General features: G+C 56.5%; 43 protein-coding genes and 2 pseudogenes (1 of these 45 cut by a window edge). 12 read left to right on the forward strand and 33 right to left on the reverse strand.

The features are described from left to right. The 12 genes from ACZ92H_RS12595 to ACZ92H_RS12650 all read right to left on the reverse strand — a co-directional run. Positions 1 to 2,045 carry the 5' portion of an efflux RND transporter permease subunit gene (locus tag ACZ92H_RS12595; protein WP_465049600.1) on the reverse strand. The gene continues 391 nt to the left of window position 1, outside the view, so only the first 2,045 of its 2,436 coding nucleotides appear in the window; its start codon is at positions 2,043 to 2,045; its stop codon lies off the left edge, out of view. A 5-nt stretch (positions 2,046 to 2,050) separates the two neighbouring features. Beyond that, on the reverse strand, positions 2,051 to 3,217 hold the full coding sequence (locus ACZ92H_RS12600) for a YCF48-related protein (protein ID WP_465049601.1): 1,167 nt from the start codon (positions 3,215 to 3,217) through the stop codon (positions 2,051 to 2,053). Then, a complete protein-coding gene (locus ACZ92H_RS12605) occupies positions 3,214 to 4,572 on the reverse strand; it encodes a DUF1329 domain-containing protein (RefSeq protein ID WP_465049602.1) in 1,359 nt (452 codons plus the stop codon). The genes ACZ92H_RS12600 and ACZ92H_RS12605 overlap by 4 nt, the downstream gene beginning before the upstream one ends. 25 nt (positions 4,573 to 4,597) lie before the next feature. After that, complete coding sequence (locus ACZ92H_RS12610) at positions 4,598 to 6,202, reverse strand: DUF1302 domain-containing protein (RefSeq protein WP_465049603.1); 1,605 nt, start codon at positions 6,200 to 6,202, stop codon at positions 4,598 to 4,600. Between the two features lie 154 nt (positions 6,203 to 6,356). Continuing rightward, positions 6,357 to 7,250 carry a substrate-binding domain-containing protein gene (locus tag ACZ92H_RS12615; protein WP_465049604.1) on the reverse strand — a complete coding sequence of 298 codons (894 nt, stop codon included), beginning with the start codon at positions 7,248 to 7,250 and terminating at the stop codon, positions 6,357 to 6,359. 20 nt (positions 7,251 to 7,270) lie between these two features. Then, a complete protein-coding gene (locus ACZ92H_RS12620) occupies positions 7,271 to 8,827 on the reverse strand; it encodes an acetolactate synthase large subunit (RefSeq protein ID WP_465049605.1) in 1,557 nt (518 codons plus the stop codon). 1 nt (position 8,828) lies between these two features. Next, positions 8,829 to 9,686, reverse strand: coding sequence for an HpcH/HpaI aldolase family protein (locus ACZ92H_RS12625; RefSeq protein ID WP_465049606.1), 858 nt, complete (start codon positions 9,684 to 9,686; stop codon positions 8,829 to 8,831). Between the two features lie 28 nt (positions 9,687 to 9,714). After that, positions 9,715 to 10,701, reverse strand: coding sequence for a DODA-type extradiol aromatic ring-opening family dioxygenase (locus ACZ92H_RS12630; RefSeq protein WP_465049608.1), 987 nt, complete (start codon positions 10,699 to 10,701; stop codon positions 9,715 to 9,717). A gap of 46 nt (positions 10,702 to 10,747) precedes the next feature. Further along, complete coding sequence (locus ACZ92H_RS12635; protein ID WP_465049609.1) at positions 10,748 to 12,073, reverse strand: MFS transporter; 1,326 nt, start codon at positions 12,071 to 12,073, stop codon at positions 10,748 to 10,750. An 80-nt stretch (positions 12,074 to 12,153) separates the two neighbouring features. Then, the gene (locus ACZ92H_RS12640) at positions 12,154 to 12,999 is read right to left on the reverse strand and encodes an amidohydrolase family protein (RefSeq protein ID WP_465049610.1); all 846 of its coding nucleotides are present in this window, start codon (positions 12,997 to 12,999) and stop codon (positions 12,154 to 12,156) included. Between the two features lie 9 nt (positions 13,000 to 13,008). Then, positions 13,009 to 14,034: an amidohydrolase family protein gene (locus ACZ92H_RS12645; RefSeq protein ID WP_465049611.1), complete on the reverse strand. Its 1,026-nt coding sequence runs from the start codon at positions 14,032 to 14,034 to the stop codon at positions 13,009 to 13,011. A 35-nt stretch (positions 14,035 to 14,069) separates the two neighbouring features. Beyond that, entirely contained in the window at positions 14,070 to 15,044 is a 975-nt protein-coding gene (locus tag ACZ92H_RS12650) for an ABC transporter substrate-binding protein (RefSeq protein ID WP_465049612.1), read from the reverse strand. A 302-nt stretch (positions 15,045 to 15,346) separates the two neighbouring features. Here ACZ92H_RS12650 and ACZ92H_RS12655 point away from each other — a divergent pair, with 302 nt between their 5' ends. After that, on the forward strand, positions 15,347 to 16,291 hold the full coding sequence (locus tag ACZ92H_RS12655) for a helix-turn-helix domain-containing protein (RefSeq protein WP_465049613.1): 945 nt from the start codon (positions 15,347 to 15,349) through the stop codon (positions 16,289 to 16,291). A 234-nt stretch (positions 16,292 to 16,525) separates the two neighbouring features. Here the strand turns inward: ACZ92H_RS12655 and mraW are convergent. Then, positions 16,526 to 16,915: pseudogene (gene mraW / locus ACZ92H_RS12660) on the reverse strand (16S rRNA (cytosine(1402)-N(4))-methyltransferase); the annotation flags it as partial. On the opposite strand from mraW, the gene ACZ92H_RS12665 reads away from it, so the two are divergent. Continuing rightward, entirely contained in the window at positions 16,823 to 17,221 is a 399-nt protein-coding gene (locus ACZ92H_RS12665) for a hypothetical protein (protein ID WP_465049827.1), read from the forward strand. The pseudogene mraW and the gene ACZ92H_RS12665 overlap by 93 nt on opposite strands. Positions 17,222 to 17,583: 362 nt before the next feature. Here ACZ92H_RS12665 and ACZ92H_RS12670 read toward each other — a convergent pair whose 3' ends face one another. Continuing rightward, positions 17,584 to 18,294 (reverse strand): ankyrin repeat domain-containing protein, encoded by a 711-nt coding sequence (locus tag ACZ92H_RS12670; protein WP_465052357.1) that lies wholly within the window; start codon positions 18,292 to 18,294, stop codon positions 17,584 to 17,586. Positions 18,295 to 18,656: 362 nt separating this feature from the next. Between ACZ92H_RS12670 and ACZ92H_RS12675 the strand changes: the two genes are divergently transcribed. After that, on the forward strand, positions 18,657 to 19,925 hold the full coding sequence (locus ACZ92H_RS12675) for a hypothetical protein (protein WP_465049615.1): 1,269 nt from the start codon (positions 18,657 to 18,659) through the stop codon (positions 19,923 to 19,925). A 4-nt stretch (positions 19,926 to 19,929) separates the two neighbouring features. Here the strand turns inward: ACZ92H_RS12675 and ACZ92H_RS12680 are convergent, their stop codons facing one another. Together ACZ92H_RS12680 and ACZ92H_RS12685 are read right to left on the reverse strand one after the other, a co-directional pair. Continuing rightward, positions 19,930 to 20,355 (reverse strand): hypothetical protein, encoded by a 426-nt coding sequence (locus ACZ92H_RS12680; RefSeq protein ID WP_465049616.1) that lies wholly within the window; start codon positions 20,353 to 20,355, stop codon positions 19,930 to 19,932. 244 nt (positions 20,356 to 20,599) lie between these two features. Further along, positions 20,600 to 21,412 (reverse strand): hypothetical protein, encoded by an 813-nt coding sequence (locus ACZ92H_RS12685; RefSeq protein WP_465049617.1) that lies wholly within the window; start codon positions 21,410 to 21,412, stop codon positions 20,600 to 20,602. A gap of 261 nt (positions 21,413 to 21,673) precedes the next feature. Here ACZ92H_RS12685 and ACZ92H_RS12690 point away from each other — a divergent pair, with 261 nt between their 5' ends. Continuing rightward, complete coding sequence (locus tag ACZ92H_RS12690; RefSeq protein ID WP_465049618.1) at positions 21,674 to 22,066, forward strand: hypothetical protein; 393 nt, start codon at positions 21,674 to 21,676, stop codon at positions 22,064 to 22,066. 79 nt (positions 22,067 to 22,145) lie between these two features. After that, positions 22,146 to 23,729: a hypothetical protein gene (locus tag ACZ92H_RS12695; protein WP_465049620.1), complete on the forward strand. Its 1,584-nt coding sequence runs from the start codon at positions 22,146 to 22,148 to the stop codon at positions 23,727 to 23,729. A 429-nt stretch (positions 23,730 to 24,158) separates the two neighbouring features. On the opposite strand, the gene ACZ92H_RS12700 is transcribed toward ACZ92H_RS12695, so the two are convergent. Continuing rightward, entirely contained in the window at positions 24,159 to 25,628 is a 1,470-nt protein-coding gene (locus tag ACZ92H_RS12700) for a competence protein CoiA family protein (RefSeq protein WP_465049621.1), read from the reverse strand. 441 nt (positions 25,629 to 26,069) lie between these two features. After that, positions 26,070 to 26,675 carry a hypothetical protein gene (locus ACZ92H_RS12705; RefSeq protein ID WP_133990946.1) on the reverse strand — a complete coding sequence of 202 codons (606 nt, stop codon included), beginning with the start codon at positions 26,673 to 26,675 and terminating at the stop codon, positions 26,070 to 26,072. Between the two features lie 354 nt (positions 26,676 to 27,029). Between ACZ92H_RS12705 and ACZ92H_RS12710 the strand changes: the two genes are divergently transcribed. Continuing rightward, positions 27,030 to 28,424: a cyclodeaminase/cyclohydrolase family protein gene (locus ACZ92H_RS12710; protein ID WP_465049622.1), complete on the forward strand. Its 1,395-nt coding sequence runs from the start codon at positions 27,030 to 27,032 to the stop codon at positions 28,422 to 28,424. Between the two features lie 377 nt (positions 28,425 to 28,801). On the opposite strand, the gene ACZ92H_RS12715 is transcribed toward ACZ92H_RS12710, so the two are convergent. Together ACZ92H_RS12715 and ACZ92H_RS12720 are read right to left on the reverse strand one after the other, a co-directional pair. Continuing rightward, positions 28,802 to 29,710, reverse strand: coding sequence for a hypothetical protein (locus ACZ92H_RS12715; RefSeq protein WP_465049624.1), 909 nt, complete (start codon positions 29,708 to 29,710; stop codon positions 28,802 to 28,804). 627 nt (positions 29,711 to 30,337) lie between these two features. Next, entirely contained in the window at positions 30,338 to 30,982 is a 645-nt protein-coding gene (locus ACZ92H_RS12720) for a DUF2971 domain-containing protein (protein WP_465049625.1), read from the reverse strand. Between the two features lie 981 nt (positions 30,983 to 31,963). On the opposite strand from ACZ92H_RS12720, the gene ACZ92H_RS12725 reads away from it, so the two are divergent. Continuing rightward, positions 31,964 to 34,891 carry a toll/interleukin-1 receptor domain-containing protein gene (locus ACZ92H_RS12725; protein ID WP_465049627.1) on the forward strand — a complete coding sequence of 976 codons (2,928 nt, stop codon included), beginning with the start codon at positions 31,964 to 31,966 and terminating at the stop codon, positions 34,889 to 34,891. A gap of 31 nt (positions 34,892 to 34,922) precedes the next feature. Here ACZ92H_RS12725 and ACZ92H_RS12730 read toward each other — a convergent pair. The 8 genes and pseudogenes from ACZ92H_RS12730 to ACZ92H_RS12765 all read right to left on the reverse strand — a co-directional run. Further along, positions 34,923 to 35,699: pseudogene (locus ACZ92H_RS12730) on the reverse strand (IS3 family transposase); the annotation flags it as partial. 114 nt (positions 35,700 to 35,813) lie between these two features. After that, on the reverse strand, positions 35,814 to 35,975 hold the full coding sequence (locus tag ACZ92H_RS12735) for a hypothetical protein (RefSeq protein ID WP_465049628.1): 162 nt from the start codon (positions 35,973 to 35,975) through the stop codon (positions 35,814 to 35,816). Between the two features lie 218 nt (positions 35,976 to 36,193). Beyond that, on the reverse strand, positions 36,194 to 37,150 hold the full coding sequence (locus ACZ92H_RS12740; protein ID WP_465049629.1) for an HNH endonuclease family protein: 957 nt from the start codon (positions 37,148 to 37,150) through the stop codon (positions 36,194 to 36,196). Then, positions 37,137 to 38,828, reverse strand: coding sequence for an AAA family ATPase (locus ACZ92H_RS12745; protein WP_465049631.1), 1,692 nt, complete (start codon positions 38,826 to 38,828; stop codon positions 37,137 to 37,139). Before ACZ92H_RS12745 ends, ACZ92H_RS12740 begins: the two co-directional genes overlap by 14 nt. A 904-nt stretch (positions 38,829 to 39,732) precedes the next feature. After that, entirely contained in the window at positions 39,733 to 44,403 is a 4,671-nt protein-coding gene (locus tag ACZ92H_RS12750) for an NACHT domain-containing protein (RefSeq protein WP_465049632.1), read from the reverse strand. Positions 44,404 to 45,264: 861 nt separating this feature from the next. Next, positions 45,265 to 46,287 carry a DUF7146 domain-containing protein gene (locus tag ACZ92H_RS12755; protein ID WP_465049633.1) on the reverse strand — a complete coding sequence of 341 codons (1,023 nt, stop codon included), beginning with the start codon at positions 46,285 to 46,287 and terminating at the stop codon, positions 45,265 to 45,267. Then, positions 46,274 to 46,639 (reverse strand): hypothetical protein, encoded by a 366-nt coding sequence (locus ACZ92H_RS12760; protein WP_465049634.1) that lies wholly within the window; start codon positions 46,637 to 46,639, stop codon positions 46,274 to 46,276. The genes ACZ92H_RS12755 and ACZ92H_RS12760 overlap by 14 nt, the downstream gene beginning before the upstream one ends. Then, the gene (locus ACZ92H_RS12765) at positions 46,632 to 47,252 is read right to left on the reverse strand and encodes a hypothetical protein (protein ID WP_465049635.1); all 621 of its coding nucleotides are present in this window, start codon (positions 47,250 to 47,252) and stop codon (positions 46,632 to 46,634) included. The genes ACZ92H_RS12760 and ACZ92H_RS12765 overlap by 8 nt, the downstream gene beginning before the upstream one ends. A gap of 585 nt (positions 47,253 to 47,837) precedes the next feature. Here ACZ92H_RS12765 and ACZ92H_RS12770 point away from each other — a divergent pair. The 3 genes from ACZ92H_RS12770 to ACZ92H_RS12780 all read left to right on the forward strand — a co-directional run bounded on the left by ACZ92H_RS12770 (position 47,838) and on the right by ACZ92H_RS12780 (position 49,815). Next, entirely contained in the window at positions 47,838 to 48,626 is a 789-nt protein-coding gene (locus ACZ92H_RS12770) for a hypothetical protein (RefSeq protein WP_465049636.1), read from the forward strand. A gap of 85 nt (positions 48,627 to 48,711) precedes the next feature. After that, entirely contained in the window at positions 48,712 to 49,341 is a 630-nt protein-coding gene (locus ACZ92H_RS12775) for a hypothetical protein (protein WP_465049637.1), read from the forward strand. Positions 49,342 to 49,413: 72 nt separating this feature from the next. After that, the gene (locus tag ACZ92H_RS12780; RefSeq protein ID WP_465049639.1) at positions 49,414 to 49,815 is read left to right on the forward strand and encodes a helix-turn-helix transcriptional regulator; all 402 of its coding nucleotides are present in this window, start codon (positions 49,414 to 49,416) and stop codon (positions 49,813 to 49,815) included. Positions 49,816 to 49,819: 4 nt separating this feature from the next. Here ACZ92H_RS12780 and ACZ92H_RS12785 read toward each other — a convergent pair whose 3' ends face one another. The 3 genes from ACZ92H_RS12785 to guaB form a co-directional block, all read right to left on the reverse strand. Continuing rightward, complete coding sequence (locus ACZ92H_RS12785) at positions 49,820 to 51,016, reverse strand: tyrosine-type recombinase/integrase (protein WP_465049640.1); 1,197 nt, start codon at positions 51,014 to 51,016, stop codon at positions 49,820 to 49,822. Between the two features lie 425 nt (positions 51,017 to 51,441). Continuing rightward, positions 51,442 to 53,052 carry a glutamine-hydrolyzing GMP synthase gene (guaA, locus tag ACZ92H_RS12790; RefSeq protein WP_092804375.1) on the reverse strand — a complete coding sequence of 537 codons (1,611 nt, stop codon included), beginning with the start codon at positions 53,050 to 53,052 and terminating at the stop codon, positions 51,442 to 51,444. Between the two features lie 175 nt (positions 53,053 to 53,227). Further along, positions 53,228 to 54,688 (reverse strand): IMP dehydrogenase, encoded by a 1,461-nt coding sequence (gene guaB, locus ACZ92H_RS12795; protein ID WP_465049641.1) that lies wholly within the window; start codon positions 54,686 to 54,688, stop codon positions 53,228 to 53,230. A 288-nt stretch (positions 54,689 to 54,976) separates the two neighbouring features. On the opposite strand from guaB, the gene ACZ92H_RS12800 reads away from it, so the two are divergent. Beyond that, positions 54,977 to 55,276 (forward strand): hypothetical protein, encoded by a 300-nt coding sequence (locus ACZ92H_RS12800; RefSeq protein WP_465049642.1) that lies wholly within the window; start codon positions 54,977 to 54,979, stop codon positions 55,274 to 55,276. A gap of 2 nt (positions 55,277 to 55,278) precedes the next feature. Here the strand turns inward: ACZ92H_RS12800 and ACZ92H_RS12805 are convergent, their stop codons facing one another. Continuing rightward, a complete protein-coding gene (locus ACZ92H_RS12805) occupies positions 55,279 to 55,914 on the reverse strand; it encodes a hypothetical protein (protein WP_465049643.1) in 636 nt (211 codons plus the stop codon). Between the two features lie 113 nt (positions 55,915 to 56,027). After that, positions 56,028 to 56,711: an SOS response-associated peptidase gene (locus tag ACZ92H_RS12810; protein ID WP_465049644.1), complete on the reverse strand. Its 684-nt coding sequence runs from the start codon at positions 56,709 to 56,711 to the stop codon at positions 56,028 to 56,030. Positions 56,712 to 57,162: 451 nt separating this feature from the next. On the opposite strand from ACZ92H_RS12810, the gene ACZ92H_RS12815 reads away from it, so the two are divergent. After that, positions 57,163 to 57,426, forward strand: coding sequence for a hypothetical protein (locus ACZ92H_RS12815; RefSeq protein WP_465049645.1), 264 nt, complete (start codon positions 57,163 to 57,165; stop codon positions 57,424 to 57,426). Positions 57,427 to 57,671 lie beyond the last annotated feature (245 nt).

Consider the following 57,671-nt stretch of genomic DNA (forward strand, 5'->3'; position numbering starts at 1 on the left):
ACTTTCAGGCCGATGCCCAGCCACACCATCAAGGCCTCGGCCAGCACCGAGGTGAGCGCCAGGGGGATGATGGCGCAGGCCACGGCGCGCCAGGAACGGAAGGTGAAATACGCCAGCGCCACCACGGCCGCATACACCAGCAGCAGCATTTCATGGTTGGCCTTTTCTACCACGGCATTGGTCGCCGCCTCGAAGCCCGCATTGCCGGCCGCCAGCAGGAATTGCGCATCGGCGCTGTCGTTATCCCTGGCGAAGGCCGCCACCTCAGCGCTGACGCGGCGCAGGGTGGCCGCCTTGTGGTCGCTCAGGTACACCTGCAGTTGCAGCAGCGAAAAGCCGGCATCGACCAGGCTGCGCGGCGCGCGCGAACTGGCCGTGTTCAGCGCCGCCTGGTTCGGCTGCAGCTCGTACCAGCGCGGATTGCCTTCGTTCATGCCCACGGCCGTCTGGCGCGCCAGCGAAGCCAGCGATTGCGTCGTTTCCACGCCCTCGACCTGGCGCAAGCGCCATTCCAGTTCGTCCACCTTCGCCAGCACGGCATGCCGCATGGCGCCCTGCACGGGCGTGCGCACCATCACCACCAGCACATCGCTGCTGGTGCTGTAATGGCGCGTCAGGTAGACGTTGTCGAGGTTGTAGCGCGACTGCGGCCGCAGCTCGGGCGCGCCCGCGTCCAGGTCGCCCACCTGCAGTGCGCGGCTGGCATGCAAGCCATAGCCGCCCAGCAAGACCGCCGCCCCGATGGTGGCGATGGCCCAGCGCCGGCCCGTGAACTTGCACAGGAAAGTCCACAGGGTGCGGCCGCCAGCGTCCTGGCTGTCGGCCAGGGCGGCGCGGCGCGCGGCGCGGGGACTGACGCCCGTGTAGCTGAGCAGCACCGGCAGCAAAATCAGGTTGGTCAGCACCAGGATGGCCACGCCCAGGCTGGCCGTGATGGCCAGGCGGCGGATGGAATGGATGTCGAGCATCATCAGCACGGCGAAGCCCACGGCGTCGCAGGCCAGCGCCGTGAAGCCGGCCATGAACAGGCGGCGGAAGGTAAAGCGCGCCGCCACCAGGCGCGGCATGCCGCGGCCGATGTCCTGCATGATGCCGTTCATCTTTTGCGCGCCGTGGCTCATGCCGATGGCAAACACGAGAAACGGCACCAGCACCGCGTACGGGTCCAGGGTAAAACCCAGCAGCGGCAGCATGCCCAGCTGCCAGACGACGGCCACCAGCGAACAGGCCACGACCAGCAAGGTGCTGCGCAGGCAGCGCGTGTACCAGAACACGACCACCGTGACGATCAGCGCGGCCAGGGCGAAGAACAGCGCCACCTGACGCAGGCCGTCCAGCAGGTCGCCCGCCACCTTGGCAAAGCCCGTGATGTGCAGCGCCACGTGCTGGCCCGCGTACTTCGCGCGCAGGCTTTCCAGCTGCCGCGACAGGGCCGCGTAATCGAGTTCATGGCCCGCCTCGTCGCGCTCGGCCAGCGGCACGATCAGCGCGCTGGACTGGAAATCGCGCGCCACCAGCTGCCCCACTTCGCCCGAGCGCTCGATATTCAGGCGCACGCGCTGCAAGGCGGCGGGCGAGCCGTCGTAGTCGTCGGGGATCACGGTGCCGCCTTCGTAGCCCCGTTCCGTGACGGCCGTCCAGCGCGTGGACGGCGTCCACAGCGACTTGAGCTGGCCGCGCACGACGCCATCGAGCAGGAAGACGTCGTCATTCACGTGGCGCAAGGTTTCCAGGTAGCCCGCGTCGAGGATGTTGCCGCTGCCCTGCTGCTCGACGACGATGCGCAGGCTGTTGGCCTGCGACACGAGTTTTTGCCGCTCGGCCTGGTAATTCTGCAGGTACGGGTGGTTCATCGGCAGCATGCCGTCGAAACTGGCATTGGGCACGATGCGGGCAGCCTGCCAGCCGAGCAGCACGGTGATCAGCAGGCACAGCGCCAGCAGCCAGCGGCGGTGGCCGAAGACGAAGCGCTCCAGGCGGCTGCCGGACTGCGGGTCGAAGGGAAGTTTGCGTTCGGCTTGCGTTGCTTCGGTATCGGGATGCATGGCGTTCATGGTTGTGCGGTTTTCGTGAGACTGGCGCGGGCGCCCTGTGGCGCCAGCGCGCGGGCCAGCTCGGCCGGGGACAGACGCAGCAGGCCGCGCGTGCCGGTGATCAGCAGGCCGCCATCGGGCGCCAGGGCCGCGCCCGTGAAGGGAAAGCGGGTCGTCATGGGCAGCGCGGCGAAGGTCTGGCCCTGGTCGCGGCTGGCCACCACCTGCCCGGCGGCGCCCAGCAGCAGCACGGTTTCATCGGGCAATTGCAGGCCCGCCAGCAGCGAGGCGTCGACGGGCGTGGCCACTTCCTGCCACGGCGCGCCGGGCTGGGCGCTGCGCAGCACCTTGCCGCGCAGGCCGAACAGCACCAGGGCGCCGCCTTGCAGGGGGAGTGCGCCGAACAGGCTGCCTTTCGCGGGCGAGGCCTGCGCGGCAAACGCCGCCGCGTCCGGCATGCCCTGCCCCGCCGCGCGCAGCAGCAAGCCCTGCTCGCCGAACAGGAACTGCTCGTGCTGGCGTTCGGCGATGCCGTAGTACGTGCCGCCTTCCGGGTTCGGCAGGTGGCGCATCTGCGCCAGCCAGCTGGCCCCGCCGTCGCTGCTGGAAAAGGCCAGGCCGTAGGCGCCCACCACCAGCACGCTGCCGTCGGCGCGCAGGCCGATGTCGAGGAAGGGCTTGTCGGCGCCTTCGTCGACGAAGCGCTGCGCATCCTGCAGCAGCAGATTCAAGGGGTGTTCGGCTTGCGCCGGGTCGGGCTTGACGGCGTCCCACGCCTGCCGCGCCGCCTGTCCGGCCAGGGCGGCGGCGCGCAGGCCGTCGAACACGCGCGTCCAGCTGGCGCCGCCATCCGTCGTGCGCAGCACGGCGCCCATATTGCCCACCGCCCAGCCTTCCTTGCCATTCGCGAAGCGCACGGCCGTCAGGCTGACGCTGACGGGCACTTTCGATTGCGTCCAGTGGCGCCCCGCATCGTCCGTGTAGATGACCAGGCCCCGCTCGCCGACCGCCACCAGCCGCTCGCCGGCTCGCGCGATGGCCAGCAGATGGGCCGCCGTCGGCCGGGCCACCGCCAGGGCGGGCCGCTGCAGCGCCGCCGGCAAGGCGCTGGCGGTCTGGGCCAGCGGGGCGGCAGCGGCCAGCAGCGCCAGCATGCCGGCGCACAGGCAGGACTTGCTGCTCAACGCACGCCTCCGCTGGCCAGCGCGCCCGAGGTGAAGCGGCTCAGCTGCTTGCTGTCGAAGTCCTGATAGGACACGCCGCCCGTTTCATTGATGGCCGCCGCATACACCCAGCCGCCCGACAGCAGGTCGTGCCAGGTATAGCTGAGGGTGCTGGCGGACGGCTCGTCGCCGGCCAGCAGGGTGTAAGCCTGGCCCGTCTTCCACAGCTTGCCCTGCGCATCCCAGGTGTCGGCCAGCACGGCTTGCCACGTGTCCTCGTCCAGGTACAGGCGGCGCTTGGCGGCCACGTTGCGCTTGCCGGACGCCAGGGTGGCTTCCAGCACCCACACGCGGTGCAGTTCCCAGCGCACGGCGTCCGGATTCAGCGTGCCCTTGCCGATGACGGCGTTGACGGGCTTGCGGAACAGGCCGTTGTTGTTGTACGGGATATAGATTTCCTTCTTGCCCAGCAGCTGCACCTGGTAGCGGTCCTGCGCGCCGATGAACAGGTTGACGTCGTCGAAATTGGCCAGGCCGGCCGCCGAGGCGTCCGGCGTGTCATACACCAGCGAAGGCGACTTGCGCACGCGGCGCTGGCCCGGCACATACTGCCAGCCATCCTTCGGCTTGCTGTAATTGTCGACATAGTCGATGGTCATCATGGCCTGGCCCGAATTGGCGGGCGGTTCCGTGATGTCCAGGCGCGCGCGCGCCCACTCGCCGCTGAACGCTTCCGGCTTGCCCTTCGGGTCGTAATACGGATAGGCCAGGCTGGTGCGCTGGCGGTTGGTCAGCACGCGGTCGCCATTGGCCGTCATCACGTATTTGTCGGCCGTAAAGCTGGTCAGCTGGCCACGGTAGCTGAGCATGTGGTTCCACAAGGCTTCGTGGCCATTCTTCGGCACGGGGAACGGGATGCCGCCGTACGCGCCCTCCACTGTCAGGCCGCCATTGGCCAGCTTGGCGCGCGCGGCGTTCTGCGCCACGGCGTCGTAGACGGCCGGCGCGAACACGGCGCTGCGGTGGCTGGGATAGACATCGATGCGCATGGCCGGCCACTTGGCCAGCAGCGCCCGCGTGCCGTCCGTGAGCTTGTCCGCATGCTGGGCGGCATTCGCGGCCGTGATCGACAGCAGCGGCTTTTCCGCCGCGTAGGGGTCGGCGCGCTTGTTGTCGGCCCCCACCGTCATGGCGACGGGCTTGCCGTCCCAGGCGGGAATGCTGCCATCCTTGCTGGCGCCCCGTTCGGCGCCGTAGGGCGTGAGCGCGCCCGATTTCAGGCTGGCGCCCGCTTGCGCGGCGGCGTCGCCGGCGCTGGCCAGGGCCAGGGCCAGGGCCAGCACGAGGCTGGCGGTATGCATGATGGATGCTTTCATGATTGTTTGTCTCCTTGGTATTTTTTTAGAAGCTGGTTTGCAGGCTGAAGCGGAAGTAATCGCGGTCCAGCAGCGCCTGCGACGTGGCCTTGCCCCGGTAATTGATGAACGACAGGTTGCCCGTCCACTTGGTCAGGTACACGCCCGTCACGCCGACGATGAGTTCGCCGCCGTGGTCGGGGCTGCCGGAAAACGGAAACGCCGTGTCGATCACGGAGCGGCCCTTGAACGACCAGCCCAGGTTCAGCGGCACGCTCAGGTCCAGGCCCGGCGCCACCTGGTACCAGGTGGGCGTAAACACCACGCGCCCGCCATAGCTGGTCTTGTTGAGCGTGGTGTCCACCTTGGCCGCGTTGCGCTCGATGCTGTTGAGGTGGTTGGCCGACAGTTCACCCACCAGGCTGGAGCCGTCCCACAGGCTGGAAGCGCCGCCTATCATGGTGCCCGACAGGTTCAGGTGCGCCGTGCGGCCCGTGGGGTAAGGCGTGTTGTCGTCGAGCCAGCTGCTGCCCGCGCCCGCCGGCAAGGTCACCGTGCCCGAGCGGGCCACCAGCGGCTGGCCGTAGCGCATCGACGCTTCCAGGCCCAGGTTGGCGCTGCCGACCAGGCGCGAAAGGCTGGCGCCAAAGGCGCGCACATTGTTGGGCACGGCCAGGAAGTAGCGCTGGCTGGCCGCCTGCGTGACGATCTGCATCGAGGTATCGTTGTAGCGGATCGCATACAGGCCGATGTCGGCGTCGAGCAGTTCGCTGCGCGTATTCAAGGCGAGGCCGAAGTTGTTCGGCAGGTCGCCCTTCACCTGGCCCGCATACTTGAGTTTCAAGGGGCCCGCATACATCGATTCGGCGCCGTCGCCCAGCATGTCGGTCGCGCTCAGGTAGCTGCCGGCCGGATGCAGACGCGTGGGCCGGTACTTGAACTGCACATACGCTTCCACGCTGGTGTCGTTGCTCAGTTGCAAGGTGCTCGACAGTTGCGGCACGGGGATGGTGGTTTCCTTCGCCTGCGCGCCGGGAATCGACAGCTTGTACAGGTCGATCGGCGCCATGCCCTTGGCGATGCCGTTCATGCCGAAGAACAGGGTGGTGCCCCAGATCAGCGAGTGCTGGCCCAGGCGGTAGGACAAGGTGGCGTCGCCCAGCTGGTTCCTGCCGAAGACGAACCAGTCGAGCATTTCCGCATTGCGCCCGCCGATGCGCCGCGTGTCGGGGGAAAATGCGTTGTAGGGAGCGGACACGTTGTTGCTGGTCGCCTTCGAGGTGTTCGAGGTGCCGCTGTTGTAGACCGTGTCATACCAGGCGGCGGCGCTCAGGCGCAGGCCGAAGCCGTCCTTCTGCACGTCGAATTCGGACAGCAGGTCGGCGCGGTTCGAGATCAGGCCCTTGCTGAAATTGCGGTCGCCATCGTCGTTGTTCACCTTGGCGGCGCCGCTGATCAGGGCGGCCGAGGGCGAATCGATGCGGTAGCCGGCGCTGTACTTGATGGTGTTGTCCCAGCGGATTTGCCACTCGCCGCCGGGGTTGAGGTCGGCCGCGCCGGCCGGCGCGCCGATGGCCACCAGCATGGCGGCGAGTATCGTGAGCGCCTGCCGCGGCGCTGCGGAGGTGCTGCTTCCTGCGTGCTGTTTCATCGTGTCTCCTTGATCGTTCTTATAGTTTTGGGTACTGCACCGGCGCCCGCCGCCTCTGTGGGCGGGTGGGCCGGTCCTGCATGGATAGAATATGGGACGCGCCGGCCGGCGTCTCTGCACAAAAGACAGATTCACTGGCACTTTTGGACAGGCATCACCCCAGCGCGCGCGTCACGTCGTCGAACAGCGCATCGACTGCCAGGCGGTGCGGGATGATCTTCTGGTCGAGCGACCAGTCGATGGCCAGCTGCAGGCCCTTGCGGTTCGCTTCCAGTCCCAGCGGCGGGAAGACGGCCGGCACGCCTTCGGCCAGGGCCCGGCTCTCGGCCAGCATGCGGTACAGTTCGCGCACGATGTCGGGCCGCTGGCGCGACAGTTCCTCATGCACGACGAACATGTGGTTGATCGGCACCACATTTTCGCGCGCGAACCAGTCTTTTGCGGCCGCCTGGGCATCGGGCACCAGGGTGCGCACGCGGGGGTCCTTCGGCATGTCCTCGCCCAGCAGCGCGGCCGCCAGCTCGCCTTGCATCATCATGTCGGGAATCGATGCGCCCTTCGGCAGGCGCTCGCAATTGGCCGGGTCGCTGTATTCGGCCAGGTGGCCGTCGCCCAGGATCATCCACGTCACCTTGTCCAGGTCGACGCCGTATTCGTGGCGCAGGATGCCGCGTATCCACAGCGCCGTCGTCTGCGTGTAGGTGCGCACGCCGACCCGCTTGCCTTCGATATCCTTCGGCTCCAGGTGGCCGAAATCGCTGTTGAAGCCGGCGCAATGGTGCTGGAAGCGGCCCGAAATGGGCGCCGGCAGCATCACGTAGGGCTTGCCGTAAGCCTTGGCCTGCAGGAAGGTGACGATGGCCAGTTCGCCCGCGTCGAAGGCGTTTTCGCGCACCATCGCCTTGAAGCCGTTGTGCGCGGGCGTGGGGCCGCAGAAATCGAGCTGGAACAGCGCGGAAGTGACGCGGCCGTCGCGCAGCGCGCGCGTGACGGGATACTCGGACAGGTTGATGCGCAGCGTCGGCACGCCGCTATAGTCGTGGCTCATGGTGTTTCCTTTCAAGATGGTTACAAACGCACTTCGATCAGCGAGGGGCCCGGCTCGCGCGCCAGGTCCAGCATGGCCCGGTGGAAGCCTTCGGCCGTGTCGACGGCCACGCTGGGCACGCCCATGCTTTTCGCCATGGCTTGCCAGTCGATGCGCGGACGGTCGATGTCGATCATGGCCAGCGCCTGCGGTCCCGGCGCGCCGGCGCCCATGTTGGCGTATTCGGCCTTCAGGATGGCGTAGCTGTTGTTGGCGAAGATGATGGTGGTGATGTCCAGGCCTTCGCGCGCCTGCGTCCACAGCGACTGGATGGTGTACATGGCGCTGCCGTCGCCCACCATGCAGAACACGCGGCGTTCGGGACAGGCCAGCGCGGCGCCCGTCGCCACCGGCGTGCCGTAGCCGATGGAACCGCCCATGTTGTTGATCAAATCATGCGGCGCGGCCCCCACGGTCAGGCCCATGGTTTCGCGCCCCGTCGTCAGCGACTCATCGACGAGGATGCAGTTTTCCGGCAAGGCGGCCGCCAGCGCCTGGGCGATGCTGGCCGGCGTCAGCGCGCCGCTGGGAGCCGCCGCCTCGGCGCGCGGCTGGATGGCGGCCGGCGTGTGCGTGGCGCCCAGCGCGTGGACCAGCATTTCCAGCCCCGCCTCGCAGCTTTCGCCGCTCTCGACCAGCGCATGCACGCTGGTGCCGGGCGCCTTGAGCAGGCTGGGCTTGTCGGGATAGCTGAAGAAGGCGATCGGCTCCGTCGTGTCCACCGTGATGATGTGCTTGAAGCCCTTCAGGTAGTCGACGGCCAGGCCGACCGCATATGGAATGCGCTCCAGCGTGACCCGCCCCGCCCCGCGCTCGATGCGCGAGGTGAAGAACTGCGTGGCCAGGCGGCAGCCCGTGGCCGCCTTCAGCTTGCCCGCCAGCGCCAGCGCGCGTCCGCGCGTGGCGCGGCCCGCCAGGATCACCAGGGCCGGTTCGCCCGAGCGCAGCACCCTGGCCACGTGCTCGATGCGCGCCGCGTCCGGCAGCCTGGCCAGGCTGTCGGCGCGCGGCAGCGCCTGCGCCGGCACGCCCGGCGCGCCCGCCTGCTGCCACGAGGCGTCGCCGGGCAGGATCAGGGTGGCGATCTGGCCCGGCTGCGCGCTTGCCTTCGCCACGGCGCTGGCCACGTCCCAGGCCACGCTGCCTGCCGATTCCACGCGGCGCACCCAGTGGCTGAGGGGGCGTGCCAGGCCCTCGATGTCGGACATCAGCGGCGGATCGTATTGCAGGTGGGCCGCCGAATGCTCGCCGACGATGTTGAGCATGCCCGACGAGGCCCGCTTGGCGTTGTGGATGTTGGCCAGTCCGTTCGCCAGGCCCGGCCCCAGGTGCAGCAGGGTCGACGCGGGCGTGTCCTTCATGCGGTAGTAGCCGTCGGCGGCGCCCGTGCAGACGCCCTCGAACAGGCACAGCACGCTGCGCATGCGGGGGTTTTCCAGCGCCTTCAAAAAATGCATCTCGGAAGTGCCCGGATTGGCGAAACAGATATCGACCCCCTGTTCGGTGAGGGTCTGCACCAGGCTTTCAGCGCCGTTCATGTCAGTACCCCGCCATCTCGCGCGCCTTGCCGATCACGCCGTAGCTGCGCTGCGGCGCCGACATGAGGAAGCCGTAGCCTTCCTTCAGCAGGCGCTCGTAATTGCTGCCCGTGACGTGGGGATTGCCCACCTTGACCTGGTGCTTGTGGCAGGTGGCGACGATCTGCGCCATGGCCGCCAGCACTTCCGGATGCTCGTACTGGCGCGCCAGGCCCAGTTCCTGCGACAGGTCGCCCTCGCCGATCAGCACGAAACCCACGCCCGGCACGTTGGCGAGGATGTCGTCCAGGTTCCCGATGGCTTGCGTGCTTTCGATCATCAGCCCGGCAAGCAGTTCGCCGTGCGGCGCCAGCGGCCAGACGTCGGCCTTGGCATAGTATTCCTGCTGGCTCAAGCCCCAGTAGCGGGCCGCATTGGCCGGGCCGTCGCCGCGCACGCCGCGCGGTTCATACAGCGGCGCGTTCTTCGGCCGCGCATAGCGGCACGAGGCGACGGCGTTCCAGGCTTGTTCGACGGTGGCCACGTGCGGCGTGATGACGCCATACACGCCGCGGTCCAGTACCTGCTTGGCAAACGACTGGTTCATCTCGACGCCGTTGGCGGGTATGCGCGCCAGCGGCGTGACGCCCGGCGCCACGGAGCCGGCCGCCGCGATCTGCTTGCGGTTGAGCATGTACTGCAGCGCATCGCCCAGCGCGGCCACGTCGTAGGGGTTGTGCTCCATTTCAAAGACGATGCCGTCATACGGCGCTTCGCTCATGTCGATGGCCGACTGGCGGTCGATCTTGGCAAAGGCGGTGAAAGCGGGCTTGCCCTGTTCCCAGGCGCGGATGATGCCGTTCAGGCGGTTATTGCTCATGTTGTTCCTCGTGGTCTGAAGTGGATGATTACTGCTTGCTGTCCCAGTACATGAAGCCCATGCCCTCGCCCGTGCCGGCCGGCGTGCGCCAGCACGGCACGTAGTCGACCAGGGTCATGGCGGCGCCCGTGTCCTGCATGGCTTTCATGACGCTGACATACAGCTTGATTTCGGAAGTGCCCGACTGGTAGTAGCCGTCGGGGATGGCGGCCAGGCCGTCGTAGTCGTAGTCGCCCAGCATCCGCATCACCTTGTGGTCGAACTCCTCGTCGTTGACGAAGTGCGACAGGCCGCCCGAGGCGAAGATGCCGACCCGCACATCCGCCGGCCAGGCGTTGATGGCGTCGCGCAGCACGCGGCCAAATTCGATGCAGCGCGCCATTGACGGCTGCGTGGGCGGATAGAAGCAGTTCATGATGATGGGCACGTGCGGCGGCACCTCGTCCTGCATGATCTGGTGGTAGACGAAGCTGTAGGCGTGCGGCGCCACCGGATACTCGGGCAGGGGCTTCATCCACACGTTGTCCGGCCAGGCGAACAGGTCGGTCAGGTCGAAGCCCTCTTGCTGGAAGGCGTCGACCAGGTGGGCGGCCAGTTCCGGATGGCAGGGATGCGTCACGTGGCGGTCCGGCGCATACACGGCGCGCTGCGGCGGGCCGTTGTGCACCTCGGCACCCGTGTAGATGGCGATCGAGGGCGAGAACTGCGTAAAGATTTCCTTCTGGTCCTTGCCCAGGATGATGGCCACATCGATCTTCGCCTCGCGGTAGGCCGCCGCCATGGTGTCGAGCGCCGTGCGGCAGCGCGCCGCCCGCTCCGTGCGCTCTTCCAGCGTCAGGAAGGGCTCGAACGCCGCCTCGCGGTGTGTCTCCAGTTCCGGATAGGTCCAGGTGCGGTTGCGGAACCACAGTTCCGGGTTATTGCGGTCGCGCTCGCCATTCGTCAGCCAGTCTTCCGGCTTCTGGCCCAGCATGCCGCTATGCGGTACCGCCATGCCGAATACAATTTTTGCCATCGTGTTCCTCGTATAGGTGTTGGGATGTGTGAAGGGGGCAGCCGCGTCAGACCTTGCCCAGCGCATCGTGCAGCGGCGCAGGCGCTTCCTGCGGGTCCTGCGCTTCCAGCGGCGCCGATTCGCCCACCCTGGGTGCCCATTTGCGCTGCAGCAAGATGACGGAACTGCCGGCGCCGATCAGCAGGAAGACGAAGATCGCCAGCATCGGCGCCGTGTAGCTGCCGCTGACATGCAGCAGCCAGCCCGACAGGCTGGCCGAGATGCCGCCGGCCAGGCTGGTGGCCACCTGCTGCAAGCCCGTGTTCAGGCCGATGGCCGGCTTGGGGATCAGGGTCAGCTTGCACAGGGTGGTGTTGTTGGCCGTGACCAGGCCCAGCAGCGACAGCGACAGCACGTTCCAGAACAGCGCCATCTGCAAGGTCGGCGCATACGCGCCCAGCAGCACCGTGGTGCCGCCGATGAAGCCGGCCACGACAAAGCTCTTGCGTACCCGCACCGCATCCCTGCCCCGCGCGATCAGGCGGTCCGCCGCCCAGCCGGCGATGGTGGCGACGATGGCGATGCCGGCAAAGCTGAAGAAGGTGTACAGGCCGGACTTTTCCAGCGACAGGCCGCGCTGCTCGACCAGGTAGGCCGGCATCCAGGTCATGCAATAGAAGGTGAAATAGCCGTAGCAAAAGTTGTTGATCATGCCGCCCCACACCACGGGACTGGCCAGCAGGCTGCCGAAGGTGACGGAAGCGGCCGTGTGCCGGCGCGCAACCAGTTCCGCCTTCGAGGGAAAATCGTTCTTCACCATCAGCAGCCACGGCCCCAGCCACAGCAAGCCCACCAGGCCCGTGGCGATGAACATCAGTTGCCAGGAATGGTGGACGATGATCCAGGCGGCGATGGGCGCGCCGATGGCCGGGCCGAACTTGCCGCCCATGGCGAAGATGCCGACGGCCAGGCCTTTCTGGCTTTCGCGGAAATTGTTGCCCATCCAGCGGTAGCTGGCCGGGATCACCACGGCTTCGGCCGCGCCCACCAGCAGGCGCATGAGGATCAGCGCGCCCAGAGTCGTCACCATGCCGGTGGCGGCCGAGGCCAGGCACCATAAAGTAAAACACACGGTGTATGGCCATTTCACGCCGTAGCGGTCGACCACCCAGCCCATGCCCAGCTGGCACAGGCCATAGGACCAGAAGAACGAGGAATTGAGCCAGCCCCGCTCGACGCTGGTGAGGGCGAATTCCGCGACAAAACTCTTGTCGGCCAGCGCCGACGACAGGCTGGTGCGGTCCACGAAGGAAATCAGCAGCCCCAGCGCCAGCAGCAGCAAGATGCCCCAGGGGTTGACGGCGCCTGCGCCTTTTGCCTTACTTGTCTCCATCTTTTTCTTTCGTTGATTGGTGCTGTTTCCGGGCCGCTCTGCGGCGGCTTGTCCGGTGTTGCATAGGCGTGGCCCTGGCTTCAGGCCAGGCCGGGATACAGCTGCTGCGCCGTCTTGCCGAAGATCCAGGCCCGGTCAGCGTCGCCGAGGCAGGCCAGGCCCGCCTGCGCCGTGGCCAGGATGGCGGCCAGGCTGCCCGGCGAGGTCGGGTAGTTCGAGCCCCAGGCCATGCGCGACGCGCCAAAGGCGTCCACCACGCGGGGGAAGAAGGTCTCGGCGCTGGCCTTGTCCTTGCTCACGTCGTTGAAGATGCGCGGCGTCAGCTTCAGGTAAATGCTGGGCAAGGCGGCCAGCTCGAACAGGCTGTGCGCACTGGCGTATGGCGCACCGTCGGCCACGTCCGGGCGGCCCAGGTGGTCGAGGACGATGGGTACCGTGGGAAAGCGCTTGGCCAGGGCCGTCACCTGCGGCAGGCCGACGGGCCCCGTCTGGATGCACATGGCCAGGCCCAGTTCGGCGCACAGTTCCCACGCGGGAAACGAGCGCGGGTCGTCCAGTTCGCTGGGGTCGAATTCCTTGGTGCTGCCGCCCGTAAACAAACGCAGGCCGGCCAGGCCGCGCGCCTGCCACTCGCGGATGCGCTGCGGCGCGTCTTCCTGCAGCACGTCGACGGAGCCGACTGCCGCCAGCCGGCCCGGGTACTGGCTGCAGCCTTCCACCACATAGCTGTTGTCAAAGCCATACGTGGTGGACGAATGCACGACGGCCGCCTTGGCCACGCCGGCCGCGTCCATCTGGGCGATCAGCGCCTCGACGGTGCTGGGGCGCTCCTGCGACCAGTCCGAGCGCTTGCCGAACAGGGGCGCCGGCGGATAGCGGCCTTCGTCGCCGGAAATGATGTGCGGATGAATGTCGATGATGGTCATGCTGGCTCCTTATTTGCCTTGCGCCTTCAGGCGCGCGTCGAGACGGGGGAAGACGCGGCGCGCATTGCCCTCGAAAATCTTGTAGCGGTCTTCCTCGCTCAGCGAGGCAATGGCGTCCACGTAGCGCTTGGTGTCGTCGAAGTACTGGCCCGTGGCCGGATCCTTGCCGCGCACGGCACCGATCATTTCCGAGCCGAACAGGACGTTGTCCGCCGGAATCACCTTGGTCAGCAGTTCCACGCCCGGCTGGTGGTACACGCAGGTGTCGAAGAAGATGTTGTCCAGCAAGCCTTCCAGCGGACGGTGCTGCATTTCCAGCGACATGCCCCGGTAGCGGCCCCAGTGGTAAGGCACGGCGCCGCCGCCATGCGGGATGATCAGGCGCAGCTGGGGGAAATCCTTGAACAGGTCCGACTGCAGGATCTGCATGAAGACCGAGGTATCTGCATTCAGGTAGTGCGCGCCCGTGCCGTGGAAGCATGGGTTGCACGAGGCGGCCACGTGGATCATGGCCGGCACGTCAAGGTCGCACAGCGCCTCGTACAGCGGATACCATTCGCGGTCCGTGACGGGCGTGCCCGTCCAGTAGCCGCCCGTCGGGTCGGGATTGAGGTTGCAGCCGACGAAGCCCAGTTCCTCGACGCAGCGGCGCAGCTCGGCAATGCTGTTCTTCGGCGGCGCCAGCGGCGACTGCGGCAGCTGGCACACGGGGGCGAAATTGTCCGGATACATTTCCGTCACGCGGTGCACCAGGTCGTTGGAGATTTCCGCCCATTCCAGGCTGGTGCGCTCGTTGCCCAGGTGATGGCTCATCAGGCCCGCGATGGGCGAAAACAGGGTCAGGTCCCCGCCCCGCTCCTGCTGCAATCGCAGCTGGCCATTGCCCACCGCCTCGCGGATTTCGTCGTCGGACACAAAGGCTTCGGCGCGCGAGGGGCCGTTGACGGGGTCGTTGGCAAACTCGACCTGTTTCGCGCGCCAGTTGCGGAACGAGGCGGGGACGGTGGTGAAATGGCCGTGGCAATCAATAATCATGTTCTTCTCTCGGTTCGGTTCAGCGGATCAGCGGTTCAAGGGGCGAGCGGGTCGACAAACAGTTCGGCGATCGACATGCGGCGCGGCGTCAGGCCCTGCTCGAAGGCCGTCGCTTCCAGGGTGACGATGGTTTTCATGTTTTCCTGCAAGCCGTACGGCAGCGGGTCGTGGCCGACGATCTGGCGCAGCGCCTGGTATTTTTTGTCGCTGGCCGTGGTGGCCTCGCCCGCGTCGAGGCGCGCCAGCCATTCCTTTTTCGCCCGGTCGAAGGCGTCATACAGCGACTTGGCGATCCATGGATGCTCGGCCAGGATGGCGTCCTTGACGACGATGGTGCCGTGCATCGGATACACGCCCGTGCGCCGGTAATAGTCCGCCTCGATCCCGGCCGCGTTCGGCAACAGGTCCGGGTAGTCGGCCTCGACTTCCTTCCAGCCGCCCGTCGGCGCGCCCGTGCGGCCGATGCCCGCCGCTCCCTCCAGGCCGGCCACCAGCTCGCCCCTGGCCATCATGTCGGCCAGCGAGGTGCCCGGCGCCGCATGGATGACATTGCCCGGCAGTTTCAGCTGGGTCACGTGTTCCTCGTCATCGACCACCCACGTCACTTTCGACGCGTCCAGGCCGAATTCGTCGATCAGCACTTGCCGGTTCCACACGCCTGTGGTGACGGAGTAGGCGCGCACGCCCACCTGCTTGCCTTCCAGGTCCTTCGGGTGGCCGATGCCGGCGTCCGGACGCACCAGCAGGCCGCCGTGGTGGAAGCGGCGCACGACGAAGATCGGCAGCGCGACGAAGGGCGCGCCATAGGCGCGGGCGATGATGTAGGTGGTGGGCGCCAGTTCGCAGACGTCGAATTCGACGTCGCGCACCATGCGACGAAAGGCGCCGATCTGCGGCTGCACGGTGATGAATTCCGCGTCCACGCCCTCGATGGGGATGGAACCGTTGCGGATGGCCGAGGTATGCGGATGCTCGGCGATGGCGATCTTGAGGGGGACTTTCTTGGCCAACTTGATTCTCCTGTGAGTGTCTTGCGCCTGCCGGCTGGAGTACCTCAGCCGGCAGGCGTCCTGTCTTGAGGAGTCAAGAATAGGAGATGGCCGCTGCCCCGTCCCTAGACAAAAATGAGATTCGCTGGGACTTTTTCTGGCACTTTTGTGCATACACGACAGATACAGTTCGGCGCTTGCCCTCGCCTGCCCCGAGGGCTATGATTGACGCCGATCAGCGCGAGAAATCGGCCCGCGCAGCCCGGTGCCAGCATGGCCGGCTGCGACACAACGATCCCGCTGCGCCTTGTCCAGGAGACCAGATGACACACAATGCAATAGCAAAGAATCAACATCATGCGGGTGGCAGAGTCACCTTGACCACCGTGCCGAAAGTGCGGCTGTACGTGGAGCGCCAGGAAAAGCGCGAGGGCTGGTTCGTGCATATCGGCCACGTCACGGAACGGGGCCGCTGGCGCACGGAGCCGCATGCGCATCCCAAGTACGGCCAGGTGATCTTCGTGCGCAACGGCCGTGGCGTGATGAACCTGGAAGGCAGCAGCGTGCCCTTCGAAGGTCCGTGCGCGCTGCTGCTGCCCACCGAGTGCGTGCACGGCCTCGACTACGAGATCGACGTCGACCGCTGGGTAGTCACCATCGAGGTGGCCTACCTGACGCAGGTCAACAGCAAGCTGCACGAATTCATCCAGCTGTGGGCCATGCCGCGCGTGATTCCCCTGTCGTATGCGGACGAGGCGGCGGCGGAATTCTTCACCCTCATTTCACGGCTGGAACAGGAAGTGGCCCTGCGCGCCACCGGCCACGTGATCGGCACGGAAGCGCTGCTGACGTCGCTGCTGCTGATGCTGGTGCGCGGCACCCACCTCAAGCAGGTCGACAATGAAGGCACGACGCGCAGCGAGATCCGCCTGGCCGACCGTTTTCGCGAACTCATCGACGCGCATTACCACGAAGGCTTGCCGCTGCAGGACTACGCCTCGATGATGGCCGTCTCGCTGGTGCAGCTGCGCGCCGCCTGCGCCTCGGCCACGGGGCAAAGCCCCACCAAGATGATCCATGCGCGCCTGATCACGGAAGCGAGGCGCCACCTGATCTTCGGCGACCAGTCGATGGAGCAGATCGCCTTCCTGCTGGGCTTTTCGGACGCCGCCTACTTCACGCGCTTCTTCCGCAAGGAAGTGGGCCAGACGCCCAGCGTGTTCCGCATCACGGCGCGCCAGCAGCCGCACCGCGCCAAGGCCGGCTGACGCGGCCGGCATTCGGAAGCCGTGCCGTGCAACGCCGCCGGCGCCGCCGCAGTCCCGGCGCCCTCCCCCCACCGGCGCGGCACATGCAGTGCTAGTGCAGTTTGACCGATGGCGTATTCTTTTTGATCAGGAAACGTGCAACCGTCAGCACCCCCGTGCGGACGCCCCCCCAAGCACGGCGCGATGATGCATCAGGTGCAAACTGACATACAGCAGGCGGACCACGTAGCCATCGGCCGCGGAAATGCCGCGCGTGGTATCCACATGCGCATGTTCAGCAGTCCCTCGTTGCGGAAGCTGAAACCGCGCGCCGCGTCGTCGACTTGCCGCGACGAGATGCCCAGATCGAGCAAGATGCCATCGGCCTGCCGCACGCCCTGCTCGGCCAGGCTGGCCGTCATGGTGGCGAAGGTGGCTGGACGATGCTGAAATGGAGGGCGGCGATCTGTTCGGCCGTGGCGATGGCTGCAAGTCCTTGTCGAAGCCGATCAGGCGCGCGTCCGGCGCCAGGCGCGACAGGATCAAGCGGCCATGTCCGCCGCGGCCAAACGTGCCGTCGACGTAAATGCCATGCGCGCGGTCGCCCGACAGGTCGAGCGCATCGACCGCTTCAGCAAGCGGCACCGTGCCATGCTGAAATTACGGCACCGTAAGCAGTGTCATTACGGAGCCTTAGAAAAAAATGGGAAGTACATCGGGAGTGCCGGCATCGATCGCCTGCTGTTCTTGTTCGGCCAGTTTCGAACAGCTACAGTTTTGGTTTCCTCACGTCCCATCATCGCAGTCCCCGTCTTTTCCTTGCTCAGACAGCGGAAAATCGTGAAAGTCGCGTGCTCAACTGGGGTTTTTCAACACAATAGGCCGATAGAAGACCATCAGAATGGCGCAGTGTACGAGGCCGTTGCAGGAAAGCAAGTTGGAGGAATGTAAGACGTCTTAAGCCAGCGTGATGCAAAAACGGCCGCAGGAAGCGGCCGTATTGTTGAGGCAAGGTGGCGGAAGAAAAATCCCATTGCCCCAAGTTTGCCCCAAGTTCGTATTTTGGCAGGATGAAAAAACCTAAGTCATTGAATACAAACGAAAATTTTGGTGGGAAGTGCAAGTTTCGAACTTGCGACCCCTGCAGTGTGAATGGGGTGCGCAGATTGGTCGCCTTCATAGGGGAAACATGCGCTAAGCGCGGCCGAATAATATCATTTTGGTGGAATGTTTGTCGAATTGAATTTTGGGCGTCCTTCTCCCATCGGCACGCAGGCGTTGCCTGCATCGCCATTCAGCATGCGCACAGAGAGTCATGCTGACAAATCTGAAATGAGTTGCTCACGCAAGGGGTGGGGATTTTCTTTCTGCTGGCTTTGAAGCAGGAGCCAAGCCGAGGCGCCATCCGCGGCCTCAATCTCCAGGTCCGCGCCAGCATCGAACAGCAAATAAAACGTTCTATCGATGTCTTCGTTCCATGTCGCGTTGCCGCACAGAGTAGTCATTGGCGTGTCGCCCGTCGCAGATTGAATGTTGACGTTGGCACCGTTCTCAATGAGGTGATGGACAGCCCTGGGATGCGCTCCCCTCCCCCATTTCAAATTACACATGGCATGGAGCGCAGAAATGCGGCTTTCCTGGGTTTGGGCGTTCACGTCGAAGCCGCCCCACATCAGCGCGCGCATACATGCAATCTCACCGCGCAAGCCCTCGAAGTCCATCTTATTCAGCGCGGCCCATGCGATTAATGGAAAATGCTTCGGGACGCCCAGCTCCATGCATGCGAAGGCGGCGATCATGTAGTTGTCCATCATGTCGGCCTGGATTTGGCTCATAAGGATCTTAGGATCGCTCATGCAACTGAGGTAGGCACGACGGAAATCGCTGCCAATATCGTGCGAGCTCATCGCCGCCCGCGCTTGCTCGCACACGGCAGCGAAATCGTCTTTGGACTGGTCGCCTTGCAAGTCTTCGGTGATCAAAGCTAACTTGAAAGATTTATCGTCATTGATGCTGGCCATCATGCCCCCTATGAGTTTTAGCTAGCGCAGCATCGTCTCGTCTCGTCGCGAGAGCGGAGCCATAACACACAATATCACCCACCTTAGCTCAATCGGCATCGTGGAAAGCCGTAGCCGTAGCCGTAGCCGACGCTAGTGCGGCGCTCGACCAGATATACGTGCGCGGCACCGAAGACGGCGATCGCATTCATTGATCTCGCCAAGGACGGCAATGCTTAGAATAGGTCGCTTACAAATGGCTAATAAGGTTTCGCCAAAAGTTGTTGTGTTCAAGAACCACTATAAACTATTATTGTTTAAAAATAAATTCCAAATCTATGGTTCGGTAATTTGCCGATCTCTCTAAATAAGTTAAGGACGCATCAATGGCAAATGATCCAGCCGGCTCAACTTGGAAAAAATGGGACCTACATGTTCACACGCCGGCCTCGGTCGTCCACAATTACCCCGGATCGCAGGAAGAGGCATGGGAAGCATTTCTTCTAGACCTTGAAGCCCTACCTCCTGAATTTAAGGTTATCGGGATCAATGACTACATTTTTATCGATGGCTATGAGCGCGTGCGCAAGGCCAAGCTTGAAGATGACCGGCTCAAAAATATCGACCTGATCTTGCCCGTGATCGAGCTGCGCCTGGACAAGTTTGCTGGCGTTGTCAAGAAGGAAAAGGATGGCAGCTATTCCCAATCCGGTTGGAACCGCATCAACCTCCATGTGATTTTCGATGCCTTGGACCCCGAACTCATTCGGCAGCAATTCCTTGGCTCTCTCGCGCCCAGCTACGATTTGATCCCAGATTCTTCAGACTGGAAAGGAAAGTGGCAAAGCGTCATCACCCGCGACAGTCTTACCGAGCTCGGCGCGATGATCATCGAATCGGCGCCAGCCGACAAGAGGGCTGCCTACGCCCCGCCTCTCCATGAGGGATTCAACAATCTGTGCGTAAGCTTAGAAAAAGTGATGGAGGCCCTCAACAAACATGCCCTCGCTGGAAGGTATTTGATCGCCGTCGGCAAGACTGAGTGGGACAATCTGAAGTGGGACGATCAATCAATCGCGGAAAAGCGCAATATCATCAACAGGGCCGACTTGGTTTTCACCGCCTCCGAAAACCCCGCAAAATACGATTCAGCAAGGAGGAAGCTCATTGAATCCAACGTCAAGAACGCCCTGCTCGACTGTTCGGATGCACACGCGTTGAGCGACTCTCCAGATAAGGACCGTGTGGGCAATTGCTTCACATGGATCAAAGCGGACGCGACCTTCGAGGGGCTCCAACAAGCCCTCACCGAATTCGAAGATCGGGTGTATGTCGGCGACATGCCACCCAAGCGGCTATTGGTCGAAGCCAATCGCACAAAATATATATCCAGCATCCGCGTCAGCCAAAAACCAGGCTCGACAATAGCCCAAACCTGGTTCGATGTGGACATGCCACTGAGCCACGATCTAGTCGCGATCATTGGGAACAAGGGGAGTGGCAAGAGCGCCCTCGCCGACATTGCGGCCCTCGCGGGCGACACAAAGAATTTTAAGGGCTTTTCGTTCCTCAACGATAAGCGCTTTTGTAGTGGTCAACACATCCCGGACACTACGTTAAGCTTTTCTTCGGTGACGGCCGGTGCCAATCCGTGAATCGCTACGAATTCACTAGACACTCGCCAGTCGCTTGAAATGCGGCTCTTGTAGCTACCGCGAAGTCTTGTGGCGAGCGTATTCGCGACTCATCGATAGAGTCCAGCAGTACCCAGCCTTTCTCCGACGAGGTAAGCCACGCTTGGAATTCTTCAAGCGTTCCCTCCTCAAATGCCGTGTCGAAATCAAAGAAGACGTGCTCGAGGCGTAGAAAGAATGCCGCTTTGCCTTCTGCTCTTAGTCGGCGTGCAGATTCGCGGATTTCCTCAGTCTTCCCTGAGCCGGCCTCCGAAAGAATAATTACGCGGAACTCATTGAGCAGGTCAGGAAGCGTCAGCTTACTGGTGCCTGGTGAAAGAGCCCCAGCATTGTCCCCTTGTTCTTCGTTGCGCAGTAGTTCTCGAAAGGTGCGTTGCAGTTCTATGTACATGGCATCAAAGAAAGTGATAGGTGACGAGCGGAAACGAGGATGTTTTCTGAGTTTGGCGACTTCGAGTATAGAGGTTATTGTGTGCTGGAATACAACGAATGTTCGCTGATACCATACGGACTCAACTGCTCGTGGCAATATTTCGCCTCAATCGAAATGATTGAATGTGTACTCTCCGTTGGTATATGAGGATACATGCGCATGACTCCGACAGGGGGCAGTTAAACTCGCTTTTAGCAGCTAACTAAGGAGATGATTCCTCATCGTGATCATCGTGAAGTGGTCTAGAATCGAAGCTTCCCTTTTCTCGAATGGAGAAGGAACCACCGCGTGAATCTTTAGAGAATCCACTTACACTTGTCACCTGCCGTGTGTTCGCAAATAAGGTTGTATCATGACCTGGAGTTGTTGCTATTGTTTTAATCTCCGTTCCGGTTCCATAGCATTTAAAGCAGTTCTCGTTTTCCCCTCCACAAGAACAGTTCTCGCTTACATCGATGAATTTACCTTTAGGCGATGATGATTTCAACGGCGAATCATTTAATGAGCTTGTACTCGCTGCATGATCTATTCTACTCTGCCTGGGTGACTGTGCTAGCCTTGATCTCGTACTCGTTTGTGAGGAATTTTTATCTAGTAAGGCAAGCTGCCAGTTAATTTGTGCTAGCCTTTCGCTTTGGCTATTATGTAGATAAGCCCGACTAGTTGTTCCTTTTGGCCGCAGCTGAACTGGTTGCCCCACTGCCCAAACTTTGCCCTGCTTTTTCGAATGTTTTTCACTGCTATCTAAAAGTCCCTGATCTTGGGTGGCAGCCTTATGTTTAGCTCCAGTGTGTTCTAGTTCCTGCTGAAAACTTGAAGTATTTAATTCATTTAAAGGTATGGTTTTTGAATGGGATATTCGAGACGTTAAATCCGCTTCTGAGATTGATGTCTGTAATTTCTGGACATCAGCAATAGCGCCATTTTGGAGATGATGTTCAATGATATGAGATTGAACGAGGCGTTCAATTATTCCCCTCCCGCAATACGGGCAATCGCGAAATTTGATAGACATGTGAACATCTCTCTAAGTAGAATACAGCGGGCGTCAGCAAGCGGATTTGTTCAGCGGTCTCTGTAGCGCTCCTTTCGTAGCGAAATTTGTTCAACCGACGTCACGAAGTATGCGAAACCTGAAGCAAGAGTAACACGACAGGGCACCGAGAGTTAACTGATAAGCAATAGGGTAGTTTTCAGCCCGGCTGTACTGACGGTTTCGCCGTGGCATCCTGCTTACCATGGTCAGGCTTGCTTAAGTTGCACCCTATAGCGAGTCATGCCTGATCGTTCCCATCAGCATGCCTTGCTCGCGCTCGCCAGGCAGGCGTCGCTCCGCCCAAGCTTCCTAGGCAATGATACCTCTGCCGCGGCAGTCCTTCAGGAACACACCGGTTACCACTTCGCCACAGTTTCAGCCGAGCTCGAAGCTATCCACGTGTCATTGCTGATGGGGGGAAGCCCTCCCCTTACCGCTTTTTTTTGGGGTGCACTCAATGCCCTTCCCCATGATTTCTGCGCCCATCGTCTTTATACCGAACATGCGCCGCAGTTGTATGATTTGCGCGCGTGCTTCGGCCAATTTTCTCGCTTGTACATAGAGCATAGGCTGCGTCCAATGAATCGGCAGGCTATTTTCGTCTGCATAATCCATCTGTTTTCAGCTAAGTGAAGCGAAACGATTTCAGGATGAATTAATCCGGATGGGCAAGTGTAGCGGATGTGGGTCTTGTCACGTAGAATTACCAGACGTGAATCGACTGAAAGTTGCATGCATGAGAAATTTAGGGCGATTGGGAGAGAGTGTCTTTAGCCAATGGTGCGCCAGCGCTGGGCTCCGTTCAAATGTGTCTAATGTCGACGAGACGGGCTGGGACTTTCTTGTCGAGTTTGACTTTCACTCAAAGGACACTTTGGAGTTTTCAGCTGTCCACGAGGCCGCGTTTGAATGTAAGGTTCAAGTCAAGGCCACAGACAAAAAAGACCGCAAGCTTGCGATAAAATTATCGAACCTAAAGCGATTGGCAACAGCGCCCATGCCGGCTTTCTTTGTCTTTATAGAGTTTGATGGCAAGGAGTCCGCGCAACGCGTATTTTTAGTTCATGTGGATGAGTCTATTTCATTTGATATCCTCCGCCGGTTGCATGAGGCCGAGCATCGAGGCGAAGGGCATACCCTTCACAAAAAATCCATGACGATAAAGTATGATGATAGTCACTTGCTGGCAGATGTTTCTGGGGACTCATTAAAATTGGCTATGCGCGAACATATGGGTCCAAGCATGTCCCAGTACGTGATGAAAAAAAATTCGTTCCTCAGCACTGCAGGATTTGATGATGGTTCGGCGCAGTTAACGATTTCGGCAATAGGAGTCGAGAACCTCTCGAAGCTAATTGAAATGTCCCTTGGATTGACGGATGACGCTATAGTCTCGACCTTTGTGGCGTTCAAACAGCGGTTTGGCAAAAAAAGTAATGTCCCATTTATTAATGACAAAGATGTAAAGCTCGGTATGCCAGATCTCAAACCATGCAATGAAGGGGTAATTAAGTTTAAAACTGACAAGCTTGGTCCATCACTGGTGTTTCCGGCAAAACTATATTTTTCACCCTTCAATGAAGTTGTGCCTAAAAAGATGCGAAGGGGAAGGATCGCTGTACCGTTTTTTGATTTAATTTTCAATCCATTTACAAGCGAATCGACCTACACGTTTTCGTTCAGTGGAAAAATTCTTGGCATAAAAATGTTAAGGGACGGCCTGAAGTTCATGGAAGTTCTGTCAACACCTGGTCAACTCATCTATTCAGAATTGATCGCCGGGCAACAACCGACGATGCAGTTCGAAATAAAGAGTCCAGGTATGCTGTTCGAGTTAAAGAATGAACTCAATGCCGTTGAGGCTGGCATGCGAATATTGGCATTGCTCGATATTTCTAACGACACCAAGATGTCACTTGAGCAGGCAACACGCTCCGCGTCACGTCTTGCCGAGATGGACATGGTACTGCACGCTGACGCCGGGCAGTTGAAGCTCGACATTCCCTGCCATGACAGGCCACTGATGGATGGTAGGGAATTAGTGTGCATTCAATTTTTCTCTACTCCTGTTGGCGAAATCCATGTCGGGGTCTTCGTGACCTTGATCGGCAAGCCCTTACCAACGGTAAGTGGATATACTCTACTGCCAACAAGCAAAAATATCGAACGGATAGTGATCCGCGAGCGAGGAGAGAAGATTGAACGTGAAAATCTTGTCGCTGCTACTATTGCCATCGAACAAAAATATGCTGATGAGTATGATGTGGCGACTCTTTTCGAAAAGAATGACCTGTAGCTGTTTAGTTTCGTGTCATCACATTCCGGGTCGCAGTATGGCCATGTTCCGTGCCCGCGCCATGCTGACGAGTTGATCGTCGGTTCGCAACCGAGATCGTCCCACCGATTGCAGCACATCGCATAAACCTCAGTCCATGAGCTCACGCATTCATCCCCAAGCCTGCCCCTCCCCGAACATCCGCTAGGAAATCAAGGACTCCACCCTGTCCGCCCACTAGGCCGCCAAGGATGCCGACAAGGCCTATGCTTCGCGTGCCCATCGGGCCTGGCTTCGTTGCAGAAGCATTGCATCGCACATTGCGCGCTACGGCATAAAGTCGCACGAACGCCTGGGTAAATGGCAAAGGGTGGAACAGCTGAACTTCCACTGATCAATGATTCGCGTCCATCATGATGTGGACGCCAATTTGCATTCAATTCGCTATTACTAGGTCGGGCGATACCGTTTGATGTGGGGAACTATCAAATCCAGCCGTTTCAACGTCTCCATCGTAAATATGTGCGGCACGCCTTGAGCGACAAGTTGATGTCCAAATTCATCCGGTGTTTCTGGGCGGTCTAAGGGCCCGAGTGCATCAACAGCTTCAGACAGGGCCGCTTGGTGCTCCGATCCTTGCAGTTGGGTGTGGATCTCTTCATAGAGTACCGCGCGGCGAGGCCATTTTTCGTTCCATTGCCATCTATGTTCAGCACTCTGTACCATCGCCCTTCCGCCAGCGCCTACGCTTTTGATTTCAGCGGCCTTGGCGCGGACCACTGCTGAAATCTTCGTCTGTGGATCAGCTGGAACGATGTAACGCACCGTGCTTTCATTTGGTCTAAAAGGGCTTTTGGCCAAATAGTTGCGCGCTTCCAGAAATGCCACATATCTCCGCAATACACCGATAGGATCTCTGCCAGGTGCCCTCTTCACGCCAATCCATTCACGGGCCCAGGTAACGACGTGGTCAATTGTGAATCCTTCCTTGATGCCTTTACGTCGAGCGACGAAATTTTGGAAAAGCAGTGCTTGCCACAAGCGTGTTGGTGTTTCTAGCCCGGGAGTATCAAAGGTCGATGGCGCGATGTAGTCTGGCCAACCATCGCCAATCTGCAGTGTTTTTCGCCATTGGCGTTCTTTCTCTTCGTCAGGTAAAGCGCGATACGCGCTGTGGTTCGCAATTCGTATACGTTCAAGCTCCGATGTACGACGCCGGCTGGCCTCTTCCTCCCGCAGGATTTTCTTGTTCTTCGCGTCAATCTCAGTCTTTAACTGCTGCTCCAGTTCAATGCGGGCCGCCTGCTCGCCAGGAAACACCAGCCAATTTTTATGACTGTTTCCATCAATAACGCGTTTGCGTACCTCCTCTAGAACGAGGCTGGCCCCCATGCGCGGCATGTCTGAGAGGTCAATCTCTAATGCTGGGGCCCCTAGTTCTTGTAGTTTGCGCAGCTTGTCCGCGTCAACGCGATGCGTCACAAAGATCTCTAATAACAGACGACGTTGGCCTTTATAGCCGACTACATCAATTCGTAACCCGCCTTCAGACACCTCGCCGATAGCATGATCGAATCGTATGCGGCGAGCAACGCCCAGCACGCGATGACTATAGTGTATCTCTCCATCTACTGTGGGGCCGGAAGCTTCGATGACATAGGCTGGAACTACCAGGGCGTTGGCATCAAGGATGACCTGTTTACCCACTGCATGGATGGCGCTTTCTGAGCAGCTCTCCGAGCCAGTCTTGGCATGATGGGCGAAGCACCAAGCAATGGATCCTTTCCGCGCCACCAGCGCTGCGCCGCATCCTGGGCATACGCAGCCACATGCCAGGCCGCTCACTACTTCGGCCGGCGAAACCATCCGCCCACCAAGTAAGCCAAAAGGAATTCGCACCGAGGTAATCGGCCCCCTCATGGTCGAGACCTTGTGGCATACCCGACGTACAAGGAGGCTGGAAATAGTAAACTGCTCATAATTATCTTGATTCTGCCATGCGGGTGCGCGATATTTTCTGCCAATAGAAGCAAGACCGTAGAGCGCCTAAGTTATAGGAGGAGGCATGCTTCATCATCTCAGGTTCCTCGGGGCAGGTTTGGGCCGCATCGTGTTTAGTCAGGCTGTAGATACATGCTTGTTAATGGGGCAAGATGTGAACGTGTATAGGCAAATGTTGATGCTCGTCGAACAGGCGCTGCGTTGGCTCTGCTGTTCCCGCCGGTAGCGTGTCCGCTACGAGCACGGGCTGATCGCTTCGCTCGCTTGCAGGTATCCTCATTTGCCAGCATTACACTCAGCCGTTTTGTTAGTCGCTCTTAATCTGGATGAGCATAACTTGGGAGAGGTCGTAGGCCAGGCTCAAGATCTTGCTGCTTTCGGGATCGGATTTGCCCATTCAATCCTGCCGATCTCGGCGTTGTACATCAACGTGATCGGATTAATCTGGCGGCTGGAAGTGTCGAGCCCTGCGTCTGAAAGGATGTTGTCGCCTTCTTCATGGCAGCGTAAAACGAAATCCAGAAACGCATCGGTTCCAGCTGCGTAGTCTACGTTCTCAGTTTTCTTGGGAATAAGAAGTTTGAGAGTATATCCATTCGGAAGTTGTGCCCATATGGAGAACCCCATGGAAATCGGATCGCCGTTGTCTAACTTTCCAGCTGTGCCGAATAGGACAGGCTCTATTCTTGGCTCGTCCATGGTGCTTTTTGTAAGCTTGGCCAGTTCCCTCTTGAGTACCTCATAGTGGTCTTTTCCCAATTCTTTCAGCATTCCACCAAAATAGGAGCTGGCAATGAAAAGTGCTGATGCGGTGAGCATCGTCCACATTAATCCTGCCATAGGTCCGGGCGGTTCACGTTCCTCCAAATGAACTGTTAATGTTTCATCTTTTAATGCATCGGCAAATTGGTGGAATGACGCGTTGGGAAAGCCAGATGCATAGATGATGGCCAGCGTTGGTTTCATGATGATAATCTCGTCCAGATTTTGGTAGGTTTGATTGTAGATCTAGAATATGTCTACAAGGTTTGTGATTTTGTCACTTTTCAATCATGTTACATTGGCGTGATGACTATTTGGAATATATCTTGGTATTTAGTCGCAATCCCAAGACGTTGCACGATACTCAAGCCGATGAGCTGTTCCCAAAAAAAATATAGCGCAGGGCTCTCGGCCATCTATAGTTGTTCAGAAGCCATAATTGGCCTCAATGCCTGATTGACAAGAATGGCCTGCCAAATTAGCATCGAAACAGCCTGTACGTTGCCATCAATACACGTCTTTCTGCCATTTTCGCACCTCGAACTGCTAGGAGGTTCTGTGCAGCAATCGTATCTTTCACTCTCAACTCAAGCTCTTTTGTCCGAGTTTGGTGCTGGAAAAGATGTCCCCGGATCGGGCAGTGCAGCTGCCTTGAATGGACTTTTGGCCGCACAACTCATCGTGACGGTTTGTAAGATCACGCTGAGGACGGACGCGTACAAAAAGAGCCATGTATCGATGAAGCGGATTTGCACAAGGATAGAGTCTGTTTTGATTCCTGAACTTGAAAAGCTTCTGGATGAGGATTCTGCGACATTCCATGAGGCCAACGCTGAACGTATAGCTCGAGATAAGGCACTAGACCAGGAGTCACGAGAAAGACACGCAGCAGCTGCAACTGAACTGCTGAAGCCGGCGACAGCCTTGCCGTTCAAAATTGCAAAGCACTGCATCGAGTTAATTGACCACGCTGCGATCGTCTTTAAAGACGGCGCCAAACGCGTGCGAGGCGATACGGGAGTGGCGCTCAGTACAGCGTTTTCCGGAGTTCTCTCCTGCGTATTCATCATCAACCTGAATCTGAAGTCGTTCAAGCAAAATGCCTGGGCTCTTCAGCGACGTAAAGAATGTGATCAGCTGCAACGGGACGCGACCACCAAATACCAGCTCCTGATGAGTCAGCTTAGTGAGCTGCGGACCGAGGTGAATGCTGCAGTGACTCCGGTCGCAGGAACAGAACCAGTCCTCGCGTTGTTGGGTCGTGCCAAGCAGAATTACACCATTCAAGAAATCGAAGACCGCGCGAGGAAGCTGAGTCTCTTCATGTGGGAGCAGCAAAAGAGGCTGACGGACAGCTCTGCGCCGCCGGCCAACCCTATACGGCTACTCGACCCAGAAAAGGCGCTTGGCCTTCTTGGCTACAGCTTTGAACTTGCCGACACGCTTGGCACCAAAACCTCAAACGGCACCACTCTGGAAGTGGCCGGGATACTGGAAGCCCAACTAGGACGGGTCAGAGTATCGAGACAGATGCCGGCCGAGATTCGCTTGTTCACCTCTGCACACGAGCTAGGACATGTAGTCCTGCATCCACAGCTGCAAGAAGCCCATCGAGACAGGGCTCTGGATGGGTCCGACGTCTCGAAAGACCAGATAGAACGTGAGGCTGACAGGTTCGCCGCAGCGTTTCTGATGCCGGCAAAGCAGGTTCGTACCAGATTTTCCCAGACCTTCGGAAGCGCACCGTTCCGATTGACTGAGCCGACAGCGTTTGCACTCCTGGGCAAGGGATTACCCGAAGCTCGCCAGAAGCTGAAAACATACCGAGACCTCTCCCTCGAGCTGGCGCGTACTCAGCGCTTTAACGGTAAGAACATAATCTCACTCGCGGAACAATTCAGAGTATCCGTATCCGCCATGGCTATTCGCTTGGAGGAGCTGGAGTTGCTGTAGCCTGCCCTTCAGCGGAATTTACGCTGCCAGAGCAATACAGACTTAGGCATCGCGCAAATCAAGCCAGCCGAAGACTCGCTCGGTCAAATCGAACGAAATGTAACCATGGCTGTAGGCCCAAATGGTGAGCCTCTTTGCGCCGGTGCGGAGCGCGCGCAATGGTTCCCAATAAATGCTCGCACTGCGTGACTGTCCAAAAGTAACAGGCCTCACATCATGAGAAGGTATTCTCATGTTCCCTCCATTCCATCGAGTAACTGGTAATGAAGGTAAGCTTATCGAGCTCAGCGATGCCGAGAAGTGAGACTGGCGCAGCTGCCTGACTAATGACGGCTAACGCGCTATCGCGCAAACTTAGACTTAGGCATCAATTTGCGCTAGTTTGAGTCCCAGCTGAACTCTTGCAGATGGTTTGCGATCAAGTTGGAAAATTCATTTGCGAGGCCAGTGTCATCCAAGGTTTGAACGATCTCTAGCATGGCACGCAATCTCGCTGCGTCGCTTGGAAAGCGGCGCTTCCCTTGCCTAACGCGCGCCATCTCCTCTTGCAACTGTTCAACAACCTGAACATCGGCCCCAGACAAAACGTGACGCGTTGTCGATGCCGATTGAATTGCGAGGAAGGCGGCAGTATCTGCAGAGGAAGCAAGCACCCGGTTGCTTTCGCTCTCCCTCTTGATGTGGAGCGTGACATCCGCATTGAGAACTCTCCACGTAGCACTGAGACTTCGACCTGGCCAGCCGATAGTAACCAGTGAGTGGATGTACTCAACAGGAATATCTACGAACGCATCCGCAAATTTTTCTGCCAGCGTGAGCGTAAAGGCGCGGGCACAGGCGTTACCAGACTTACTTGTAGGAGCTGTGACCGGTGTAGACCAGCGGCACAAGGAGTCGAGGCCATCCCGGAATTCCTTTGTAATTGCGTCACCTGGTAGGTACTGAGGCGCTGGCAAGGAAGTGCGCAAAGTGTTGGCCTTTGCCTGGATTTTGACAACCAGTGACGGCTTAATTATCGCCACCTCCTTCTGGTCACGAAGCTCCTCGTAGGCATCTGCAACGAGTTTGCTGGCAGTTAGTCGAGATGTGTCGTTGTCTCTATGCCCTTTAAAGAAAGTGCCCGCTGCCTGCCTTTCCATACAGCAGGCAAACCACTCGGTCTTGCTTCGTTTATTGCGCGGCGTGCCGAGAAACAGGATTAACGAATTTACCAATGATTGATTCAGGGAAATTTCTCCCCAAGCGACCATGTCGGGACGCCCATCTGCCAAAGTCATTTCAGCCATAATCGCACCTTGATTGCCTCTCGGAAATACATTAAGTTTTTGCGCTAAACAAGCATGGGGTTTGCGGAACCCAGCGAATGCCAAGCAACTGGGATTATACTTGAGCGTGTGTGTTTATCCTGAATCGCCACCAGTCGCTTAGACTCTTCTGAACCATGGTTATTGGAAGGTGAAAGATCGATGGATCGTGTTTGTGCCCTGGGAGCCCTGCCAGACGCCAAGTGTGCGATCTCGTAGCTGCCTGATCCAACGACTAGATCGGGTCTGGCCAGTCTACCGCCCCCTGCCCTGCAGAGACTCTTGCCGCACTCAAGTGACGGCCGGCCTTCCCTCGCCGTAACAGACGACGAAGGATGAGATACTCCGCAGAGTCAGCAGTAGTGCGCCGGCTTCTAAGCGATATAAAGGCACAGTTGCCTACGACAGCTTGGACCGTCATCTGCTTGGCGCACTCGATGAGATCGAGGATTTTTTGTGCTAGCCGTGGGCCTGGCATCACGAGGTCTCCAACATGGTGCTCGGGGAGTCACACCATAACAGGAGCTTGCTATGCTAGCTTAACATCTACTTTTAGCGCGCTATACGAATGGGAGAATTTCCACGAAAATTGCTCTGCTAGTTTTACAACTATTTCAGATTGGTAACTCCCTTAATTATGAGCGGAGGATGATGCCTCGCTGTAGCCATCTCGAACGCTTTGAACGCCGCTCGAGTTTTTATGATCTTTACATCGAACTCGTTGTCATGCACGACCTCCGCCAGTTCAAGCTGGGAAGCTTTGCATCGTGCACCAAGAACAATTTCCCTAAGTTGTAGCGTCGGGCCAAAATTCCAATAGCTGTAGCCATCTGCCTCTGGCTGCTTGATGTTGTGAAATACCCGCCATTCCTCTTCATACGCCCACTGGGAGTACTTTGTTGATACCAGTTGTCGCAGAAGTTCTTCGGTAATTCCACGCATTGGCTTAGACTTATCCAGCGTAAATTCTCGCCGTTCCTGTACATATTCTACCTCTACGGGACCATTTTCTATAACATCGAAACCTAGACATATTCCAGTATGATTTTCAGCATAATGCCCCCACATGAGGGGACTCTTCCAGTGCTTTACCATGCTTACAATTCCGATACTGCGACCCCAATGCGAATGCAGGTACGCTGATAAATGTCGCCCGTCTTTTCCCGCAATGTAAGAACTCAATAGCTCAAATGGATCATTCAGCGTGCCGAATTGGCTGATCCGGAGCCGACGTGCTGGGATGATGAATTTCATGGCCGTTTCAAGTCTTGTCATGTGATAAAGGCGCATATTGTCTTAGTCCGATTAAGATTTTTTTGTGATTGGATTATATTAGCATTCTGAATCGTCACCAGTAGCTTAAACCCTCCTGATTCATTGTTCTTGCAAGATGAGAATCCGATGGATCGTGCTAGGAGCCTGGGCGTGCTGCCAAGCACATGGTGTGCGAAACTCGTAGCTGGCTGATCAAACGACGAGATTGGGGTCAGGCCTGTCTATGTAACCTGCCCTGCAGAGGCTTTTGCCGCGCTGAAGTAAAAATTCCACCATGAACGCTTGCGTGGCTAAACCTCTTGCAACGTTAACCCCGGCTTTCGCGGGGTGCGAAGCAATCGATTCGAGTTATCTTTCGCATCATTTCCGTTCTGCAGCAATGTATTTAAGTCAAAGTGTTGCGTTGACCGATTGAATCCGTACCCAGAAGCCGACATTCGCAGAATGGTTACAATGTGTGAGATTTTCCTCTTGGCAATTTGTTATTCTCTACGGTTGTTCGCATCCCTCCATTGACATGACCTGGAGATATCGCATCGTGTCTATCTCTTTGTGAAAATTAGCAATGTAATTATGGGAAGGCTCTGATTGCATATTGTCGCTCCCCTATTTTTTGCCGGAGGTGCTGTCCTGTTTACTTTCGATTTTAGAAGAAATAATCGAAAACTACTTACCTTCGCAGCTTGTCTGTGGCTTTTCTCAGGTGTATGGGACGATTTATCCGAAGGTTTCATAAATGGAGTGAACAACACCGATCCAGCAGTTTCATCTTCGCATGCCCCATAATATGCGCTTCTCTTTAGCCAAGTAGCACATGTAACTTGCATGGCGGCCGTTTGCGGCCAAAAGTGGTAATAGTAAACAAATATTCAAATATTGGTCTTTTTTCAGCAAGCAAGGGGCGATCACGAGATGCAGTGATCAATCCTCTAAGCTAACTAACTATAATTAAGAGGGCGCGTGCGAATTTTTATTTCTTACAGCTGGGACTCCGAAGACCACAAGCAGTGGGTGCAAAAGCTTGCTGACGATTTAGGAGAACTGGTTCCTGACCTTTACGTCGATTACGACCAACGCGGTATGGATCATCGCGTCGACCGCAATCAATATATGGAATCCGGCATCTTTGAAAGCGATGCCGTGTTAGTCATAGTTACCAAAAGCTACACTACTAAGGCCAACGCGCGTCAAGGGGGTGTCGGCCGAGAGACATCCATGGCCGCCGAACGCCACTGGAATGAGTCCAGCGCTAAGTCTCGAACGCGAATTTTGGCAATTAAGCGCGAAGCTGGTGCGGAAATGCCCCACTATTTGAAAGCAACGCTGTATTTTGATTTTAGTGACAAAGATTCGTACCGGAACGAGTTAGAGCGTCTCAAGCAGGAACTAGATTCGGTCAGTCCCCACACCGCCGAGCAGCCGGCCGTGACCACGTCGGATAAAACCGTCTCTGATGAGGAAGGAAACTACTCATTCACACGAAGTGACGATCTGCTTGCAGGTTGCTACAAAAGGCGTGCACCGCTGTGGGCTGGCCAAGACTTTTCTGGGCAGCGTCGCATTAAGTATGAGCTGTGGCGTGTGGAAACGCCGCAGCCGCAGCTTCTTTTAGTCTTGATGCAGAATATCAACATTCGTCAGACGTTAAGAGATTTTCTGTCCAAAATTACTGCTCTCCCCAAAGATTTACAGGACTTTCGCGAATTGACCGTGTTGCGGCCTTCTCCTGGCAAAGCGGACTACGTCGCAGAGTTAATTGCGCTGGAAGGTCATGTCGTCCGAGTCACCGAGCTCACCTTCAAAGACTATCTTGCCAAGTACTGCGTCGACTCGGACTCTCTCCAGTTCTCTGCCCCGTTTAAGGAACCGTTTTTCATTGATCAGACGCTGTACCGCGTTGATAGAAGTGAAACAGAGACACTGGGTCCCGCGCTTGCCCACCTCAAGTCGACCGTCACGAAGGAGAACAGCCCACCGCTGTCGCTGCTAGTTGCTTCCGGAGGTGCGGGAAAAACGACTCTGCTTAGAAGCCTTTCTGTGGAGATAAACGAGTCGGAGCACTCTCGGGTAATGCTCATCGAGGCGGACTCGCTCAAGAAACTATCCAAAGATCAACTTCGTCGATCGCATGTCTCTTCGCTATTTGAGCTGTGTGAGTTGCATGCCATGGCCTTGACTACTGCTGGGGCACCTCCAATGCGTATTCCGACGAACAAGAGCGTCTTTGATCTCCTCCTGATCAGCGGCAGTCTACTCATCCTGATCGATGGTATCGACGAGCTGCTCAGCATGATGTCTTCTAGCTTTGAGTTGGTTCCTTTCGTAGAATCAATAAAGGCACTTAATGCTGAGCTCGGTCAAACGCGTGTATTTCTGGCAGGACGGGAAGACACCGTAGGCACAACGGTTTCGTCTTTGCGCAAACACGATGTCCCGATCTATAACCTCAAAGGGTTTACCTCTAATGAAGTGGAGAGGTACGTCCGAAAGCGCTTCTTCAAACAGTCCCAAGAGGAGCGGCAAGCAATTGTTGAACGCGTTCAGGAAACGCTAAAGGCAGTGTCCACTGCAATGGGAGATGATGCGGTGCTCCCTTTCTTCGTTGATGTCTTGTGTGAGCTGGAAGAGGATGTCGAGTACAGCAAAACTCGCCTTAAGGTCGAAGGTGCGGTCCGGGATCGGATGGCGGATGCCGGTTACCCTCACAACGTTCGCGCGGTTGATCTTCTTGTCTTTGCGATCATTGATCGAGAGCGGGAGCGACAAGTCTGGAAGCCTTCAGCCTCCGGTCTGGTTGATGTGATGAAAGAGTTTTCCAGCACTCACTTCGGTACCGCAAAAATCGATGAGTTCACTGTTGTAGTGGAGACCTACTTGGGTGCGACCGCGACCAATTCATCCGTGACTGAGATTTTCTGCAAGAACCCCTTACTCCAAATTTCGGACGATGTGGTTAAGTATCGCTACGATTTTCTTCAATCTTATTTTTTAGCGCTGTGGCTTATTGAAAAGTTGGAGCTGCTCAGCACCTCCTCTCCAAATTTTATGAAACACCTCGCCCGCTTGGCAACTGGCCAGGGCGCAGTCTTCGAGGATCTTAGTCGCTTCTACGCAGCGAAGCCTAAGAATAAAGTCCAGGAGCTTCTCACCAGCGTCTACGCTACCTTCAAGGCAATTGCATTGAGCGAGCGCACAGAGCCAAACGTCGCTGAGTCGGCGAGATCCGCCTGTAGCAGCCTTTTACAACTTTTCGCGGCAACTGCGGGCAAGGGGCTCAATAGGAATGGTTTTAGTTCTGCCATTTTCTCAATTGCAGGCCAGGAGGTGGAGGGAAGCAGAACTCTGACAAAGGGTCTGTTTATCTCTGGGAACTTCCCCATGTTGCAGTTTGTGGACCGCGAGTTTTGGAACTGCCGATTTGTGGGGTATGACTCGTTCATCAAATGTCGCTTCAGCAACACGAAGTTTTACTACTCGTCATTCATTGCGATTCACGACGACAACCGCTCGCCCACGATGAGCCTCGGCATCTTCGACCTCGCAAGCTGCGATCTAGGCGAGATGTCTATTGCCCCTCTTGGAGACGGATCGAGCGGAGAAACCCTGCTATCTATAGAAGATATAAAAAAGTTCTTCCGCTATTTCTTCGTTGGCGGAGGCTTTGTCGCTAAGGCACCCAGCGAGGTATATAGATTCGCGAAATCTGGCGTAACTGAGGAGTTCATCGCGAAGCTCCTCGAGAAACACATTCTCGACGAACACCATATCAGAGGTCAGATTCGCTACGAGGTTGCGTCGTCTTTCCGACGTCCTGTGCAAAAGCTAGTCAATGAAAACAACCTTAATAAACAACTGCGCGAAGCATTCCGGGAATTCCTCGGGCGTTGAAGCTGGAGGTTAAACCCTGTGTTGGTAGTGGTCACCCCATCCCGGACACTACGTTAAGTTTTTTTTCGGCGACGGCCGGGGCCGGTCCCTGGTTGAACTGATGTGGCCATATCCAATTAAATCGGTGCATCCGGTAATGGTTGATGTCCCGTTGTGCCTCTTATGCCGTCATGTAACCGGTTGATGACAGCCATTCCGTTTTAAAGCTGACGAACGGGCGCTCCATCGGGGTGTTGTCCTAACAACTTCCTCGACGGCTCATGCTCTGTCATATCCGTTAGCGCCACAAGCGCTGACGGAATTTTCGGCTGACGTACTGGCTCCCCTGATCTGAGTGAAACAGCAACCTCTGTGGTCCACCTCGCTGCTCGTAAGCCATTTCCAGTGCTTGCACAACAAGGTCAGCATCAGACCGTCGCGAGAATGCCCAACCCACTGCCCGACGAGCGAATAAGTCCAACATCACAGCCAGGTAATACCATCGTCCTTGCGCCTAAACATAAGTGATATCGCCACACCAGACTTGATTTGGCGCTTCCCCCGTGAACTCTCGGTTGAGGTGGTTCGGAGTGTCGACTCGCTCAACCGTGGCCTGCTTATAGGCATGGCTGCCAGGCTGTTTGCAGACCAACCCTAACTCTTCCATCAAACGACTGATTTCGAAGCGGCCAATTGCCGTGCCTTCTTCGCGCATCATGCCCATGATGCTGCGGTTTCCCACCGAACTGCGGCTCTCGACGAACAGCTCGTGCACGCGGCTATGCAATGCCATGCGCTCAACATCAATGTGGCGGGTGCGCTCCCGATGTGCATTAACGTCGGCACGCCGCCGAATTTAGGTGCATCTTTATTGCCAAGTCGCTGGTCTCGGGTGTCTGAGCATGGTCCGCGGCTCGACGGGATCAAGATTATTCAGTTCGGATTAGTCGGCACGCGCCAGCACACGGTTTTCCGTGGATTTCGATATCTGCGAGTACTGTGCAATCCCTGCTTGCGTCATGCGCTTCTTGGATAGCTCGTCCACGGTCAGCGCCTTGACCGCGTCAAGTGCAAAAGGCCTATGCGCAGGACGCGACGGATCCATCTAACTTTTCTGGCCTTCGGCAAGGAAGCGCCCCAGTCATTTGCCCACGGTTGCTTCGCTCACAACGTAGCGGACAGCGGCCGTGCAACTCGACAGATGGTTCAGCAGAACTTCTTCGACTAATTCGCCTCGACGAATCCGGGCTAATCGGGCAATCTTATCAATACTCATGCCGTTGGTTTCGTGCAGTTAATGGCAACAAAGCATTGCTCCAGAGTCTAGCTCAAATACTTATCTGGGACGTGAAATGGTTGCCCGCCTAAAAGCATTTTCATACTCAATCCAGCTTTTGCGAGTTCAGTATCTACGCAAAGTATAGAGGCATAAAGATGATTAAATGTTACGTCTTTCAGGTAGCGCAAGAAAAGTTTATTCCATTTCAAGTCAGCTTCGATTTTCGCATTGTCGATCACCTGCTGGCTTTGCCCAGCGGCCAAGACACTTGAATAAATGTGCGCGGCAGAAATATATTCTTTTGTGCACTCTATGACGTTCAAAACATGTTTTGTTCGTGAGCGAACAAGACCGGATCGATTCAACCGGACAACGCTGAGTGTTGCGTCAGCGCGCCGAAAACTCGTACTAACCATATTTGTTTCCCTTGGTTCGAGGAAATACATTCCATCAGTCGATTTGATCGAAAGGAATTGCGCCGGCTCATCGACTGAGGGATCAAGTAGACTATGTCGCTCACTTGTGAGTGCCCCCGCATTCCTTGCGCGGCTAGTCTGATCTAGGAGCGGGAAGCAGTTTCCCTTCCCAGGCTCATTTTCAATATTTTCGCGATAGTCTGTACCGGCAGATCGATTGCAATGAAGGCATGCCGGTAGCAAGTTTTCCCACTGTGCCGCCAGCCACCAATAGCCTTCTTGATCTGGGTCATCGATTTTTACTACCTTCTTCTTCGGTCGAAAATGCTCGGTATGCAAATCCTCGTTGTCAAAGTTAGCCTCACAATATGCGCACTTGTTACCAAATAGCTCGCTCAAAGCGAATTTAACATCATTTTTTTTCTTGTAGACCTCAAATACTAACGTATCGCTAAAGTTTGCCCACTTTTTTCCCATATTTTTTTTTATGGTTTTTTTATTATTTTTTAGTTCAGCGATATATTCCACGCCAGTAGGGTCAAGCGATGGCGGCCGAGCTACTAACTCGCGCTTACGTCCTATCATTACTCTCCTCCTCTCTTAATTTTTCCTGGACAGTTTTCGCAAGCTCTTCGAGAGCACGTGCATTCCATTCTAATTTTTGATCTCGTTCTTCTATCACCCGATTAATTACCGCGTAACGCAATTGCTCTCTGCGAGTATCTCCTATAAGGTTGGAGTCTTTCATTTGAAGTTGCAGAGTATGCAGTCGTTGCATATCTTCTTTTGTTATCTCCCTTCGATCCCTATGCAATAACAAACTGACGTATTCATCATAATCCTGCTCCCATTCTTCGGAGTGTGTGCTTAACAGCCCGAACAGCGACGATGTTAGTAACTGATCAATTGATTTTGCTTCAGAATATTCATATTTAGAGTGGATCAGATCACCGTTTTTACTCCGCTGCAATACATGCACTTGTTCAGATTTTAACCCTCGTAAACATAATGGGTCATGCGTGCTGAAGATAATTTGTGCGTTTGGAAAAGCCTTGACAAGTTTCGGCACAATTCCAACGCGCCACATTGGATGCAAATGCGCATCCAATTCGTCGATTAGCAAGACACAACCGGCTCCGACGACACTCTCATTGACACTGTACAGAGCCTCCATCGCGTCAGTACAAAACGACACTACACTCTGCATGCCAGATGACATCTCGCGTAACGGATGTCCAGTACCGTTAGTTCGAATATGCAATGATTTCGTACTGACTTCTATATCCGTATGACCACTAATTAGCAATAAGCGCAAGACCTCCGCAATGTCCTGGCGTTGACTCGCAGTTAATTTTTTTAACCACCCCTGATAGCCGTTAATCCTTCCAGTATCATCAAACAGGGAAGTGAGCCGCACTATATTGTCTCGATACCGTGCATTCATGGTACGTCGTGACAACACTCTGAAAGGCCCATAGCCAAATACTTGAACACGATGGAAGTGTCGGCTTTTGAATCTTGCCGAATTATGGTCAAACAGCAAATCGGAGCTTTCCTCTGTACCCCAGAACTCAACTCGTATGTTTCCAGAATCCCCCCACTTTCCAACGACCTTCCGAGCATCAGGGACGACTTTGTGTGCTTCCTCTGGCCCTGCTAACGCCAGGCCGATCGCCTGTAACACAGAGGTTTTACCTGTCGAATTTTCGCCGACGATAGCCACGCAATTCTCAGTACTTTCGGGGAAGTCTATTTCAAGTAAGTGCACGCCTTTGAAGTTATTGATCGTGATTCGTCGTATTGGACGGAACTGCGATGTACTTATTCGCCCCTCGTCCACGTCTATTAAGACCTCTGCGCCAGGGTTGCGTAGCTGATATGAAATTTCTCGGAGATGTGGAATTAGTAAGCGAACAGATTCTAAATTGATGCCGAGCCTAATAATTTCATCAAGGATCTTTAATCCATTTGATTTAAGTGACTGACGAAGAAAGATATAAATGCTGCCTACAAATGGTGCTCCGTCTGCAAGGTAAGTAATCAGATGATCGGAAATTTGAGCGAAATCATTCAATCGAAGTGATGGTGTCAAGAATGCCAGAAAATGGCTAATTGTACTTTTTCTTTGGGCGATAAGGCTCGCGCGATTTAACTCCAATATTCTAATAGTTTCGCGCGCGCGAGGACCTATTGGTATAAGAATTCCATCTTGGTTTATCTTGAAAAACTGTTCAGGGTGATCATAGCCCGGATCGATCAGCATGCCTTCTTCCCTCTGGCGTAAAGCGTCTAGGGAAGTCCCCATATGAACGTCATCCCGGCTAGGGAACATGTTTCGTTTTAGGTGACTGCAAGTGGCACAGCATATAAAAATATTCTCCCATTCATCTGCAAGCCAGACGTAACAGGACTGAGCAACATCTCCATTCTGACGTTCCGCAGCGAATGCTGGGCGAAACCAATCCACCACACCTGGCTCAGCATCGAGCCTGACTTCGCAGTACGCACACTTTCCACGGCAAACTTCGATAACAGGTGTTCTGGTGGCTATTCGAACCAGTTTTTGAAGAGCGTAGATTTCCTCACGAAATTGTTGATTTTTGCTTATTCGTTTTAATATAACCTGCTTCCGGTCTATTATGTTTTTGTGAGTTAGGCGGGAAGGAGGGGTGGTTGGCCTAGGTATAAATCGCATATTTTTTGGTTATTTTTTGACGGGAGATGTGTAATTTTTACTTAAATTTAGAAAGGAAGTTAGTTGGCCAGTAATCGAACAAAAAGGTATCAAATGAATTGCACACTTCACCAGTTCGGTGTACTGGCAATGGTAGGAAAGAGGTAACGGACAACAATTGGTTGTGTCGGAATTTAATTGCCTCTATAATATTACGCTTAGAAGAAAGCATGCAAATCTCGCCAATAGTCACAAAAAATACTGATTGCCTGGCCAAGGCGGAGGCATGTCAAGAGGCAGGTACAGCACTCAACTTCTATTTTAGCGCATTCAAACAATGGGGAGCTGCTGCATGCCTTAATGGCAGCGACAGGCGTCGAGGTCATATTGATTTGGCGCACTCATGAACCAAGCTATCTTTTTTAGGGCTGGGTTCGGGAAATTTTCAGGAGTACGAGCTATTTTTTGGAAAAATAGTCCACTCAGCTAGTTGTTAGCCGATATCGAGTCCAGCAGACACCGCATCCAATAAGGTGATACGCACTGCCCGCCATTGATCAGAAATCGCGTCATAGCCTGCAACTGGAAGGCGTTGGTTAGTGCCGAATGCGGCAAGAAGACCAAGAGTTTTATTGCGAGCCTCTAGATTTAGCTTACCTGCGGCTGCAAGGTAGCGCGCAAAACTGCCACTAACACTCGGGGCAACGTTCTGTTCGATCTTTGCAGCAAGTAAAATGACAAGCTCAGTATCTCGTAAAAGTCTTTCCTCTATCACCAAATTGGTAGTATGTTGCGCGTCAAATCGCGTATACATCCCACGGGTTACCATAGCCTCTAGCAACACACAAAAATTAATGCTATCGGCACGCTTAGCTGCAATATGTATGGCAGCTGCCCAATCTGCGAACTCTTGGCCAAGTGTTCCAAGTTCAATGGGGAACGGGAGTTCTCTGGCGCCAGGGGCAAATATGGCGAGTATAATAGCGTTTGCCGCACTAGGTGCATCCTTAAATGCTTGAGTAAGTCTTTCAAGCACATTCACGTTGCCGCCAAAATGGTCGCGTAAGATATACCCGACATCGGCATTGATAACAGCCTGGTTGTTGCCATGTTCGCAGTTGTAAATTGTGTCCCAGCAATGGGCTAGCAGCAAGTCGCTCCCGGGACGCTCGGAGGCAAGTGCTTGCAAGGCGGCCACCGTCCGCGGAATGTTCCCGGCCTCTGCGATATCGAGGAACGCCGCTCTTGCGGAGGGCGAAGCATATGGTGCCGTAGAGAGAATTTTAGCAAGAACATTGTCACTAATAATGGATTTTAAGCGTGTTTTTAATGTGTCGCCGAAGGCTGTTTGGAAGTCACTAAATCGCTCACAAATCAGTCTCTCAACTGAGGCAATGCCCTCAATGAGGTCCCCAATTTCGACCGCTACAGGTTTACCATGTTCCTCAAGGGCAGCTAATGCACCGAGCCGGCCAATAGTCACGAGTCCAGCCAATGCTGTGGCTCGCACAGATTTAAAGTCAATACCGACCGCAATTGCACTTGCGAGAAGCGCCTGCTCCGCGGTATCGTGCGCCTCCTGCGGTAGTGACCGGTGGTATGCAATGACCATACGTGTGCGAAGCTCAGGATCGGTTTCCAACATGCCGCGAGCCAATACGGCTTCAAGCACTGTTCCAGTCCCTCCTGCGGCTGCGACCTCAATTATTTGCGTGCGTAGTGTGACCGGTAAGGGCACCGCTGTGTTGAACAGCGCAGGTGAGAAGTCAGGGTCATCTACATAACTGGCGGCTATTGCCGACAATGAGCCATTCGACTCCTGCATGCGCTTAAATGCAAATTCGCGAACGCTAGGATGTGCTCCAAACTTACCGAATAGATCATCTGAAGGATCTGCAATGCCGCTCAATTGATCGGGGAAGGCGAAGATTGCAAAAACCGCTTCATTATCCGAGTAGTCGCATCCGCATGCTACTAGCCCTCTGGCCAGTAAATCTCGCCGAAGACTGGAGCGGTTACTCATCCGAATTAGGCGTTCGCGTGCGGCTACCTTGTCCTGCATGAGTTGAGGAAGAAGACTTGCCAAATCAACCAGTTCTTCATCAGCTTCCTTGATGAGAGTGTCAAATACAGACTTAAGCTCAGAATGGTCACGTCCCCAACCCGCTAGTAATGCAGTTAGTGCCCAGTAACGTTCAAAGTTTCCTTTCTTTGCATTAATGGTTTCAATTAATACTTCCGCTACTTGAAAGTCTGCGACCCAAACGACGTAACTCTGCAGGCAATGCATTTTGATGAGTCTGCTCTCCGAATTACACCAGTAGGCGTTAGCAGCAGCGCGGATTTTCGGATCGCTTGCAGCGAATCGTCCAACATGAGACCAGCAGTGTCTGTCACCTGGGGTACTGAACGGAAAATTTCTGTGAAGCTCATTGAGAATCCAAGCGCGGACATCGGTGCGATGTACAGGCGATTCCAGAAGGTAGGAAACCGCATTATGATATTCCCAAAGTGACTCGACTCTATCAGATGCACGGCGTAACGCACTTTTGATGAGTTCGTCATCTCCTGGCCAGTATTTTATCAACATAGTCGAAGCAAGTTCTTGATGCGGATAGGACGCGCCGGACCAAAATGATTGGCAGCGCAGCGTTTCATCACGTGCTTCGCTTGATGCATTTCCTGTCGCTGCAAGTCCAAGGATTCCGATAAGCCGTAACTCGACATTCTGCGAGTTGCAAGCTTCCTTGAACAGCGGCAGTACTTCAGGCTCGTTCATCCAACCGCGTGCAAGGCTCTCCAGTAATGCTGCCGCCGCGGCGAGATCTCGTGAGGTGGAAAGAGCTGCGAGCAATCGCTCACAAGGACTACGTGACGGCGAAAATGCTGTGGCATAAGCCGCGGCGGCAGCGCGCTGGACGCCACGGTCCTCGTCAAACATTGCCTTAAAAATAACATCTTGGAGTTTTGTTGTCGGCCCCCATGCTGCAAGTGAACTGATCAATGACGCGCGGTCATAAGGGCGTGTTGCCGGTAGCCAGGAAATGAGGTGTTGCTCCATCTCGACTCTTAGCGCTGGATCCGCGATTCCTTTCAGCGTCGATGCCAGAGCCTCCTGGCGCGCGGGCAACCAATCCTCTGTTTCAACCCGAGATATCGTCGAGAGAGCCAAGCGTTTTGTGGTTGCGGTAGAACGAATAGTCGCACCGAAAGCAATGTCTCCGAGAAGGAACTGTCGGTGGTATCTCTCAACCTCATTTGCAACAGGAGTTTCAATAATTGCGACCAATGTCTCGAATTCGTCACGTCGCTGGATTCGACCAAGAAGGTTTGTAATAACGTTACGCCATCGACTTTCGCCGGCTTGCGTACCGACAAATGTCTTGATTTCGTCAAACGGCCAAGTAGCAATATGTTCGGCACCGAGAAATTCTTCGAAACTCGCATGCACAAACCCGACTTCTGAGGGCGATCTTTCGACGATTAGGCCCTGTGTCTCTGCATTGATCGACAATATTTCCTTCGCTATAGCAACAGCTTCAGTATCGGCGAGGTCAAACCCTTCAGCGGAGGTAAGATAGGTGCGTAGTATGTCGCGGGATGCAGTCAGTGACATACCTGCTCCACCTGTCTGTTCGCGTATTGCGAATGCCAGTCTTGCAATAACAGCCCTCGTCTGGGACGGATCAGAAGCATGGCGAAAGCGAGGTACGGTATCGCCTGATGCGGTCGCACGACTAATAGGGTGGACCTCAAGGAGAACACGAACTAATTGATCATAAATATCGTTCCTGGTACGCGGAAGAATTTGGCCTCGGAGCGCTAGCGTCACCAACCCTATGAGAAGCAATGGCACGGTAGCGAGTGCTCCTAAGTTCGCATCGCGTGCTAATTCGCCCATGAATCGTCTAGTTCGAAGACTTGACTCAGTTGGGATAGATTCCCCATGTCGCGTGGTAAATCTTGTAAACCAACGTCCAGCAATTTCACTCTGCTGCATAGCTGATAGCGGTGCGACCGTAGCACGTTTCCAGCTGGTAGGAAGTGTTCCAATCCGACTTAATCCACGAGGGCGTCCTGAAACGATCACGGGAATGGTATGTGCTTCCACGGTGGTCACGAGCGCGCTAAGTGTGGCGCGAGCAGCTTGTTCGCTACCCCACTCATCAAGTCCGTCAACGAGTAAAAGTACCCGCTGGTTGTCAATTGCACGGTCTAGGAGATCAACTATCGAACTAGTAAGCAACGGTTGAAGCGAACGACGGACAATTTCTTTGATTCCAATTGCATTGCCATCGCGCGCAACCTGTGCGGACCAGAGTGCAAATGGGATATAGATCGGAATGTGCTGCCCCCAACGATCCGCGAGTTCTGGAAACTGTTCTTGGCTATTCAAAAGATCTAGTGCCATGACCCGTAGCAGCGTGCTCTTGCCACATCCAGCTTCACCAAGGACGACTAGGCGATGTCCCTCTGCAAGCCATTCAGTTATTGTTGTTCGACGCATTCGAGTTGCGACTGTCGTCTCGCCTCTTGCTGCAGCTGCTTCAGAAGGTGCGTAGGGAGATTTTCCTGTATTAATGGCATGGTGTTCATCGGTAGACTTGTCTATGTTTGTGCTGTCAACGTGCAGTACCGTTTCCCGTATTAGAACGTCTGGTTTCAAAAAACGATCAAGTAACGATAGGGCCGGCCTGCCATCGTCGTCATTGATCGTCCCAAAACTACCAGGATCAACAAAGTGGAACTGGGCTTGATAAATGCCAGCAAGTTGCGAGCGGACGCGGGCAAAATCAGCGCCGTCAAGTCGGCCACTAAGTTTGTTGGAAGCGTCCTCTCCCAGCAATGCTAAAACCCAAGGTCGTCCGAAAAAATCGTCTATTAAGTCAGGATGTTGTCGAAGTCGATTCGTTAATTCTTCACCATCCATAACCGTTAGGTTAATCCCCTGGTCGGCCAGCCGCTTACACTGCTGCTCTATCGCTTCCTGCTGTTTGGCTGAACGCAGCGATGCCTGAACGGCAATGCTCAGGTGCGCAGTCCGGCTAGCCCAACCGCCCTTAAGGAACAAGCTAACTGCATCGCGCAATTTGCTGGGGCTGAAGGTGTGGTGGCGCTTGGCCTGGAGGCAATGGTAATGGCCGTCGAGTTGGCGCGCATACATATCGATGCCTTCCTGTGCTTCTCCCTGCCGTCCATATCGCGCGCAGTGCTCGACGTTTGCATCAAGTGAGATTATTCTATGACACAGTCGCTCAAAGTTCTCCCAGGTCAACGCATCGAATGGTAGCAGCTGAAGACGTGTTGCCACAGGAGGTTGGGCTGGTACAGAGTCGGGTGGGCCGAGAGCTGCGAGGTGGACTGCACTTGGAATGGAGGTTGTCATCTTGGCATTTTGGCATGGCAGCAATGACCTAGCAATCCCTCTTTCCCGAATTCTATTCTAAACACGTCGCACATTGATAGTGTCGCTTGTCGTGCGATCATATTCCTCGTTGCAGCATGCTCCTCTTTCCGTCCAAGGCAGAGTTTGACGAGTTGATCGTAGGATTGCCTCTTCCATCGTCCCGCCAGTTTGAGCACATTTTGCTCACGTCGATATCAAATACTTGCCGCAGGAGCGAGACAATCGTCAGACTCAGCCGAAATTCCTGTGTGTCAATTGCGGCTAAGCATATCACTCCGATGTAGTCGGCGCGTTGACATCCTCCCCGTCTAAAGGACGGAGATTTCTACGGCGCGGCGCGATGAGTTGCGAAACGCTTCGTTGACATCCTCCCTGCCTAAAGGACAGGGATTTCTACGGCGTGGCGCGATGACTTGCGAAGCGCTTCGGTGGGTTCCTGCTTCGTCTAGCGGCCTGACAGCACCATCTCTCTAAAGGCTAACAAGCTCCCTGTCGGGAACGCATCCCCGCAGGGTCAAGCACGCGGAATGTACTCGATTCCACGTGGGCGCAGCATTGCGCCATCATGCGGCGACCAACCGGCCACCGCGCCAAATTCACTGTTTTGCTCTCCGCACTTCACGCCGCACGACAAGTGCGGTGGGAAATTTTCAGTAACACCTCTGCCCAATCGGCGCCAGCCGACTTCGGCACAAACACCTCGGCCGATCGACCTGCCCGCCGTGCATGGGATTTCAGGTAGCGAGGCGCGAGGCTATAGGCAGCGGCCTGCCCATCAAAAAATGCGTGCGCATCGTTGTCAGCGTAAATTCGCAGGCGTTTGACTGTGTCCGGGATCCACAATTTTTCCAGGTTTCCGGCACTAATCCCTGCCCACACCGGCTGATGCGAACGCTTCATGACCGCCAACGCTGTTTCGATGCCTTCACATACCGCCAATTCCTCGGTGGACGGCGCCAGACGAATGGCAGCGCCACCGATGCCAGCACACAGGAGCTTCTTGACCGCGCATTCGCTGGCTTTCTCGCCATTGCTCAAATAAGTCCGATGCAACGACACCATGTGGCCACTCTTATCCTGCACACAGGCCACCATGGCAGGGTAGCGTCGCACCACAACGGCTTTACCAGTTCGCCCATCGCGCTCGTAATAACCCAACGCAGGATGCAGGCGCAGCGTCGACGGGTAGTGTTCCAGATTCACGCCACGGTTCCGCAGATACCTGTCCACCTCATCTCCGGGCCTCACTGGCACCGTTTCGGCCAAAATCTTCCGAATCAGACCATCGCGTTCGGCAATTGAATCCTGTGAGAGCGAGATCGATGGTCTCGGCGCACTCATACCGAGGTAGCTGTCTACTTTGCCAAGTGCTTCAACAGCACTCAGTCCTAGGCAGCCCATCAACAATTTGAATCCGCCACCGGCGCCGCAGCCACGGCAAACATAGTTGCCGTGGCCAAACTTATCCGTGTACTGAAACCGGTCGGTGCCGCCGCAATCACCCAAGGGGCACGGCTGATTGCGTTGGTTGAGCACTTCCGCATCCACGCCCAGCGCCAGCAAAATTTCTGTCCATCGTCCAAACGCGCGCTGCTTAACCTGCTGAAAATGCGCGTTGAATTCTTCCTTATCTCTGCTCATGTTGCCCTCCCCATGTCGCCCCCCCGAGAAAATCACCTCGGCTCGGGCACGCGACACGGCGTGTAAACAGCCACCCCAGATCCATGGCAAAGCCGACTCGGCCTGACAGCAATTCGTTTAACGTGAGGAATGTCGCCCCCCTCTCCGGCCGGCCTCGCTGTGGATCGACCTGGAAACCGCCCGATACCAAGGACAAGCGAATTGACCGCATTTCTTGACCGAGATAAAAAACACGACCGACCTGCCCCACAACGATCTCGCTTTCCTTGATTCTAAAAATCAACTCGTCGCTATCCAGCACCTGACAGAAGCGAGCGGACGGAAATGCAGTGGTAATAACGGAGTCACGCATGGCGCCCTCCCTTCGTATTTACCTGCCGTCCAGACTTACCGACATGCCCACGCAAGCAATCCTCATCTTTTGCTGCACCCAGCGATGTAAAAAGATCGGATTGATGGAGCTTGATCTGCTCATTCATCCACTGCGGGTTCTTGAATAAATTGTTGGAAATCCAGTCTGGCTTGGCCAGTACCGCCTGACGGACCCACGCTGGATAGTCCTGCAGCGAACTTAGAAACCAGCGGCACAACTGGGAACCAATCCAATCGCGCACTTCCTGCGCATCAATAGCGCCGATGAATGGTAGCTGCGATAGCGGGCTACCACTTACCACCTTCATGCAATTGACGAAGGAAAACGGCTGCGTATCCCGAACCGGATCCGTGAACACCCAACGAACCAGTTCAAACTTCTCATCCAATGGCGTGCGCGGGTCGCTGAGCAGACTTACTTTGCGTAACAGCCACCAGTGCAATGCCACCAACTCCTCTTCTGAAAATTCATTCGCGTCATCATTCGTCTCGCGCGCGGATACTTGGTTCGCAGGTGCGTGCGGCACGCCAGGATGGAAAGAAACGTCCCTATCCTGGGGGACGCGACAATGGTTGATCTGATATCTGCTCATGATTGCCTCGCACAAAAAAGGGACGAGGCAACTCCCTCCCGGGCCGCATCGTCCCAAAGGGGGAAATAGAACATCCGATTGCTACGACGCACCGGAACTTCAATTGACTGGCTTGATACTGTCGGCTGATGCCGTTTCGGCGGGGATGCCAGCTACCGTCCTGAAAACGCATGCAAAGTGTTTTGACGTGACTGCGCGGCACGCATGGCGCGTCAAAACACTCTCGTTACTCAGAAACACGGACGTCGGGCCTGGAAACAGGAGACTGTCCAATCGGTGCTGCGGCGCGCTGGGCGCAATTGAAAGGCTTGCCGGACTATGCAGGGCTAGCTACTGCGATGATGTACTGACTTTAGGCCGCCCTCGCCTGCCTGTCAACACAGGTTCGACGAAAAATGCCATCAGCAAATTGACCTGCGGTGGGAACCGCGGTTGTGTGCGAATCAATGCGGTTATCAGCCGCCCACCCTCGCGAGCGCAGTACCCGCAAATACGCTTCCAAAGCTCCGTGCATTCCTCTTGAATCAGCATGATGGCGAGTACACCATGTCATGTAGCCCCATGGGCATTTTCGAGGATATCATCATGAACCACCCAGCTCCCACCCATTTGATCGTCACGCGTGATCACGGCGAAACCAACAGGAAGTTGCTGGCCAAGGAGGGCCCCGCCGATCTGACGCGTGTCGAATCTGCGAGCCGCAAGGTCAACATCACGCTCGCCAGCCCGGAGGGCAAGCGTTTGTACTTGCGATGCTTCTACGTCTCACAAGCGAATTTCCATTTTATTTCCGTCTTTGGCAGGATGAAACTACCAGCCGAGGATGTCGATCAAGTGGAACAGGAATTGCGCACCATGCTCGACGCGCGCATTGCCTTGGCCAACCAGCGTATCGTCGCTTTCGAGAAACTGTGCCATCAACATGGCATCACCGAACTGGCCAGCTATGACATCGAACCTCTCGCCGTTGAGGCCAAAGTCTTTTCCATGTTCGGCCGGCGATTACTGGAATTGATCAGCAAAGTCGACCAGCTCATGCCCATGCTCGAAACCTTGTGCATTGACGAGGTGCTCTCGACAAGCCAGCTCATCGCCGAAAAATCGCAGATCAAGAAAACCGTACGTGCAGTGACCGCCACCACGCGCGCGCTGTCCCTGGGCCTGCTCAAACGAATCAATGCCCTGCCCGTATCCGAACGCAGCAAATCGACAGCACCGAACAGCCAGGCATCTCCTGCCGAGGGATCCGCCATGCACCCAGCGTACAACGGAGTACCTCAACAATCAGGCGCCCCAGCACCCAATACGCCCCCTGGGAGCGTTTTGAGCGATCCTGCCACGGAGATCAGCGAAGAGGCATCCGCGAGGCCCTGACAGGCCTTACAAGCCTTGCTGCCCGCATCGTGGATAGGAAGACTACAAACCATTCAACGGCATGGAGGATGCCATGTGCATAAAAATGATCCTCAGCAGTAAGCTACCTGTGACCCAGGCATGGTGCATCGCGGCGATGGAAACAGCGTTTGGGCCGGCCTATCGCGTGGTCCCAGGGATCGACTGTATGCCGCCCCTGGACACGCGTCTGATACAAAACGGCATTGCAATGATCGTGATCGAGCAGCTTTCCAGGTTCACCCCAAAGGAAGTCCGGCAAATGATCAAGTGGTGCCATACCCACGGCAAGGCTCTGCTGGTGTGCGGAGCGTTGTCAGAGGAAGTGCGGGAATCCTATGGATTAACCCATTGCATCGAGATTGACATCACTGCCCTACACACGCCGGTCTGTATTCACTGGACTTCCTGCGCCGGTACGCTCCAGCTGTTCGAAGAAATGTTCGTACCTACGCTCAAAACCGTCCAGCGGACCGCCCATCTTCATTGTTCCGGGCTACGCTGCCTGCACCATCGTACTCGAGAGGTAACAGGTACTCGGCGGACACGGGCGCCGCACAAGGGTGCGGAGCGGAGGAAAATTCCTATAGATCATTCCATACCCTCTATTTACTGCAGGGTGAACGCCCCTACGCCACCCGCCACGACAGCCTCCCTCAATTGCCGTGAAATGCCACCAAAATATGCCGGTTTTTAACTTGATGCCCAGGATCAGCGCAGCGACCATGTCCCATGGATCATCCGTCATCGGTCATGGAGACAGTTCATCATGAAATACATTTTCCCTTCGAACCAATCGCCCTTAGTCCCCTCAATGTCTCCAGCCTTCGGTCAACGGACATTGATCGGCGGCCGCAATCGCCAGCGTCAGGCTGCTCAGAGTGCCATCCGATCACCCCGCGCAGCACGTACGCTCACCGAGAGCGACCTCAGGACACCTGGCCGGGTCCTCATTAAACGCCGCCAGCTCTTGCAGAAAGTGCCGCTGTGCGAGCGCACCATCCTAAACCTCGAAAAACGAGGAAAATTTCCCCGGCGCTTTTGTATTACCTCGCGCCTGGTCGCGTGGGATCTCAAGGAAGTGGATGCCTGGATCGCAGAACAGCAAACGGCAGCACGCCTGCCCGGTACTCCGCAGGCACAGCCACTGTCGCGCAGCCCGTCTAAATGATCTTTTAATCTTTCCGCTTTGCCCAGACGTCGATCATGTCTGCCCACTCCTGCAGCATGGTTCGGCGCTGCACCGAATACTCAGCCTTGTTGTACACGGCTCGCACGCCCCTCTGCTCGTGGGCAAGACATTTTTCGATCCAATCGGTGTTGTAGCCGGCTTCGTGCAACAGGGTCGATGCTGTTCGCCGCAAATCGTGCGGCGAAAAATCGGCCAGTTGTTTCCCACAGTCTCGTGCCGTGGCGCAGACTGACACCAGGATGCGATTGAGCGAAGCACCATTCATCGGCACATCAGGGTCATATCGCGATGGCAAAATATAATCGGATGTGCCAGCACAGGTACGCAACGCAACGAACATATCCAACGCCTGGTGCGACAGATAGACATTGTGGGGGTTGCGGCGCTTCATCCGCCTGGCCGGAATAGTCCATAGGGCATCACTAAAGTTGACCTCACTCCATGTTGCGTCCGTCAGTTCGGATTTGCGCACCATGGTGAGCAATAATAATTTGCAAGCCAGACGCAAGGTCGGCGCGCACTGCACGTATTCGATATGTTCGTAGAACAGCGCGATCTCTTCGGCCCCCAACGCGCGGTCGCGCGGCTCAAATACGGCAATGGATGAGGGAGCGACCAGATCAGCAGGGTTGATGATCTGTTGTCCTTGTTGTTCCGCATACTTGAAGACCAGTTTGACGATATCGCGCGCGTGCACGGCCGTCGCAGGGGCGCCACGTGCGAGGATGGTGTCGCACACGGAACGTAGCTCGTTGTGCGTTATTTCATGCAGCAAGAGACTGCCAAATGGGCGCTTCAGATCGCGTTCATACACCGAGCGCCGCATATCCCGCGTCGATTCTGCCATTTTGTACTTGAGCAGCCATTGTTCAGCCCAGGCACCGAACCGGCCACCAGCTGCGGCCTGCGTCCGCACCTGCGCTTTGAGGCGAGCCGGTGACTTTCCTTCTGACAACTCCTTTTTAGCCTCGCTTAGCCGGGCTCTCGCCTCCTGCAGACTCAAACCCGAAGTACCGTACTGGCCGAGTACCAGCGTTTCCTGTCGGCCATGTACGCGGTAATTGTAGCGAAACGACACAGTACCACTTTTAAGCACAAGAGCGTAAAGTCCATCGCGGTCAGGCACCTTATATGCCTTATCGGCAGGCTTAAGATTTTTCAGCTTGGTGTCAGTGAGCATGATCCACCCTTTCGGTACCATCACGTTAGCAACGTCACTTCATAATATCTCACCAAATCAAATACTTATACAAAAAAAACCTATTCACTTAAGGTGAAATCGAGGGCAAATCGGGGGGAGTAAAAGGGATTTGATACCATCAGCGTGACATCTCTTCACCAAAGAAAAAATATCTTTTACAATCAGTCACTTAGATCAAAAAATACCATCAAAATACCATCTATCGCGACCTGTGCCCATGATGGTACGAGTACCCCTCTGGCAAATGCACGCTTGCGATACCATGAAAACTACCATCAAAAAAAACCGCTTGGCGCTGCCATATGATGCTTGCGTTTGCCAGACAAAATAAAAAAAGCCCCTGAAAAATCAGGGGCTTAGCTGTTTCATTGACCCGGCGTTACCTTACGGTGCCGGACGGGAGATTATTCCCATTCGATGGTCGCAGGCGGCTTGCCCGAGATATCGTAGACCACGCGGTTGATGCCGCGCACTTCATTGATGATGCGGTTCGAGACCTTGCCCAGCAGGCTGTGCGGCAGGTGCGCCCAATGGGCCGTCATGAAGTCCTGCGTCTGCACGGCGCGCAGGGCCACCACGTATTCGTAGGTGCGGCCATCGCCCATCACGCCCACCGACTTGACTGGCAGGAAGACGGCGAATGCCTGGCTGGTCGCTTCGTACCAGTTTGCCGGCAGCGCGTCCGGGTCGACGGCCTGGCCGGCAACGAATTCGTACGGCGTGTTGCGCAGCTCTTCGATGAAGATGGCGTCGGCGCGGCGCAGCAGGTCGGCGAATTCCTTCTTGACTTCGCCAAGGATACGCACACCCAGGCCCGGACCCGGGAACGGGTGACGGTAAACCATGTCATGCGGCAAGCCCAGGGCCACGCCCAGTTTGCGCACTTCATCCTTGAACAGTTCGCGCAGCGGTTCCAGCAGCTTGAGCTTCATGGTGTCCGGCAAGCCGCCCACGTTGTGGTGGCTCTTGATGGTCTGACCTTTCTTGCCCTTGCCGGCCGATTCGATCACGTCCGGGTAGATCGTGCCTTGCGCCAGCCACTTCGCGTTCACCAGCTTGCCCGACTCGACCTGGAAGACTTCGACGAATTCGCGGCCGATGATCTTGCGCTTTTGCTCCGGATCGGCGACGCCGGCCAGGTGGCCCATGAACTGGTCTTCCGCGTCGATGCGGATGACTTTCACGCCCAGGTTCTTGGCAAACATGTCCATCACCATCTTGCCCTCGTCCAGGCGCAGCAGGCCGTGATCGACGAAGACGCAGGTCAGCTGGTCGCCGATGGCGCGGTGGATCAGGGCTGCGGCCACGGACGAATCGACGCCGCCGGACAGGCCCAGGATGACTTCGTCCGTGCCCACTTGCGCGCGGATCTTTTCCACCGCTTCGCTGATGTAGTCCGGCATGTTCCAGTCCGACTTGCAGCCGCAGATTTCATGCACGAAACGGCCGATGATGGCCTTGCCCTGCACCGTGTGGGTCACTTCCGGGTGGAACTGCACGCCGTAGAACTGGCGCTCTTCGTCGGCCATGGCGGCGATCGGGCAGCTCGGGGTGTTGCCCATCAGCTTGAAGCCTGGCGGCATTTCCAGCACCTTGTCGCCGTGACTCATCCATACCTTCAGCATGCCGTGGCCTTCGTCGGTGACGAAGTCGGCAATACCGTTGAGCAGCTTGGTGTGGCTGCGGGCGCGCACTTCGGCGTAGCCGAATTCGCGCACCAGGCCGTTTTCCACCTTGCCGCCCAGCTGGGCCGCCATGGTTTGCATGCCGTAGCAGATGCCCAGCACGGGTACGCCCAGCTCGAACACGGCTTGCGGCGCGCGCGGCGAATCGCCATCCAGGGTCGAATTATGGCTGCCCGACAGGATCACGCCGGCGGCGCCATAGTTGCGCACGAATTCGTCGCTGACGTCATACGGGAAGACTTCGGAAAACACGCCGGAATCGCGCACGCGGCGGGCGATCAACTGGGTGACTTGGGAACCGAAATCGAGAATGAGGATTTTAGAATGCATGATGGGGACTTTATCTGGGGTCATTACAAAACCGGCGCACTGGGCGCCGGTCTGGTGTGTCGCTACCACAATAGCGTAGCTGGAAAACTGTTCAGGGCAAGGCGCAGTGCCGAAGACAGTACGAATAGTACGGCGAGGCACTGGAACGCAGCCATGGACAGTTTCTCCAGTACGCTTACTCGGAACGGTAGTTTGGCGCTTCTTTCGTGATCTGCACATCATGGACATGCGACTCGCGCATGCCGGCCGAGGTGATTTCCACGAATTCCGCTTTCTCGCGCAGTTCGTCGATGGTGGCGCAACCGCAGTAACCCATCGATTGACGCACGCCGCCCACCAGCTGGAAGATGATCGCCAGCACGCTGCCCTTGTAGGCGACGCGGCCTTCGATACCTTCAGGCACGAACTTGTCGGCTTTCATGGTGGCGTCCTGGAAATAACGGTCTGCCGAACCATCGGACATGGCGCCCAGCGAACCCATGCCGCGGTAGGACTTGTAGCTGCGACCCTGGTACAGGATCACTTCGCCCGGCGCTTCTTCCGTACCGGCAAACATGGAGCCCATCATCACGGTCGAGGCGCCAGCGGCCAGTGCCTTGGAAATGTCGCCCGAGAAGCGGATGCCGCCGTCGGCGATGCATGGCACGCCCGTGCCTTCCAGCGCTTCGGCCACATTCGAGATGGCCGTAATTTGCGGCACGCCCACACCGGCGACGATACGCGTGGTGCAAATCGAGCCAGGACCGATGCCGACCTTGACCGCATCGGCGCCGTATTCGACCAGCGCCTTGGCGGCGGCAGCGGTAGCAATATTGCCGCCGATGACTTCCACTTGCGGGTACTTGGTCTTGATCCACTTGACGCGGTCCAGGATGCCTTGCGAGTGGCCGTGGGCTGTATCGACCACCAGCACGTCGACGCCGGCAGCGACCAGCAGGTCGATGCGCTCTTCATCCTTGGCGCCCACGCCGACGGCGGCGCCGACCAGCAGTTTGCCCTGGCTGTCTTTCGACGCGAACGGGTGGGAAGTCGACTTCTGGATATCCTTGACCGTGATCAGGCCGCGCAGTTCAAAGGCGTCATTGACGACCAGCACGCGCTCGAGGCGGTGCTTGTTCATCAGGCGCTTGGCTTCGGCCGTGTCGGCGTCTTCGTTGACGATCACGAGTTTTTCGCGCGGGGTCATCTTGGCGGAGGCTTCCGCGTCGAGTTCCTGTTCAAAGCGCAAGTCGCGGTTGGTAATGATGCCGACCACTTCCTTGCCCTTGACGACAGGGAAACCGCTGATGCCGTATTGTTCCGTCAAGGCGATCACGTCGCGGATTTTCATGTCCGGCGGAATGGTGATCGGGTCGCGCAGCACGCCGGCTTCGAAACGCTTCACGCGGGCCACTTCACGTGCCTGGTCTTTCGGATTCAAATTCTTGTGAATGATACCGATGCCGCCTTCCTGGGCCATCGCGATCGCGAGGCGGGCTTCCGTCACCGTATCCATGGCTGCGGACAGCAAAGGAATATTCAGGGTGATGTTGCGGGTCAGGCGAGTTTTGAGGGACGTATCGGCGGGCAGAACGTTGGAGTAGGCTGGGACGAGCAGCACGTCATCGAATGTGAGTGCTTTTTGAAGTAGACGCATAGCATTTCCTATTGGCGCAAAAGCAGATTATACAGAAATTCTTGATTCCTGTCTTAAACATTCGCAAACCACTGTAGACATAGTGGGAATGCCGTTTTGGCTCTTCCTTAAAAGTCTGGAAAAGTCTGGAAATGTCTACGTTTTCGCCCAAATTTCGCCCTGAGATTTGCCGGTTATAACGACATTCCAGGCCTTGCCTGACGCCGCGTAAGGTGCAGGCGGCGGACGTCCAACATACTGGAAAGGACCACCCATCCTGTAAGCATAACGCTAAACGCAAAGATTACAATGAAGCACGCGCTGGCTACTCTCATCTTGCCCGCACTATCCAGCTGCACTGCCGGCAACATTGCCGAACACCGCGGCGACGAACTGATAGGCCTGGACAGCTTCGCCCTCGCCGCCCGCTTCGGCACACACGCCAGTTACGTGCACCAGGGCGAGTACCTGCAGTTGAACTATGGCAGCGCGGCGGCCGGATGCAAAGTCACCTTTCTAGTCGACCAGCAGCAGCGCGTTGCAGGCTGGGCGTTATCGGGCAATCATTGCATGAAAGGTGGTATAGGCCTAAAAGACGTGCTAGAGTAACTTTATCGCAGCATGCGCCCCTCGCTCTTCGTCAGCTCGCGTTCTTTCAGGTCGATGCCGACCAGCCACCCGCCGCGCTGCAGCTGCTCCGGACAGCTCTCGAAACTCGAGCGCAACTGCAGGCCGCCCAGCTCGAACGACTCTTCCGACATCCACTCGATATAACAGTCAATCAGGCGGCCCTCCGGAAATGTGGAAATCTGATGGCCGCGCAGCTCAGCGCACGTGGCGTGGCGCTGAAGCACATTTGAGTACTCGTCAGCTACCGCCAGCAGCCCGGGCGAGCCACCGCTCTCACGCGCAAGCTTTTTCGGTAGCGCCACTCCGGATCGATACAGTTCCCTGGCACGGAATCCGATAGCGTTTTCAGGTACGTACAGCTTGCACACCCAAGTTTGGGCGACCTCGCGGGTGTGGCCAGACTCATCCCTCGTTGCCTCAATGCCGCTGAGCACCATATTCCATCCTTGAACCCGCACCAGTTTGGGCTTGGTCAGCTGCGCCAGAATCCGCGGCGCACCTATCGTCTGCAGGCGTGCCACTTTTGAAGGACGCCGATTCCCCTCCAGCGTTACGTCGACCACCAACAGTTCGAGCAGTATGACGCCTTCTACTACCGGGGCAAGGGCTGCCAGCACCGCCCCATCCACTCGCCGCCTTGATGCCCAAACTTTCATCATTCACCACAAAAATACTGTACAAAAACACAGTATATTGCCAGACAAGGGAAACCAGAAGGCGAAATTTGTAACTAGAAGAGGCCGCCCTGCTCCGCTGGCGCGACCGGCGCCGGCACTTTCGCCCTCGTTCTCGGTTGCATAGGGTCGGGCTGCGCGACAAGCAGTTCAGCTGGATACTGCCGATAAGCGTCCTCCTCGGACGCCAGCGAGCCGTCCAGCCAGCGTTGATACTGGTCAGGGTCCAGGATCATCACCATTCGCTTTTCATCATGAGGCTTGTGGAAGCGCTGCATTAGCGGGAGCCCATCGGCGTTGATCGTCAGCATCGAGAACGACAGCAGCTGATCCGCCGGGCGGTACTCCCATATCCCGGCAATGGCCACCGGACCGCCGTCGGCACGCTCGATACGCCAGCGCACAGGCTTACCGGTTTCAAAACTAAATTCGAAGAAATTAGCGGCCGGGATGATACAAAACTGCCTACGCATCCAGGTGTTGCGGAAAGATGGTTCGCTCTCTATCGTTTCCACGCGTGCATTGTAAGTCTGTAGAGCGAAACTGCGGTCTGCCCATGGGGGAACAATACCGAACAGTGACCGCGCTATTTCTAGGCCACCTGGGCAGTTATGGGACTCGCGCAGGATGGGCGCCATGGACCCTGGCCATACCTCTGGCGGTATGTCCAGTTGGGGAGATCGAATGCCGAAAAGGTCTTCGATCTGCTCTTTACTGCCGGGAGTATAGTCAGCAAACATGTAATTACTGCAATACATTTTCCCTACCCGCAATAATTTTTATATATAAATGAAGGCGACTGGTGCGTATCTTGAAGTTACACATTCCTTCAAGATCAATTGCAGCGCCAAGATCAGCAAGTCCAGCGCTTGCGCGGAAGGCGAGCTAACTCATATCATTGGCAGCAGGCCAAGCAAGCAGCTCGCAACCTTCTGCTGTAGCAGGTAACGTCAAATGTGCCCCCCAATATGAAAGTGAAGTCAGCTTTCCAAGGGATCGTGAGCATACCGGATTCGCCTCCTTGAGCTCTTTGTCGAGCGTCATTTCTATCGTGAGCGCGGCCGACCACAGGTGGCGTTCGCTCTTCGTGTTCGATTGAAATATATTCTACTGCTGCTTGTGAACTGCCTATACTGAAAACAGCCTCTTTGTTAGAGCTAGATTTTAAATGGAGGGTTTTTTAGGAAATCGATGGACACCTCGTACATACATCTTTACCACGGCTATAGCTATCAGATTCTTTCCCGCATAGTCTCTTCTGGCGAGCACCAAGGCATCATCATCATGCTGGCATACGGCGAAAATACTTACACCCCATCCGTAGAAATTACTACAGCAACCACGTTCAAAAAGCATACAGCGGCAAAAATAGAAGCCTCTGCACTGGCCTATGAACTTATAAACAAGCGGGCGATAGATGTGTTACTTCCCGCCGACATCAAGGCAAACGCTTAGTCCCGGAGGCCTAGGAGCGCTGTGTCAAGGAGGGGCCTCCTTGACCAGCGGCTCGAGCGTAAACATCGCATTTTTACCTCTACTATAGGAAAAGCAAAGTGTGCGCCCCCATTTGAGCTACGAACTACCTTCTCTCTATAGTACTATCCTAGGTGACTAACGGCCGCACCTAGCGCTCCAAGTACTGACTGCCTTCGTTTGTCCTCAGACAGGTGGCGTTCGTTTATTCTCCAAGTTCCTTTCAT

This window comes from Janthinobacterium foliorum, from assembly GCF_978021625.1.

Excerpts from the sequence above, each read along its gene's own strand:
- ACZ92H_RS12605 (WP_465049602.1), bottom strand. The coding sequence starts at position 4,572 with ATGAAAGCATCCATCATGCATACCGCCAGCCTCGTGCTGGCCCTGGCC.
- ACZ92H_RS12610 (WP_465049603.1), bottom strand. The coding sequence starts at position 6,202 with ATGAAACAGCACGCAGGAAGCAGCACCTCCGCAGCGCCGCGGCAGGCG.
- ACZ92H_RS12615 (WP_465049604.1), bottom strand. The coding sequence starts at position 7,250 with ATGAGCCACGACTATAGCGGCGTGCCGACGCTGCGCATCAACCTGTCC.
- ACZ92H_RS12620 (WP_465049605.1), bottom strand. The coding sequence starts at position 8,827 with ATGAACGGCGCTGAAAGCCTGGTGCAGACCCTCACCGAACAGGGGGTC.
- ACZ92H_RS12625 (WP_465049606.1), bottom strand. The coding sequence starts at position 9,686 with ATGAGCAATAACCGCCTGAACGGCATCATCCGCGCCTGGGAACAGGGC.
- ACZ92H_RS12630 (WP_465049608.1), bottom strand. The coding sequence starts at position 10,701 with ATGGCAAAAATTGTATTCGGCATGGCGGTACCGCATAGCGGCATGCTG.
- ACZ92H_RS12635 (WP_465049609.1), bottom strand. The coding sequence starts at position 12,073 with ATGGAGACAAGTAAGGCAAAAGGCGCAGGCGCCGTCAACCCCTGGGGC.
- ACZ92H_RS12640 (WP_465049610.1), bottom strand. The coding sequence starts at position 12,999 with ATGACCATCATCGACATTCATCCGCACATCATTTCCGGCGACGAAGGC.
- ACZ92H_RS12645 (WP_465049611.1), bottom strand. The coding sequence starts at position 14,034 with ATGATTATTGATTGCCACGGCCATTTCACCACCGTCCCCGCCTCGTTC.
- ACZ92H_RS12655 (WP_465049613.1), top strand. The coding sequence starts at position 15,347 with ATGACACACAATGCAATAGCAAAGAATCAACATCATGCGGGTGGCAGA.
- ACZ92H_RS12665 (WP_465049827.1), top strand. The coding sequence starts at position 16,823 with ATGTCCGCCGCGGCCAAACGTGCCGTCGACGTAAATGCCATGCGCGCG.
- ACZ92H_RS12670 (WP_465052357.1), bottom strand. The coding sequence starts at position 18,294 with ATGATGGCCAGCATCAATGACGATAAATCTTTCAAGTTAGCTTTGATC.
- ACZ92H_RS12675 (WP_465049615.1), top strand. The coding sequence starts at position 18,657 with ATGGCAAATGATCCAGCCGGCTCAACTTGGAAAAAATGGGACCTACAT.
- ACZ92H_RS12680 (WP_465049616.1), bottom strand. The coding sequence starts at position 20,355 with ATGTACATAGAACTGCAACGCACCTTTCGAGAACTACTGCGCAACGAA.
- ACZ92H_RS12685 (WP_465049617.1), bottom strand. The coding sequence starts at position 21,412 with ATGTCTATCAAATTTCGCGATTGCCCGTATTGCGGGAGGGGAATAATT.
- ACZ92H_RS12690 (WP_465049618.1), top strand. The coding sequence starts at position 21,674 with ATGCCTGATCGTTCCCATCAGCATGCCTTGCTCGCGCTCGCCAGGCAG.
- ACZ92H_RS12700 (WP_465049621.1), bottom strand. The coding sequence starts at position 25,628 with ATGAGGGGGCCGATTACCTCGGTGCGAATTCCTTTTGGCTTACTTGGT.
- ACZ92H_RS12705 (WP_133990946.1), bottom strand. The coding sequence starts at position 26,675 with ATGAAACCAACGCTGGCCATCATCTATGCATCTGGCTTTCCCAACGCG.
- ACZ92H_RS12715 (WP_465049624.1), bottom strand. The coding sequence starts at position 29,710 with ATGGCTGAAATGACTTTGGCAGATGGGCGTCCCGACATGGTCGCTTGG.
- ACZ92H_RS12720 (WP_465049625.1), bottom strand. The coding sequence starts at position 30,982 with ATGAAATTCATCATCCCAGCACGTCGGCTCCGGATCAGCCAATTCGGC.
- ACZ92H_RS12735 (WP_465049628.1), bottom strand. The coding sequence starts at position 35,975 with ATGGATCCGTCGCGTCCTGCGCATAGGCCTTTTGCACTTGACGCGGTC.
- ACZ92H_RS12740 (WP_465049629.1), bottom strand. The coding sequence starts at position 37,150 with ATGATAGGACGTAAGCGCGAGTTAGTAGCTCGGCCGCCATCGCTTGAC.
- ACZ92H_RS12745 (WP_465049631.1), bottom strand. The coding sequence starts at position 38,828 with ATGCTGATCGATCCGGGCTATGATCACCCTGAACAGTTTTTCAAGATA.
- ACZ92H_RS12750 (WP_465049632.1), bottom strand. The coding sequence starts at position 44,403 with ATGTATGCGCGCCAACTCGACGGCCATTACCATTGCCTCCAGGCCAAG.
- ACZ92H_RS12755 (WP_465049633.1), bottom strand. The coding sequence starts at position 46,287 with ATGAGCAGAGATAAGGAAGAATTCAACGCGCATTTTCAGCAGGTTAAG.
- ACZ92H_RS12760 (WP_465049634.1), bottom strand. The coding sequence starts at position 46,639 with ATGCGTGACTCCGTTATTACCACTGCATTTCCGTCCGCTCGCTTCTGT.
- ACZ92H_RS12765 (WP_465049635.1), bottom strand. The coding sequence starts at position 47,252 with ATGAGCAGATATCAGATCAACCATTGTCGCGTCCCCCAGGATAGGGAC.
- ACZ92H_RS12770 (WP_465049636.1), top strand. The coding sequence starts at position 47,838 with ATGAACCACCCAGCTCCCACCCATTTGATCGTCACGCGTGATCACGGC.
- ACZ92H_RS12775 (WP_465049637.1), top strand. The coding sequence starts at position 48,712 with ATGATCCTCAGCAGTAAGCTACCTGTGACCCAGGCATGGTGCATCGCG.
- ACZ92H_RS12780 (WP_465049639.1), top strand. The coding sequence starts at position 49,414 with ATGAAATACATTTTCCCTTCGAACCAATCGCCCTTAGTCCCCTCAATG.
- ACZ92H_RS12785 (WP_465049640.1), bottom strand. The coding sequence starts at position 51,016 with ATGCTCACTGACACCAAGCTGAAAAATCTTAAGCCTGCCGATAAGGCA.
- guaA (WP_092804375.1), bottom strand. The coding sequence starts at position 53,052 with ATGCATTCTAAAATCCTCATTCTCGATTTCGGTTCCCAAGTCACCCAG.
- guaB (WP_465049641.1), bottom strand. The coding sequence starts at position 54,688 with ATGCGTCTACTTCAAAAAGCACTCACATTCGATGACGTGCTGCTCGTC.
- ACZ92H_RS12800 (WP_465049642.1), top strand. The coding sequence starts at position 54,977 with ATGAAGCACGCGCTGGCTACTCTCATCTTGCCCGCACTATCCAGCTGC.
- ACZ92H_RS12810 (WP_465049644.1), bottom strand. The coding sequence starts at position 56,711 with ATGTTTGCTGACTATACTCCCGGCAGTAAAGAGCAGATCGAAGACCTT.
- ACZ92H_RS12815 (WP_465049645.1), top strand. The coding sequence starts at position 57,163 with ATGGACACCTCGTACATACATCTTTACCACGGCTATAGCTATCAGATT.